This is a genomic window from Bacillus tequilensis KCTC 13622 (assembly GCF_000507145.1).
Lineage (GTDB): Bacteria > Bacillota > Bacilli > Bacillales > Bacillaceae > Bacillus > Bacillus tequilensis.
Genome location: NZ_AYTO01000034.1, coordinates 1 through 57671 on the forward strand (window position 1 = coordinate 1; position 57671 = coordinate 57671).

Here is a 57671-nt window from a genome sequence, read left to right on the forward strand (position 1 = left end):
TACAGGGGAATTGATATTTTAAGGGAAAAATAAAGGCTGTCGAGATTTTCTCGACAGCCTGAGCCAAGGCATTCAGCCTTGGCTTTTTTTCTTTTATGGTGCGTCTTCGGGATCGATATACCCTTGCTTAATGCCCCATTCCACTTGATCGTCATGCCACTTTTTTCGTTCTTCATAGCCATAACCATCGTTATCAGGAAGCTCTGAAGCTGGCTGTTGAATGGTTTTATCGGACTGGCTCGAGGAAGAAGGTGGATCCTGACTTTTAGATGAGGGTGTCTTGGTCTGCTGCCGTTCTGCCTGCGATTGCCGCTTTTTTTCAGCGTTCGCTTTCTGCTCTTTTTGGATTGCTGCCTGCCGCTGTCTTTCAAGCTCAGCTTGTCTTTCCGCTTCCGCTAATTGCTGTCTCTCTGCAGCCTGCTGCTCTGCCAATCTCTGCCTCTCCGCCGCTTCCTCCTGCTGTTTCTTTCGTTTCGCTTCCCGCTCTTTTTCCCGTTTTTTCTCGGCGGCGATCTGTCTTTGCTTCTCGGCTTCTTCTTTTGCCTTCAGCTTTCCTAACTTGGCAGCGAGTGGACTCTCGAAATTCCTGTCCGGTGAAACGGGTTTTAGTTTTTTCAGCTCTTTCTCTGGTTCCTTTTGATCAAATGCTGCGGCTGTCTTAACCGTTTCAGCTTTTGGTTCAGAAGATGTGCTGCTATTCGAGCAACCGGTTAATATCAATATGAAAAATAAAGCAAGCTGTATCAGTTTGTTCATGTGTCAGACTCCCTTCTGCTCCTTATATCGGTTATCAATTAACTTTACTTTACATTTTTTCCTGTCGGTGGTTTTATGAGAAGCTGTGAAATAAGGAAAAGGATGGGAGGCGACTATTGATTCTATATATAATAGAATCAGGTGTTTACTATTCTCGGCTTCATAATGGGGTGTCAGCGGCTGGATGTGGGAACAGCAAATCAGCTATTTTCAGCATTTCCGGGGATCGGTCATGAAGCACCGCAGGCTGAACCGAGCTTATTCGACAGAACACTTGATGCGTGGCTGAGCGGGGCAGAAACTTTACATTCTGGGTGCAGATGAAAGATTTTCTTTTTCGCTCTTGCACTTACAGAAAACCCATGTTACAATGAAAAAGTTGTTCCGGATAAGTCGTTCTTGACTAAAGATCCGGCATTGTGTAGAATAGTTATTGAATTGAATATAAATCACAAGCAGAAGCACCCGCTTCTCACCTGATTGACACATGCATGTAGTTGGCAGGTTGACCGTACATTTTTATTGATACAGATGTTCGTAGTGTGGGTGTTTTATAATGCCCGCACTTTTTGTTTGCCTGCAAATGCAGTCAAAATGAGTTGTGAATCAATTCGAAGAAACTATGGAGGTGGCTCATTATTAGCAAAGATCAATTGGTTAATGAGGGTATCCGTGCACGTGAAGTTCGTCTGATCGGACAAAATGGCGATCAGCTCGGCATCAAGTCCCGTCAGGAGGCACTTGAAATCGCCGGCCGCGCAAATCTTGACCTTGTATTAGTTGCAGCGAATGCAAAACCGCCTGTATGCCGCATTATGGACTACGGTAAGTTCAGATTCGAGCAGCAGAAAAAGGACAAAGAAGCACGCAAAAATCAAAAAATCATTAACTTAAAAGAAGTTAGATTAAGTCCGACAATCGATGAGCATGACTTTAACACGAAATTGCGAAATGCGATTAAATTCCTTGAAAAAGGCGATAAAGTGAAAGCTTCTATCCGCTTTAAAGGACGCGCAATCACTCATAAAGAAATCGGCCAGCGCGTATTGGACCGTTTTTCTGAAGCATGTGCGGAAGTTGCGACTGTCGAAACAAAACCAAAAATGGACGGCCGCAGCATGTTCTTAATGCTCGCGCCGAAAAACGAAAAGCAATAAGGAGGAAATCCCATGCCAAAAATGAAAACTCACCGCGGATCTGCTAAACGTTTTAAAAAGACAGGTTCTGGGAAGTTAAAACGTTCTCACGCATATACAAGTCACTTATTCGCCAACAAATCTCAAAAGCAAAAGCGTAAGCTTCGCAAGAGTGCCGTTGTAAGCGCAGGAGACTTCAAACGCATCAAACAGCAGCTTGCTAACATCAAGTAATCGGACAAGGAACAATTAGGAGGGAAATTTTATGCCAAGAGTAAAAGGCGGAACTGTGTCGCGTCAGCGTCGTAAAAAGGTTCTTAAATTAGCAAAAGGTTATTTCGGTTCAAAACATAGATTATACAAAGTAGCAAACCAGCAGGTCATGAAATCTGGAAACTATGCTTTCCGTGACCGTCGTCAGAAAAAACGTGATTTCCGTAAGCTTTGGATCACTCGTATCAACGCAGCTGCTCGCATGAACGGTCTTTCTTACAGCCGTTTAATGCACGGTCTTAAGCTTTCTGGTATCGAAGTAAACCGTAAAATGCTTGCTGATCTTGCTGTAAATGATCTTACTGCATTCAATCAGCTTGCTGATGCTGCTAAAACTCAATTAAACAAGTAATTAGATAGAGCCGCTCTTCTGGAGAGCGGCTTTTTTCTATAAAGGATGAGGCAACATGGTGATTGCAGTCTATTTGGTGCTGATGAATCTGTGCGGTTTTTGGGTGATGGGTGTTGACAAACGCAAAGCGCAGCAGCACAAATGGAGAATTTCTGAAGACCGGCTGTGGCTGATAGCCATCGTGTTTGGAGCGCTTGGTGTCTGGCTTGGCATGCAAACCTTCAGGCATAAAACGAAACACGCTTCTTTTAAGTACGGAGTACCGCTTCTTCTTGTAATTGAAGCGATCTTGGTCGGCATTTACTACAGTCCGTTTGATTTATAAAAAGCAGAAAAGCGTTTTAACGCTCTTCTGCTTTTTTTGCGAGTTTAATGGGCTGGTCCCAGTCAATCTTACAATTTGGATATCGTTCCAGCACTTTTTCTTCAATGTTCTCAAAATCATTTGCAGAGAAATGCCTTAGCTTCTCAGGAGATTCTGTCCAGACAAAGATCGTGTGGATAAATAGCGGATGATCCTTGGAAGGAATATGCTTTTCTCCTTCAAAAAGCACGCCTTTATACGTCAGCTGAAAGTTCTTCCGAGCATTGTTCTGTTCATCGACAATATAAAAATGTTCTTTTGATTGGGCCAGCTTAAGCCTTCTCTTTGGATTCGCGACATATTTGACCACGGCATAAATACAATAAGCAAAAAGTGCAAGCAATAAAATCCTTAAAACCATGACAAACATTGTGTGAAGGCACCCCCTTATTGTGATGATCTGATGTAATACGAAGAGCATTGAAAAAGGTTTCACTTTTTCTAAAAGAAAGTTCTAAAAACATATACCCGATTTTCAAGTGATTTAGTCGTATGGTTAGCGCCAGGTTTTGTATAATAAGAATGCAGGACTGATGAAGGAGGTTTTTGGAACATGGCAAAATTAGATGAAACACTGACCATGCTGAAAGATTTAACAGATGCAAAAGGCATTCCGGGAAATGAGAGAGAAGTAAGGCAAGTGATGAAATCATACATAGAGCCATTTGCTGATGAGGTCACAACAGATCGGCTGGGCAGTTTAATCGCCAAAAAAACAGGTGCGGAAAACGGCCCGAAAATTATGATCGCCGGACATTTGGACGAAGTCGGCTTTATGGTGACACAAATCACCGATAAAGGCTTTATCCGTTTTCAAACTGTTGGCGGCTGGTGGGCTCAGGTGATGTTGGCCCAGCGTGTCACCATCGTGACAAAAAAAGGCGAGATCACAGGAGTTATCGGCTCTAAGCCGCCGCATATTTTATCTCCTGAAGCGAGAAAAAAATCAGTGGAAATCAAAGATATGTTTATTGATATCGGAGCGTCAAGCCGGGAAGAAGCCTTGGGATGGGGTGTGCTTCCGGGAGATATGATTGTTCCGCATTTTGAATTTACGGTCATGAACAATGAAAAATTCTTATTGGCGAAGGCATGGGACAACCGCATCGGCTGTGCGATTGCGATCGATGTGTTAAGAAATTTACAAAACACAGATCATCCAAATATTGTGTATGGTGTCGGAACCGTGCAGGAGGAAGTCGGTCTGAGGGGAGCGAAAACGGCTGCACACACCATTCAGCCTGATATCGCGTTCGGTGTTGATGTAGGAATAGCAGGAGACACACCTGGCATTTCGGAGAAGGAAGCGCAAAGCAAAATGGGCAAAGGCCCGCAGATTATCATCTACGATGCATCCATGGTTTCTCACAAAGGTTTGCGCGACGCAGTTGTCGCTACCGCAGAGGAAGCAGGCATTCCGTACCAATTTGATGCCATCGCCGGGGGCGGAACGGACTCGGGATCTATCCATTTGACGGCAAACGGAGTTCCTGCGCTGTCCATCACCATTGCAACCCGCTACATTCATACGCACGCGGCTATGCTGCATCGTGACGATTATGAAAACGCGGTCAAATTAATTACAGAAGTCATTAAGAAATTAGACCGGAAAACGGTTGATGAAATTACGTACCAATAAAGATACGGAGGAATCCGCCTGTTGAGGCGGATTCTTATTTTTTATCTGTACAAATTATGACGGAGTGACTACAATAAAGAAGATACCGAAAATTTCCTGTACATGTTGATATATGATATGTTGCTCATTTGTAAGGAAGGGAGGAGTAACCACTATTTTTGTAAGCGTTTTCTATTCTAAGGGAGGTGGACAATATTGAAAAAGAAAAAAACATGGAAACGCTTCTTTCATCTATCTAGTGCCGCTCTGGCTGCAGGTTTGCTATTCACTTCCGCAGCTCCCGCAGAAGCCGCATTTTGGGGGGCATCTAATGAGCTGCTTCACGACCCGACTATGATTAAAGAGGGGAGCTCGTGGTATGCGTTTGGAACAGGGCTTACTGAAGAACGAGGTCTCCGGGTTCTGAAATCGTCGGACGCTAAAAACTGGACCGTACAAAAATCCATTTTCAGTACACCGCTATCGTGGTGGTCGAATTATGTGCCGAATTACGGTCAAAACCAGTGGGCCCCGGACATCCAATCCTATAACGGGAAGTACTGGCTGTATTATTCCGTTTCTTCCTTTGGCAGCAATACATCTGCCATTGGACTGGCATCTTCACCGAGTATCAGTTCGGGAAGCTGGAAGGACGAGGGCTTAGTGATCCGTTCGACAAGCTCTAATCATTACAACGCCATTGATCCGGAGCTGACATTTGATAAGGATGGCAGCCCGTGGCTTGCATTCGGCTCATTTTGGAGCGGCATTAAGCTGACCAAGCTTGATAAGAATACGATGAAGCCAGCAGGCTCGCTCTATTCAATTGCAGCAAGACCTAATAATGGTGGGGCGCTGGAAGCTCCTACCCTAACGTATCAGAATGGCTACTACTATTTAATGGTTTCATTTGATAAATGCTGTGACGGGGTAAACAGCACGTACAAAATTGCTTACGGAAGATCTAAAAGCATTACAGGCCCTTATCTTGATAAAAGCGGCAAAAGCATGCTGGAAGGCGGGGGCACCATTTTGGATGCCGGCAATGATCAATGGAAGGGCCCTGGCGGCCAGGATATTGTAAATGGAAATATTCTTGTTCGTCATGCCTATGACGCCAAGGACAACGGTATTCCGAAGCTTCTCATCAATGATTTGAACTGGAGCTCGGGCTGGCCGTCCTATTGAACGAAAAGCCGGGCGCTGCCCCGGCTTTTTTAAAAAGAAAAGATTGACAGTATAATAGTCAATTACTATAATGTAGTTGTTCGTACAAATTAATGTTTAAAGGTCATTTTCTCACTATTAGTACGTATCTTTATATTGTGTTTGTAAGCGTTTTATTTTATAGGGAAGGGGCAGTTTACATGCTTCAGACAAAGGATTATGAATTCTGGTTTGTAACAGGAAGCCAGCACCTATACGGGGAAGAGACGCTGGAACTGGTGGACCAGCATGCGAAAAGCATTTGTGAGGGGCTCAGCGGGATTTCTTCCAGATATAAAATCACGCATAAGCCCGTCGTTACCTCATCGGAAACCATCAGACAGCTGTTAAGAGATGCGGAGTACAGTGAGACATGCGCCGGGATCATCACATGGATGCACACATTTTCTCCCGCAAAAATGTGGATAGAAGGCCTTTCTTCTTATCAAAAACCGCTTATGCATCTGCATACTCAATATAATCGCGATATCCCGTGGGGTACGATTGACATGGATTTTATGAACAGCAACCAATCCGCACACGGCGACCGTGAGTACGGTTATATCAACTCGCGAATGGGGCTGAACCGGAAAGTCATTGCAGGTTATTGGGATGATGAAGAAGTGAAGAAAGAGATTTCTCGATGGATGGATACGGCAGCTGCATTAAATGAAAGCAGACATATTAAGGTTGCCAGATTCGGAGATAACATGCGCCACGTCGCGGTAACGGACGGAGACAAGGTAGGGGCGCATATTCAATTTGGCTGGCAGGTTGATGGATATGGCATCGGAGACCTTGTTGACGTAATGAACCGCATTACGGATGACGAGGTTGACACGCTTTATGCCGAGTATGACAGGCTTTATGTGATCAGCGAGGAAACAAAACGTGATGAAGCAAAAGCAGCGTCCATTAAAGAACAGGCGAAAATTGAACTAGGCTTAACCGCTTTTCTTGAACAAGGAGGCTATACAGCTTTTACGACATCGTTTGAAGTGCTGCACGGAATGAAACAGCTGCCGGGACTTGCGGTTCAGCGCCTGATGGAGAAGGGCTACGGGTTCGCCGGTGAGGGAGATTGGAAGACAGCGGCTCTTGTACGGATGATGAAAATCATGGCTGAAGGAAAAAGAACTTCCTTCATGGAAGATTATACGTATCATTTTGAACCGGGAAATGAAATGATTCTGGGCTCGCACATGCTGGAAGTGTGTCCGACGGTCGCTTTGGATCAGCCGAAAATCGAGGTTCATCCGCTTTCAATCGGAGGCAAGGAGGACCCTGCGCGTTTTGTATTTAACGGCATCAGCGGTTCAGCCATTCAGGCAAGCCTTGTTGATATTGGGGGACGTTTTCGCCTTGTTTTGAATGAGGTCAACGGACAGGAAATTGATAAAGACATGCCGAATCTGCCTGTGGCCCGTGTTCTCTGGAAGCCGGAGCCGTCATTGAAAACAGCGGCGGAGGCATGGATTCTAGCCGGCGGCGCACACCATACCTGCTTGTCTTATGAACTGACAGCGGAGCAAATGCTCGATTGGGCGGAAATGGCGGGGATCGAAAGTGTTCTCATTTCCCGTGATACGACAATTCACAAGCTGAAACACGAATTAAAATGGAACGAGGCGCTTTACCGGCTTCAAAAGTAGAGAGGGGGATGTCATTTGGCTTACACAATAGGAGTTGATTTCGGAACGTTATCAGGAAGAGCGGTACTCGTTCATGTCCGAACGGGGGAGGAACTTGCGTCTGCTGTAAAAGAATACAGGCACGCTGTCATCGATACCGTCCTTCCCCAAACGGGTCAAAAGCTGCCGCGCGACTGGGCGCTGCAGCATCCTGCTGATTACCTCGAAGTCTTGGAAACAACCATTCCGTCTTTACTCGAACAGACGGGGGTTGAACCGAAAGATGTTATCGGGATCGGAATTGATTTTACGGCATGTACGATCCTGCCTGTTGACAGTACAGGACAGCCGTTATGCATGCTGCCGGAATATGAAGAGGAACCGCATAGCTACGTGAAGCTCTGGAAGCATCATGCGGCCCAAAAACATGCTGACAGGCTCAATCAAATCGCGGAAGAAGAAGGAGAAGCTTTTTTACAGCGGTACGGAGGAAAAATTTCTTCTGAGTGGATGATTCCGAAGGTCATGCAGATTGCCGAAGAAGCGCCTCATATTTATGAAGCGGCTGATCGGATCATCGAGGCCTCAGACTGGATCGTGTACCAGCTGTGCGGCTCACTCAAGCGAAGCAACTGTACCGCAGGGTATAAAGCAATTTGGAGTGAAAAATCGGGATATCCGTCAGCTGATTTCTTTGACAAATTACATCCGTTAATGAAAACGATTACAAAGGATAAGTTATCGGGATCCATTCATTCAGTAGGGGAAAAAGCCGGTGGGCTGACTGAAAAAATGGCACGGCTGACAGGCCTTCTTCCGGGCACGGCTGTTGCAGTTGCCAATGTGGACGCTCATGTCTCCGTGCCGGCGGTCGGCATTACAGAGCCGGGGAAAATGCTGATGATTATGGGGACCTCCACGTGCCATGTTCTTCTGGGCGAAGAGGTGCGTATCGTGCCCGGTATGTGCGGGGTCGTGAACAACGGAATTCTCCCGGGCTATGCGGGATACGAAGCCGGACAGTCCTGTGTTGGCGATCATTTTGACTGGTTTGTAAAAACATGTGTCCCGCAAGCTTATCAAGAGGAAGCAGCGGAAAAAAACATTGGCGTTCATGAGCTGCTGAGTGAGAAGGCAAACCTTCAAGTGCCGGGTGAAAGCGGCCTGCTTGCTTTAGATTGGTGGAATGGAAACCGTTCAACCCTTGTTGATGCGGATTTAACAGGGATGCTGCTCGGCATGACACTGCTGACGAAGCCTGAAGAGATTTATAGAGCGTTAATTGAAGCGACGGCTTACGGAACCCGGATGATTATCGAAACGTTCAAAGATAGCGGAGTTCCGATTGAGGAGCTGTACGCAGCCGGCGGAATTGCTGAGAAAAACCCGTTTGTCATGCAGATTTATGCGGATGTGACAAACATGGACATTAAGATCTCTGGCTCTCCGCAAGCCCCTGCCTTAGGAGCGGCGATTTTCGGCGCGCTTGCCGCAGGTAAAGAAGACGGCGGATATGACGACATCAAAGAGGCAGCGGCGAAAATGGGAAAACTGAAAGATATATCTTATACGCCAAACGCCGAAAACGCCGCAGTGTATGAAAAACTGTACGCTGAGTATAAAGAGCTTGTTCACTACTTCGGAAAAGAAAACCATGTCATGAAGCGTCTGAAAACAATTAAAAATCTTCAATTTTCATCTGCCAAAAAGAATTGATAAAGGGTGATGGTGCATGCTTGAAACATTAAAAAAAGAAGTGCTGGCCGCCAACCTGAAGCTGCAAGAGCATCAGCTGGTAACCTTTACGTGGGGAAACGTCAGCGGCATTGACCGTGAAAAAGAAAGAATCGTTATTAAACCAAGCGGAGTTGAATACAGCGAATTGACAGCTGATGACCTGGTTGTTTTGAACCTTGATGGAGAGGTCGTCGAAGGATCGCTCAAGCCTTCTTCAGATACACCTACCCATGTTTATTTATACAAAGCCTTTCCGAATATCGGGGGGATTGTCCATACTCATTCTCAATGGGCGACAAGCTGGGCGCAATCGGGGAGAGACATTCCGCCTTTAGGAACGACCCATGCTGATTATTTTGACAGTGCGATTCCGTGTACTAGAGAAATGTACGATGAAGAAATCATTCATGACTACGAGCTGAATACAGGTAAAGTCATTGCAGAAACCTTTCAGCAGTCTAACTACGAACAGGTCCCGGGTGTGCTCGTGAACAATCACGGCCCATTCTGCTGGGGCAAGAACGCCTTAAATGCCATTCATAACGCAGTTGTATTAGAAACGGTTGCCGAAATGGCTTATCACTCCATTATGCTGAACAAGAATGTAAACCCCATCAATACCGTCCTGCATGAAAAGCATTTTTATCGAAAACACGGGGCAAATGCGTATTATGGCCAGTCATGATTCCGCTGTGTCACCGGCCGGCATTCTGATTGACTTGGACGGTACTGTATTCAGAGGAAATGAATTGATTGAAGGGGCAAGAGAAGCGATCCATACACTTCGGGGAATGGGGAAGAAAATCGTCTTTTTGAGCAATCGGGGGAATATCTCCCGTGCCATGTGCCGAAAAAAACTGCTCGGCGCGGGGATTGAAGCGGACGTTAATGACATTGTTCTGTCGTCAAGCGTGACAGCGGCTTTTCTGAAAAACCATTATCGTTTTTCAAAGGTGTGGGTGCTTGGAGAACAAGGCTTGGCTGACGAGCTGAGACTGGCTGGCGTGCAGCATGCGAACGAACCGAAGGATGCGGATTGGCTCGTGATCTCCCTGCATGAAACGCTCACGTACGAAGATTTAAATCAAGCCTTTCAAGCGGCCGCCGGCGGCGCTCGTATCATTGCAACCAATAAAGACCGTTCTTTTCCGAATGAACACGGCAATGCCATTGATGTGGCCGGAATGATTGGGGCGATAGAGGCTTCCGCTCAAGCCAAGACGGAGCTTGTTGTCGGAAAGCCGTCATGGCTGATGGCGGAGGCTGCCTGTACGGCAATGGGTCTGTCCGCACATGAATGCATGATTATCGGAGACAGCATTGAATCAGACATTGCGATGGGGAAGCTTTATGGCATGAAAAGCGCTTTAGTGCTGACGGGTTCTGCGAAACCGGATGACAAGCGTTTGTACATGCCGGATTATGTGCTGGAGTCTATTAAGGATGTAACCAAATTGGCTGAGGAGGGGATTCTGCTATGAACCGTATCGCAGCTGACGTGCAGCATGCTTTTGAACTCGCAGGAGAAAAGACGTTTCCTATAAAAGTTGAAGACATTGTTATCGATAAACAAGCAGCCGATCCGCTTTTGGATTATGTAAAACGAAAAAATAACAAACATATTGTCCTTGTCTGTGACTCGAATACACACCGCATTGCAGGCATTGATCTGGAAAACCGCCTGAATCAAGAAGGGTTTCAGGCCGAATGCCTGATCATTCCGGAAAATGAAGCCGGAGATGTAACGGCTGATGAACGGTCGCTCATTCATGTGCTGGTCCATACGAAACAAACAGCGGATGTCATGATTGCAGTCGGTTCAGGCACGATTCATGATATCGTCCGCTTTGCGGCCTTTCAAAGGGATTTGCCGTTTATTTCTTATCCGACCGCTCCATCTGTAGACGGATTTACATCAGCCGGGGCGCCGCTGATTTTATACGGGACGAAAACAACCATTCAAACGAAGGCTCCATCCGCGCTGTTCGCTGATCTGAATTTATTAAAAGCGGCACCCCAGTCAATGGTGGCGGCAGGATTTGGCGACATGCTTGGTAAAATCACGTCTTTAGCGGATTGGGAAATTTCCCGCCATCTTGCCGGCGAGCCTTATTCGCCAACAGGGGCTAAGATCGTTCAGGAGGCGCTTGACGCCTGTATCGCACATACGGAAGACATTGCGATGAAAACGGAAACAGGCATACAGGTTTTAATGCAGTCTTTAATCGTATCAGGGCTTGTCATGCTGTCCTTAGATCATTCCCGCCCGGCATCAGGCGGAGAGCATCATATTTCACACTGGATTGAGATGGAATTAATGGAGAAAAACCGGCCTCAGATTCTTCATGGAGCAAAGGTCGGCTGTGCCGCTGTTTTATTAACTGACACATACAGAAAGCTTGCTCAGGATGACGGACTGAATGAATTTTCTCCGCATCGGCGAGAAGCCATTCAATCTGCTTATCAATCACTCCCCGAAGGAGAAGTGCTCGCTGATTGGCTGAGATCAGCCGGAGGCCCTGCGTCTTTTGACGAAATCGGTGTCGGACAGAATTCCGTCAAGAATGCCTTCAGACACGCGCACACCTTAAGAGACCGGTGCACCGGATTAAGAATCATTAATGAAAACAAAACGCTGGTCAATCATGGTCTATATGAATAGCCCGCACCTCGAAGGGAAGGGGTAACGTAAATGAAAAGAATGACTGCCTGCTTTCTTGTGCTTCTGATGCTGTTGACATTAGTCATTGCCGGGTGTTCAGCTGATAGTTCATCAGGGAAACCGGCGGAAACCGAGCTGACCTTTTGGACATTTAACGGCCTTCATGAGCAGTTTTATGCGGAAATGGTGAAAGAATGGAACAAAACATATCCTGACCGCAAAATGAAGCTGAATACGGTTGTTTATCCGTATGGGCAAATGCACGATAACTTGTCAATCTCTTTAATCGCGGGAGAGGGCGTCCCTGATATGGCCGATGTCGAATTGGCCCGTTTTTCAAACTTTTTGAAGGGCTCCGACATACCGCTTGCCGACCTGACTCCGCTGATTGAAAAGGACCGCGATAAATTCGTTGAAGCGCGGCTCACCCTGTACAGCAAAAACGGCAAGATTTACGGACTCGATACACATGTAGGGACGACAGTCATGTTTTATAACATGGAGGTGATGAAAAAGGCCGAAGTCAATCCCGATGAGATTAAAACATGGGATGATTACCGTAAAGCCGGGCAGAAAGTGCGCAAAGTGACCGGTAAGCCGATGGGAACGGCGGAGACAAATGATTCGGGAACGTTCCTATCCATGATTTCACAGCAAAACTCAGGTTATTTTGATAAAAACGGCAAGCTAATCCTCAATAACGACACCAACATAAAAACACTCCAATATTTAAAAGACATGATCAATGACAAAACGATGATTCCAGCACCGGGCGGCGGGCATCACAGTGAAGAATACTATGGCTTTATGAACCAAGGCGGAGCCGCATCAGTTCTGATGCCGATTTGGTATATGGGAAGATTCATAGATTATATGCCTGATCTCAAAGGGAAGATTGCCATCAGGCCGCTTCCGGCATGGCAAAAGGGAGGCGACCGTTCGGCAGGTTTGGGCGGTACGGCAACTGTTGTGCCGAAGCAATCTAAGCATGTCGAATTAGCAAAAGAGTTTTTGGCCTTTGCGAAGGGCTCTACAGAAGGAAACAAAAAGCTCTGGAGCGTGCTCGGATTTGACCCGCTTCGCTGGGATGTCTGGAGCTCTAAGGAATTGAAAGAGAAAAACAAATACACGGACTACTTCCAAAACGGAACAGGCATTTTCTCAGTGCTGCTCGATATCAAGGATGAAATTAATCCGATTTATTTACATGAGGATTTTGCCAAGGCGTCAGACCTTGTCAACAGAAGCGTATTGTTCGACGCACTTAAATCTCAGCAAAAAACGCCTAAACAAGCCTTGGACAGAGCGGCAGGTGAACTGAAACAGAAATAGAATCCCATTCAAAAAGTGAAAGCGGGGAGGTTCTCATGAAACCTGTGAAAACGGGAACGGTTCATCCCGTTCCTTCAGCTGGGAAACAATCAGGCTGGCGAGATCTATTTTATTCAAAAAAAGCGGCGCCCTATTTGTTTACAGCGCCATTCGTTTTATCCTTTCTCGTATTTTTTCTATACCCTATCATTACCGTCTTCATCATGAGCTTTCAACGAATATTGCCTGGAGAGGTGACGTTTGTCGGAGTGTCCAATTATACTGCGCTAAACAATCCGACGTTCTATACCGCCCTTTGGAATACGCTGGAGTACACCTTTTGGACGCTGATCGTACTGATTCCGGTTCCATTGCTTCTGGCCATATTCTTGAATTCAAAGCTGGTCACATTCAGAAATATATTCAAATCAGCGTTATTTATCCCGGCATTGACTTCCACCATAGTTGCGGGGATTATTTTTCGGCTGATCTTCGGAGAAATGGAAACGTCTCTGGCCAATTCCATCTTACTCAAACTCGGTTTTTCCCCTCAGAATTGGATGAACAATGAACATACAGGCATGTTTTTGATGGTGCTGCTTGCTTCATGGAGATGGATGGGAATCAACATCCTTTACTTTTTGGCCGGTTTGCAAAACGTGCCGAAAGAGCTGTACGAAGCCGCTGATATTGACGGCGCCAATACGATGAAAAAATTTATGCACATCACGCTGCCGTTTCTCAAGCCTGTAACCGTATATGTGCTGACCATCAGCATTATCGGCGGTTTTAGGATGTTTGAGGAAAGCTACGTCCTTTGGCAAAATAATTCCCCGGGTAATATCGGTCTGACACTTGTCGGATATTTGTATCAGCAGGGTCTTGCTTACAATGAAATGGGATACGGAGCAGCCATAGGGATCGTGCTTTTGATTGTGATTCTTGTTGTCAGCCTGATTTCATTAAAGCTGTCAGGCTCATTTAAGGGGGAAGGATAAATGCTGCGGCACAGTCCTCATATTAGCGTTTACAGAATCGCGCTGACCCTGTTTTTTATGATGCTGAGCCTGTTGTATATTTTTCCGATTTTTTGTTTGCTTTTAGGATCATTAAAGCCGTCAGCTGAACTTTTGCGTGCAGGTCTGAATCTTGACATTGATGCTAATGTGATGAGTCTTGATAATTATACGTTCCTGTTTAACGGCGGCAGCATTTATTTCAAATGGTTCTTTAACAGCCTTGTGCTTGGGCTTTTCACTACTGTGCTCACGCTGTTTTTTTCTTCGATGATCGGGTACGGGCTTGCGGTTTATGATTTTAAGGGCAGAAATATCATCTTTGTGCTTGTGCTGATTATTATGATGGTTCCGCTGGAAGTGATGATGCTTCCGTTGTTTAAGCTTACCGTCGGGCTGCACTTGATTGATTCATATATGGGGGTTATATTGCCGTTCATCGTTTCGCCTGTAGCAATATTCTTTTTCAGGCAATACGCGCTTGGGCTGCCAAGAGATCTGCTGGACGCTGCAAGGATGGACGGCTGTACGGAATTCGGCATCTTTTTCAGAATTATGGCGCCGCTGATGAAACCTGCTTTCGGCGCGATGATTATTCTCCAGTCCTTAAACAGCTGGAACAACTTCTTATGGCCGCTGATTGTGCTTCGCTCGAAAGAAATGTTCACGCTTCCAATCGGGCTTTCCAGCTTGCTGAGCCCTTATGGAAACAACTATGACATGCTCATATCCGGCTCGGTATTTGCGATCTTGCCGGTCATTATCATTTTCTTGTTTTTCCAAAAATACTTTATCTCCGGCCTGACGGTAGGGGGAGTCAAAGGCTAATAAAGGAGGAAACGTGTGATGAAAAAAGCGCGAATGGTAGTAGACAAAGAATATACAATCGGTGAAGTGGACAAACGGATTTATGGCTCGTTTATCGAACATATGGGGCGCGCGGTATACGAAGGCATATATGAGCCTGATCATCCTGAAGCGGACGAGGACGGGTTTAGAAAGGATGTCCAGGCGCTGATCAAAGAATTGCAGGTGCCGAGCATCCGCTATCCGGGCGGAAATTTTTTATCCGGCTACAACTGGGAGGACGGTGTCGGGCCTGTCGAAAAACGCCCGAGAAGGCTTGATTTGGCATGGCAAACGACAGAAACCAATGAAGTGGGAACAAATGAATTTTTATCCTGGGCAAAAAAGGTGAACACTGAGGTCAACATGGCCGTCAACCTCGGCACGAGAGGCATAGATGCCGCCCGCAATCTCGTTGAATACTGCAACCATCCGAAAGGCTCTTACTGGAGTGATTTGAGAAGATCGCATGGCTATGAACAGCCGTACGGCATCAAGACATGGTGCTTAGGAAACGAAATGGATGGCCCGTGGCAGATCGGCCACAAAACAGCTGACGAATACGGACGGCTTGCCGCCGAGACGGCAAAGGTCATGAAGTGGGTGGACCCATCAATTGAACTCGTTGCCTGCGGCAGCTCAAACAGCGGCATGCCGACCTTTATTGATTGGGAAGCGAAGGTGCTGGAGCATACGTACGAGCATGTCGACTATATCTCTCTCCACACGTATTACGGAAACCGGGATAACAATCTGCCAAACTACTTGGCCCGTTCCATGGATCTGGATCATTTCATTACATCTGTCGCTGCAACCTGTGACTATGTAAAAGCAAAAACACGCAGCAAGAAAACCATCAATCTCTCTCTGGATGAATGGAACGTCTGGTATCACTCAAATGAGGCTGATAAGAAAGTCGAGCCGTGGATTACTGCGCGTCCGATTTTAGAGGATATTTATAATTTTGAAGATGCTTTGTTAGTCGGCTCTCTGCTCATAACGATGCTGCAGCACGCAGACCGTGTAAAAATTGCGTGTCTTGCGCAGCTTGTAAATGTCATCGCGCCGATTATGACGGAAAAAGGGGGAGAAGCATGGAGACAGCCGATTTTCTATCCGTACATGCATGCGTCTGTTTACGGACGAGGCGAGTCACTGAAACCGCTAATTTCTTCTCCGAAGTACGACTGTTTAGATTTTACCGATGTGCCATATGTTGATGCCGCTGTTGTGTATGCTGAAGAGGAAGAAGCACTCACTATTTTTGCGGTAAACAAAGCTGAGGATCAGATGGAGACGGAGATATCGCTCAGAGGCTTTGAATCCTACCAAATCATAGAGCACATCGTACTCGAGCATCGGGATATCAAAGCGACAAACCAGCATAATAGAAAAAATGTCGTTCCGCATTCCAACGGCACATCGTCTGTCAGCGAAAACGGCTTAACCGCTCATTTCACACCGCTTTCCTGGAATGTGGTCCGTCTGAAAAAACAGTCATAAAAGAAGCAAAGCCAGAGATTCCTTTCTTCGGCATGTTTTTTAATTACCTCAAGCCGGCCCTTTCCAGCCGGCTTTTTTGTATAGGAAAAAATGACCGCTTTTCAAGATGAAATTGTGATATATTTATGAAAACAGCAAAGGGGGATGGGATAAAATGAATGCGGTTACAATTGTGATAGCGTCAATGTGTATTTTGGCTATCGCCTATCGTTTATACGGAACATTTATGATGGTGAAAGTTCTTAAAGTAAATGATGACAAGCCGACGCCTGCTCACGTGCTTGAGGATGGAAAAGACTATGTGCCTACAAATAAATGGGTTTCGTTCGGCCATCATTTTGCAGCCATCGCAGCGGCCGGGCCGCTGGTCGGGCCCATTCTGGCTGCGCAGTTCGGCTATTTGCCGGGGTTGTTATGGCTGTTAATCGGGGCGGTGATAGGGGGGGCCGTCCATGATATTGTTGTGCTGTTTGCATCGATGCGAAAAAACGGCAAGTCGCTGTCGGAAGTGGCGAAGGATGAGCTCGGCCCTGTTGCCGGCTTTTGCACGGGACTTTCCATGCTGTTTATTATCACGATTACGATGGCGGGTCTCTCGATGGTCGTGCTGCATGCGCTTGAACGCAATCCATGGGGAACATTTGCAGTAGGGATTACGATTCCGATTGCGATGGGTGTGGGCTTATTTTATAAGAAAACGGGTAATTTAAAACTCGCGTCAACGATCGGCTTTCTCTTTTTAATGGCAGGCGTCTTTAGCGGCCCATGGGTGCAAACTACCGCACTTGGTGATTTTTTGACGCTGGATACGAAAACGCTTGCAATCGCGCTTCCTGTTTATGCGTTCTTTGCAGCGGCGCTACCCGTTTGGCTGCTTCTCGCACCTCGTGATTATTTAAGCAGCTTTATGAAAATCGGTGTTTTTATCGCTTTGATTGTCGGGGTGTTTGTCGTCAATCCGTCCATCCCGTTTCCTGCGTTTACAGAATTCGTAAAAGGGGGCGGGCCGGTGCTGGAAGGACCTGTCTGGCCGTTCATTTCAATAACCATCGCCTGCGGGGCGATCTCGGGGTTTCATGCCTTTGTCGGTTCAGGCACGACGCCGAAAATGCTGAATAAATGGAGTGATATGAAGCCCGTTGCGTTCGGTGCAATGCTTGTCGAGTGTCTTGTCGGCATCATGGCGCTGATTGCGGCAACCGCCTTGCAGCCTGCTGATTACTTTGCAATTAACAGCACGCCTGAGGTTTTCCGTACACTTGGCATGAATGTCGTACATCTGCCTGAATTGAGCAGGGAAATCGGCTTGGACTTAGAAGGAAGAACAGGTGGAGCCGTCACGCTTGCGGTGGGAATGACTTATATTTTTACCGGAATGCCGTTTTTCAGCCATTTGGCCTCATACTTTTTCCAATTTGTCATTATGTTTGAAGCCGTATTTATTTTAACAGCGATTGACGCCGGCACACGCGTTGCCCGTTATTTGATCCAGGATTTCTTCGGAGAGGTGTATAAACCGCTGAAGAAAACAGACTGGATTCCGGGCTCTGTATTTGCCAGCGCGCTTGCCTGTTTGATGTGGGGCTATTTGCTGTATTCAGGGGATATCGGTTCGATTTGGGCGCTGTTTGGCGTATCCAACCAGCTGATGGCTTCAGTTGGGCTGATTATCGGAGCGACCATCGTGCTGAAAATCGCCGATAAACGCCGATACATTCTGACCTGCCTTATCCCGCTTGCCTATTTATATGTCACTGTCAACTATGCTGGCTATTGGATGGTGCGCCATGTGTATCTCAATCCTGAAGCAGCAGGTTATAGTGTATTGAATGGCGTATTATCTATCATCATGCTGGTATTAGGCTTCATCATTATCGTGGCGGCCGTGAAAAAATGGGCGCAGATGTGGAAAGATCCGAATTTAAGGATGGAAGCATCTATACCGGGATAGAAAGGCTATTGAAAATGCTGAGGGGGCGTGGCAATGAATCTATCAATGAAATATCTGATTCTATACGTATCGGATAGCAAGCGGGCTATTCATTTTTATCGGGATATATTAGGACTGCCGATTCGTGCGGAACACGGCACATATGTCGAATTTGAAACAGGATCGACGATATTGGCGCTTAATACGCGGGAAAGCGCCAGAGACATCACAGCGCTGGACATTCCGGAAACATCTGCTTCAAACACATTTGAAATCGGCTTTGTCACTGAAAATGTAGAAGCTGTCATCAAAAGGATGAGAGAACAAGGCGTCTCGATTATCAGGGAGCCAAAAGTGAAGCCATGGGGGCAGACAGTCGCCTATATCGCAGATCCGGATGGACATTATATCGAAATTTGCAGTCCGATGGAATAATGCACAAAAGCCCAAAACAATGTCTGTTTTGGGCTTTCTCATGTTGTTTTATGCCCGGCTGCTTCCAATAGCAAATCAGCCAGGTGAACGGCTCTGACTTTACCGTTTAGTCCTTCGCGTTCAATCCCGAGCTTCATCTGCAGCAGGCAGCCGGGATTTGCTGTTACTATGAGGATCGCTTCGGTTGCTTTGACGGCAGCCATTTTACTGTCCAGTATTTTCATAGACATCTCTGCTTCCACGATGTTATAAATTCCCGCTGATCCGCAGCAGCTGTCCGCTTTATCCATTTCTCTGAAATCGGCTCCCTTGATGCTTTGAAGGAGCTGGCGGGGCTCAAGCGACGTATGCATCACATTTCTTAGGTGGCATGAATCTTGATAGGTAATGACCTGAGGCGTCTTGAGCGCTAAGTCCATTTGCTGAAAATCGAGTTCAACCAATACGGACGAAAAATCCTTCAGCTTCTGAACAAAAGCGGCGGCCCGCTCCGACCACTCGGGATCATCCTTCAGCAAATGATCATATTCAGTGAGAAAGGCTCCGCATCCTCCCGCGTTTGTAATGACAGCATCCACGTCTAACGCTTCAAAAGCAGCGATATTTTGTTTCGCGAGCTCTTTGCCCGCGTTTTTTTCACCGCTGTGTCCGTGCAGCGCCCCGCAGCAAACCTGTTCAGAAGGGATGACAATATCGCAGCCTGCCAGCTGCAAAAGCTTCAATGTGGCATTGTTGGTCGGTAAAAACATGGTATCCATTAAGCAGCCCGAAAAAAAGGCGACCCGTTTTTTTCTGAGGCCAATGGACGGCAGCAAACGCGGCCGATGCTTCATGTCTTTGCTTTTGGGAACATCGGGAAGAACAGCTTCCATCGTCCGCAAATGCTCAGGCAGGACGCGAAGCATACCGGTTTTACGAACAGCGGATTGCAGTCCTGAGCGCTGATACAAACCGATAAGGCTAACAGCTGAGCGCATGCGGTTTTGATGCGGAAACAGCTCGTGGAAAGCCGCCTTTCGCATGACGCGCGCCCCGATCGAGTGTTTTTTATTTTGGTGGATAATATCTCTCGCTTCCTCAAGGAGCTGTCCGTATTTCACGCCTGACGGGCATACGGGCTCACAGGCGCGGCAGCCGAGGCAAAGTGACAGCGAACGTTCGACGTCTTCATCCGGTTCAATCTGACCGTCTGTTACGGCTTTCATTAAGGCGATGCGCCCGCGCGGAGAGTGAGTTTCCTGAAAACCTGATTCGATATAGGTCGGACAGGAAGGAAGGCAGAAGCCGCAGCGCATACAATTCAACAGCTCGCCTTCATCCATGCGCTCTTTAAACTCATCTTGGATCTGTTTCATTTCTTTTTCTCTTGTCATCTTTCCGTCACCACACGTTTTCTCGCATCTTTCGCAAATACTTTGCCCGGATTTAATATGTTTCGGGGATCAAATGCAGCCTTCAACGCTTTCATCGCATCAATGCCTTCTTTTTTCAGCTTCATTTCCAAGTAAGGCGCTTTCATGGCCCCGACTCCATGCTCTCCAGTTATCGTGCCGCCAAGTTCAATCGCTTTCTCAAAAATCTCGGCAAAAGCATGTTCGACACGCTCCATTTCATCCTTATTTCTAATGTCTGTCGTGCATGTCGGGTGAAGGTTTCCGTCTCCCGCATGGCCGAAGGTGCAGATGGAAATATCGTATTTAGCGGCAATATCGTTAATGGCTTTTACCATATTGGCGATTTCTGAGCGAGGAACAGTGGCATCCTCTAAAATGGTTGTCGGCTTGAGGCGGGCGAGAGCAGAAAGTGCAGAACGCCGGGCTTCAGTCAGGGCAAACGCTTCCGCTTCTGTTTGTGCGGTCTGAACGGAGACGGCGTCGCCTTTTTTACAAATCGCCTCAATCTTTTCCATATCCCGTGCAACGGTTTCAAGCGGTCCGTCCTGCTCAATTAATAGCACCGCCTTTGCGTTTGTCGGAAGGCCGATTTTGGCATAATCCTCAATCACCAAAAGCGTGGGCTGGTCGAGAAATTCGAGCGTGGCGGGTATGATTTTAGCGGCAATGATGTCTGACACCGTTTGAGCAGCGGCATCGATATTTTCATAAAGGGCAAGCAGCGTCTTCTTAGTTTTCGGCTTTGGAACAAGTTTGACGATGGCTTCTGTCACAATACCGAGTGTTCCTTCTGAGCCGACAAAAAGGCGTGTGAGATCGTATCCAGCCACATCTTTTGCGAGCTTTCCCCCGGTGCGGATGACGTCTCCGTTTGCGAGGACAACCTCCAGGCCCATGACATAGTCGCGGGTGACGCCATATTTTAAGCCGCGGAGCCCGCCGGAATTTTCATTGATGTTTCCGCCTATGGTTGATATTTTCATAGAACTCGGATCAGGCGGATAAAATAACCCTTTGCTTTCAACCGCACGGATCATATCCAGCGTAATGACGCCCGGCTGGACTGTCGCGGTCAAATTTTCTTCATCAATCTTAAGAATCCGGTTCATATGCTTAAAGAGAAGCACAAGCCCGCCTTCAGTCGGGCACGTGCCGCCGCACAGGTTTGTCCCTGATCCTCTTGGAACGATCGGAACTTGATGTTCGCTGCAAATCGTTAACACTCGCGATACTTCATCGGTATTCCGCGGTGCAATCACGGCATCAGGCATTGATTGAAACTGCGGTGTCGCATCATATGAATAGACGAGGCGGCCGGCGTTGGAGTCATCAAAGTTTTCCGGTCCGACGATTTGGATCAGCTGTTCTTTTATATCTTTTGTGATCATTACACCCATCCCCCTGTCAAAAAACGCTTTCAATCTATTGTAAAAGAAAAAAAGCAAACTCTTCTATAGAGGAATACACAAAAAATGAAACTGTAAATCTCTCTATTTTGTGTTTTGATCTAAAAAATAGAGTGCGACATACATCGCGGCAATATCCTCTGTACGGCCAAAACGCAAACCTGTCAGCTGTTCAGCTTTAGACAGGCGATAACGCAATGTATTGATGTGAATATGCATGTCTGCTGCGGTTTGTTTCAAAGACAAATCGAGATGAAAAAAAGTCCGTATCGTATTCATAAGCTCGTGATGCTCTAGCGCCTCACGGAATACTCTTTGCGGAAATTCATTTCTGGTTCCTTGGCTGATCTCCTCCAGGCACATATCAAGCTTCAAATCCTCCTCGAATATGGGCGTTTTTCGCTTAAGGCTGACAGCCAGCGCTTTTTCCGCTTGTTCGTATGAGTCTGTCAGGCTGGAGGCTGCGACAGCCCTCCCGGCGCCAGCGGCTGCAAATTGCTTGTTTGCGGTATGAGCAAACGAACAAATGTGAGAGAGCTGCTGCAAAAGCCGATCTCTATGTTCATGCTTTGGCACTTCATGATTAATCAGAATCCGTTCATTTCCCCATCTGATGAACAAATCTGAAGGGTACGCGGATTTCCAAATATGTGTCATTTGCTTGATATCATGAGGCGACCATTCATACCCTTGAATCAGAATCATTCGTCGCCGGGAGGAAAGGTCAATTCCAAGAAGCTGGGCTTTCTCAAGAAAACCGGGAGACCATTCTTTTAATTGCAGCCAATCGATCATAAAGGACTCCAGCATTCTCTCACGCCATTGAGACTGCTCCAAATGCCACGATTCCTTAATGAACAGCTCTGTCATTTTCCGAAGCAGTTCCCCGTAAGGCCGAATCTCAGCGGGCTCACCTGTCAGCCCGAAGACGGCGATCACATCACGGTCAGAAAAAACAGGAAGATTCAGCCCTGCCTTCACTCCTTTTAATCTCTTTTCATCTTCTTTTGTGATAATGACATTGCGTTTTTCATTTGCGCAGATGAGCGCTCCTTCATGAAATTGTCCGACCCGCTCATCATCTGTGCTTGCCATAATAAGACCGTCTGTGTTCACAATAATGACTTCGCGTTGGTACATTTTTTTGACTTCAGCAATGATTTTTTTCGCTAATAACGGCTGTAAAAACATGGCGATCCCCCTCATCATGCTTTTATTATATAAGAAAAAAACCGGGCGCTGTCACCCGGTTTCCTGTCTTACTGGACGGGTTTTAATCCGCCTTCAAGCGTTTTTAGCATTTCGTTTTTCTCACTATCAGACGCGTGCTGCCAAATGACTTCGAATAAAACGCCGAGTCCCGGAAGCATTTTTTCTTCACCGCTTTGAATCGCATCCACAATGGTATGCTCAAGCTGCTCCTGATTATTGCCGGTTACATTGCTTATGACGGCATGACGTAAATTAAGATCCATGTAAAACGCTCCTTTTTTTAAAATGTGATACGTATATTCTAGCCCTCCACCTGGTTTATTATGTGCCGTTCTTGCGATATAATAACAGCATGTTAAAAAAAGGAGAGCCACACAGACAGTGAAACAAATAGAATCTGCAAAAAACCAAAAAGTGAAGGATTGGAAAAAGCTTCACACAAAAAAAGAACGGATAAAAACGAATACATTCCTGATAGAGGGAGAACATCTTGTTGAAGAGGCGCTTAAGAGCCCGGGAACGGTGAAGGAAATCCTTGTAAAGGATGAAACGAAAATTCCGGCAGATCTTGATGTAAGCATCGAGTGCTGCGTGCTGAGTGAAGATGCGTTTTCAGCTGTTACAGAAACTGAAACGCCGCAGCAGATTGCCGCTGTGTGCCATATGCCTGAAGAAAAACTGGCGTCACCACGGCGGGTGCTGCTGATTGACGCTGTTCAAGACCCGGGAAACCTCGGCACAATGATTCGAACGGCAGATGCGGCCGGTTTAGATGCGGTTGTGCTCGGTGACGGCACAGCGGACGCTTATAACGGAAAAACGCTGCGATCCGCGCAAGGTTCTCACTTTCATATTCCCGTGGTGAGAAAAAACCTGCATACCTATGTGGATGAATTAAAGGCGGAGGGCGTAAAAGTGTACGGGACTGCGCTGCAAAACGGAGCACCTTACCGGGATATGTCTCAGGCTGAATCCTTTGCGCTCATTGTCGGAAATGAAGGTGCGGGGGTGGATGCTGGATTGCTGGAAAAAACGGATTTGAACTTGTATGTGCCGCTTTACGGACAGGCTGAATCACTGAACGTTGCGATTGCGGCCGCCATCCTCGTATACCACTTGCGAGGATAGTATTGCGTCAAGCAGTGGATTTCTCTATAATAGAACATAATATTTCAAAAACCGTGACAGAGGACCTCAATTTCTGATCAACTGCTTTCCAGGGAGAAAATGCCGCTGACTGAGAGCATTTTTAATGCAGCCGGAAATTGGCTTCACCTCTTGAGTTGTCACCGGGACCGCGCACCTTGCGCGTAAAGGTGAACCGGAATCTGATTCCGTTATGTCAATGAAGCTGACGACAGCATCAGTCTGTCTGAAATAAGGGTGGTACCGCGGCCACAACTCGTCCCTTGTATAAGGGGCGGGTTTTTTTTGTTTTCAAAAAGACATATGACGGTTTGTTTACATAAAAGGAGGATGCAAAATGGAAGAAAAGCTAAAACAGCTGGAACAAGAAGCTTTAGAACAAGTAGAAGCGGCAAGCTCACTAAAGGTTGTCAATGATATTCGGGTGCAGTATCTCGGTAAAAAAGGGCCGATTACAGAAGTGCTTCGCGGTATGGGCAAACTTTCTGCTGAGGAACGTCCGAAAATGGGCGCGCTCGCGAACGAGGTAAGAGAGCGTATCGCCAATGCGATTGCTGTCAAAAACGAAAAGCTTGAAGAAGAGGAAATGAAGCAGAAGCTTGCGGGACAGACAATCGACGTCACGCTGCCCGGGAACCCTGTCGCAGTCGGCAGCCGCCATCCGCTCACTGTTGTCATTGAAGAAATTGAAGATTTATTTATCGGCATGGGCTACACAGTTGAGGAAGGACCTGAAGTTGAAACGGATTACTACAATTTCGAATCGCTCAACCTGCCGAAAGAACACCCTGCGCGCGATATGCAGGACAGCTTTTACATCACAGAGGAGACTTTGATGAGAACGCAAACCTCTCCTGTGCAGACACGGACGATGGAAAAGCACAAAGGAAAAGGGCCGGTAAAAATCATTTGTCCGGGTAAAGTGTACCGCCGCGATAACGATGATGCGACGCACTCTCACCAATTTATGCAAATTGAAGGGCTTGTCGTAGACAAAAACATCAGCATGAGTGATTTAAAAGGAACGCTTGAACTCGTTGCGAAAAAAATGTTCGGGCAAGACCGTGAAATCAGACTCCGCCCAAGCTTCTTCCCGTTTACTGAGCCTTCAGTAGAAGTGGACGTGACATGCTTTAAATGCGGAGGAAACGGCTGCTCAGTATGTAAAGGAACAGGCTGGATCGAAATTCTCGGCGCCGGCATGGTTCACCCGAACGTACTTACAATGGCTGGCTTTGATCCGAAGGAATATCAAGGTTTCGCATTCGGAATGGGTGTTGAGCGCATCGCGATGCTGAAATACGGCATTGATGATATCCGCCACTTCTATACAAACGATGTCAGATTTATTTCGCAGTTTAAACAGGCGTAAGAGGAGGATGCTAGGATGTTTGTTTCTTATAAATGGTTAGAGGATTATGTTGATCTAAAAGGCATGGACCCGGCTGTTCTTGCTGAGAAAATTACAAGAGCCGGCATTGAGGTTGAAGGAATTGAATACAAAGGAGAAGGCATGAAAGGCGTTGTTATCGGACATGTGCTGGAACGTGAGCAGCATCCGAATGCTGATAAGCTGAATAAGTGCCTTGTGGATATCGGAGCGGAAGCCCCTGTGCAAATCATTTGCGGCGCGCCGAATGTGGATAAAGGACAAAAAGTCGCGGTGGCAACAGTCGGAGCGGTGCTGCCGGGCAATTTCAAAATCAAAAAAGCAAAGCTTCGCGGTGAAGAATCAAACGGCATGATCTGTTCTTTACAGGAGCTTGGCATTGAAAGCAAGCTTGTGGCAAAAGAGTATGCGGAAGGCATTTTCGTATTCCCGAATGACGCTGAAACAGGAAGCGATGCCTTAGCTGCTTTACAGCTTGACGATGCGATCCTTGAGCTTGGTTTAACGCCAAACCGCGCGGATGCCATGAACATGCTTGGTGTTGCTTACGAGGTTGCGGCGATTTTAGACACAGAGGTAAAACTTCCGCAAACGGATTATCCGGCTGCGTCTGAACAAGCATCTGACTACATCACTGTTAAAATTGAAGATCAGGAAGCAAACCCGCTGTATGCGGCAAAAATCATTAAAAATGTCACGATTGCGCCGTCACCGCTTTGGATGCAGACGAAGCTGATGAATGCAGGCATTCGCCCGCACAACAACGTCGTCGACATCACAAACTTTGTCCTATTGGAATACGGCCAGCCGCTTCACGCGTTTGATTATGACAAATTCGGCTCCAAAGAAGTCGTCGTAAGAAAAGCAGCTGAAAATGAAATGATCGTAACTCTTGATGATCAAGAACGTAAGCTGTCTGCCGATCACCTTGTCATTACAAACGGAACGAAAGCGCAAGCTGTTGCCGGTGTCATGGGAGGAGCAGAGTCAGAAGTTCAGGAAGATACGAAAACGATTTTGCTTGAGGCTGCGTACTTCAACGGACAGACAGTTCGTAAGGCTTCCAAAGACCTTGGCTTGAGAAGTGAATCAAGTGTAAGATTTGAAAAAGGCATTGACCCGGCACGTGTACGTCTTGCGGCAGAACGGGCTGCACAGCTGATCCATCTGTATGCCGGCGGTGAAGTGCTCACTGGAACAGTTGAAGAAGATCACCTGACAATCGAAGCGAATCACATTCACGTTTCTGCTGACAAAGTGAGCAGCGTTCTCGGCATGACAATCAGCAAAGAAGAACTGATCAGCATTTATAAGCGTCTCGGTTTTACGGTCGGTGAAGCGGCAGATCTTCTCGTAGTGACCGTTCCATCACGCCGCGGTGACATTACAATCGAAGAGGACTTAATAGAAGAAGCGGCAAGGCTGTACGGCTATGATAACATTCCGTCTACGCTTCCTGAGACAGGGGGAACAACAGGGGGGTTAACGCCATATCAGGCAAAACGCCGTAAAGTCAGACGCTTCCTAGAAGGTGCGGGCTTGTCACAAGCCATCACTTACTCACTGACAAATGAGAAAAAAGCGGCCGCGTTTGCGATTGAAAAATCACTTAATACCGTGCTTGCGCTTCCGATGAGTGAAGAAAGAAGCATTCTGAGACACAGTCTTGTTCCGAATCTGCTTGATTCTGTTTCTTACAACCTCGCGAGACAGACTGACTCAGTCGCACTGTATGAAGTCGGCTCCGTTTTCCTGACGAAGGAAGAGGACACAAAACCTGTTGAAACAGAGCGCGTGGCAGGAGCTGTTACAGGATTATGGCGCAAGCAGCTGTGGCAGGGCGAGAAAAAACCGGTTGATTTCTTTGTCGCCAAAGGAATTGTAGAAGGGCTGTTAGACAAACTAAACGTACTCGACAGCATTGAATTTGTTCAATCTGAACGCAAACAGCTGCACCCGGGCAGAACAGCGAACATTCTATTGAATGGTTCTCTTATCGGCTTCATCGGCCAAGTCCATCCTTCATTGGAAAAAGAACTCGATATAAAAGAGACATACGTGTTTGAACTTGATCTTCATGCGTTGCTCGCAGCGAATACAGCGCCGCTTGTTTACACGGCGATTCCAAAATATCCGTCTGTGACACGTGATATCGCGCTTGTCACAGATAAATGCGTCACAAGCGGCCAGCTTGAGAGAGTCATTAAAGAGGCTGGGGGCAAGCTCTTGAAAGAAGTATCCGTCTTTGACGTATACGAAGGCGAGCATATGGAGGAAGGCAAAAAGTCAGTCGCGTTCTCACTCCAGTATGTCAACCCTGAACAAACACTGACTGAAGAAGAAGTGACAAAGGCGCACAGCAAAGTGCTGAAAGCGTTAGAAGACACATATCAGGCTGTTTTGAGAGGCTGATAAAAAAAGCTTGCAGATTTCTCTGCAAGCTTTTTTCTATGAACGTTTTTTTTCAGCAAGGCGCAGCGCTTTCTGCGTATTGGTAAAATGGAATTTTGTAAAGGTTCTGAGAGAGGATGCCCCTTTTTTGAGGATCAGCTTGGCAGCCGCTTCGTCCACGTGCGGACCGGCTCCTTTCGGAAGTGTCATTCCTGCCTCGCGCGACAGTTTATCCATTTCCATTAAAAACGAATATCTCGCTATGATGGAAGCAGCGGCGACAGACAGGTGAATGCCTTCAGCCTTTGTGCTGAAATAGGTCCGCTCCTTCACAATGTCCCTGCCCTTTAAATGATTGAAGTAAATGCCTGGCTCAGCGAATTGGTCAATCAAAATGGCCTCAGGCTTTACTCCATCCATTTTTTTTAACAAATGGGTGATGGCTTGATTGTGCAGCAAAGCTTTCATTTTCCCTTGGCTCATGCCCTTTTCCTGCATGCTGTTGTACTTTTCGTTCTTTAACACCAGCAGGCTGTACGGAATGGTTTTGATCAGATTTCGGGCGATCTCAATGATTTGCGGATCCTTTAAGTCTTTAGAATCCTTCACACCGAGTTCCTTCATTAAAGGAAGCATCGTTTTGTCAACGTACGCGCATACAACTGTCATCGGTCCAAAGTAATCTCCGGTTCCAACCTCGTCAGAGCCGATAACAGACATTCCGGCGATACCTGCCGGAGGGGCATAGCGGGGATCAGCCGGCTTTTTGGCTGTTTTCTTCTTTTCTTGAGGCACTGCTGTTCCCCAGCGCGCGGATTCTGCCGCTGCGTTTTTTCCTTGAAACAAGACCTTGCCGGATTGATATGCTGTAATGGTACAGCCTGACGGTTTCGCTTGAAAAACAGCTCCCTGCGGAGCAGAGGCGGTAAGCGAACCACTGTAAGCCGTTTTCATTTGGTCGATAGCAGACAACGATACTTTTATCACAGAATGGGACACGTAATAATCTCCTTTTTTTACACTTTTCGCTTTATATACCAGTGTATCATAACAGCTGGAGGCTCGTCTTTCCATTCATTTAATAAACGTGTTATGATAAGAACTAGGATTCTCGCGGAATGGAGGAGAAACGTTGTCTGACGGCAAAAAAACAAAAACAACCGTTGACATTTACGGCCAGCACTTCACGATTATCGGTGAAGAAAGCAAAGCCCATATGAGGTATGTCGCCGGAATTGTTGATGATAAAATGAGAGAAATTAATGAAAAAAACCCATACCTTGATATAAATAAACTTGCAGTGCTGACAGCTGTAAATGTGGTACACGATTATGTCAAATTACAAGAGAAATATGAGAAACTGGAGCGTCAGCTTAAAGAAAAGGATTGAACAACTATGCTGGATATCATCATCATCATCTTGCTCCTGATGGGGACTTTACTGGGGTTAAAACGCGGTTTTATCCTGCAGTTTATCCGCTTGACGAGCTTTATTTTATCAATTGCCTTTGCGGCTTTATTCTATAAAAATGTGGCACCGCATGTAAAGTGGATTCCCGCGCCCGACTTTTCAGCGGGGCAGCCGGCCCTTTCTTTTTTTACGGGGAATTTAGAAGTTGCCTATTATAATGCGATTGCGTTTATCGTTTTATTTATTATCGCTAAAATCTTACTGAGAATCATCGGTTCATTTCTGAGTATTGTAGCCGGCATTCCTGTCATAAAACAAATCAATCAGGTGCTGGGCGCAGTTCTCGGTTTTCTGGAAGTCTATTTATTTACATTTGTGCTGCTGTATGTCGCATCCGTGCTTCCTGTAGATGCGTTGCAGCAAATGATGGGGCAATCGTCACTCGCAAATGTAATCATTAACCATACACCGTATTTGTCAGGGCTTATAGAAGAGCTTTGGACACAGTACGGGGCATAAAAAACTTCTCTTGTGCAGAGAAGTTTTTTTCAAGTATGATGGAAACATATGTGAACGTCTGGGGGTTATGATATGCATAAAAAAGATATTATCCGGCTGCTTGAAACCATTGCAGTCTACATGGAGCTCAAAGGGGACAACCCTTTTAAAGTATCCGCCTTCCGAAAAGCAGCGGCAGCCCTGGAACAGGACGACCGCAGTTTATCAGAAATGGACGATATGATGTCGCTGTCCGGCATTGGAAAAGGAACGTACAGCGTGATTAAAGAGTATATAGATGAAGGAAAGTCAAGCACGCTCGAATCGCTGCAGAAGGAAGTGCCTGAAGGTCTCGTGCCCTTATTGAAGCTGCCTGGGCTCGGCGGCAAAAAAATTGCAAAGCTGTATAAAGAGCTGGGCGTACATGATGCAGAATCTCTGAAGGAAGCCTGTGAGCAGCAAAAAGTACAAGGTCTTGCGGGCTTTGGCAAAAAATCAGAAGAAAAAATATTACAGGCGCTCGGAGAAGCCGGAAAACAGCCTGACCGGTTCCCGATCGGCTACGCCCTCCGGATCGCCCGGGACATTGAAGAGCATCTTTCTCAATTTACGGCTATCATCAAATTTTCTCGTGCCGGAAGCCTTCGCAGAGCTCGGGAAACAGTGAAGGACTTGGATTATATCATTGCCACAGATCATCCGGCTGAAGTAAGAGAACAGCTTCTTGCGCTTCCAAACATCAAAAGCGTAATCGCGAGCGGAGATACGAAGGTATCTGTCATCCTTTCCTTTGAATATGAAACAAGCGTCGATTTCCGTCTTGTGACAGAAGAGCAGTTTCCGACAACGCTTCATCATTTTACAGGATCAAAGGATCACAATATTAAGATGCGCCAAATCGCGAAAGAACGCGGCGAGCGGATCAGTGAATACGGGGTCGAGACAGTTGAAACCGGAGACATCAAAACATTCCCGAGCGAACGTGAATTTTATGCGCACTTCGGCCTGCCGCTGATTCCGCCGGAGCTCCGTGAAAGCGGGCAAGAAGTGGAAACCTACAGCGACAGCATTGATCTGATAGAGCCGGGACAAATCAAAGGCGATCTCCACATGCACTCAACGTGGAGCGATGGCGCGTTTTCGATCAGAGAGATGGCTGAAGCCTGCATGGAAAAAGGCTATCAATACATGGCGATCACCGATCACTCGCAATATTTAAAGATCGCCAACGGGCTGACTGCAGAAAGACTCAAGCAGCAGGCAAAAGAAATTGACGCGCTGAATGCCGAGTTCGAGAATTTCCGGATCTTGAAAGGCGTCGAGATGGACATCCTGCCTGATGGCACACTCGATTATGATGACGACGTGCTCGCTGAAATGGATATCGTGATTGCATCGATTCATTCCAGCTTTAATCAGCCGGAACACGTCATTATGAAACGGCTTGAAACGGCACTGACCAGCAAGCATGTTGATATTATCGCACATCCGACCGGTCGCCTGATCGGCAGACGGGCCGGTTACGAAATCGATATTGATAAGCTGATTGAGCTTGCGAAGAAAACAAATACGGCGCTTGAACTCAACGCCAACCCTGCGCGCCTCGATCTGCGCACAGAACATGTAATGAAAGCAAACGAACAAGGGGTTACATTGGTGATCAATACCGATGCCCATAATATTGAAATGTTAGACGATATGAAAACCGGTGTTACTGCCGCGCGCAAAGGATGGACGGAGATGAAAAACGTCCTGAATGCCCGGTCGCTAGAAGACGTAGAGGCATTCCTCAAGCGCAACGATTAAGTAAGGAGGCTCACACAATCGTGCAGCAAAAAGTATTATCAGCTCTTGAATTTCATAAAGTGAAAGAACAGGTTATTAAGCACGCTGCTTCATCGCTCGGAAAAGAAATGCTTCTCGAGCTTAAGCCTTCTGTTGCTATAGATGAAATTAAAAAACAGCTGGATGAAGTAGACGAAGCTTCTGCTATTATCCGACTGAGAGGCCAGGCGCCATTTGGCGGCCTTACGGATATTAGAGGAGCGTTAAGGCGGGCGGAAATCGGCAGTGTTCTCAGTCCCTCAGAATTCACTGAAATCTCAGGCCTGCTTTATGCAGTCAAACAAATGAAACATTTTATCAGCCAAATGGCAGAAGACGGTGTCGACATTCCGCTGATTCATCAGCGTTCGGAACAGCTTATCACGCTGACCGATTTAGAGCGGGACATTAATGCCTGCATCGATGATCACGGAGAAGTGCTTGATCATGCGTCGGAAACGTTAAGAGGAATCCGCACACAGCTCAGAACACTCGAATCGAGAATCAGAGACCGGTTAGAGTCAATGCTGCGCTCCTCCTCTGCTTCAAAAATGCTGTCTGATACGATCGTTACGATTCGGAATGACCGCTTTGTGATTCCGGTCAAACAAGAGTACAGATCAAGCTACGGAGGAATTGTGCACGACACTTCTTCCTCAGGCGCAACACTGTTTATAGAACCGCAGGCAATTGTAGATATGAACAACTCGCTTCAGCAGGCGAAAGTGAAAGAAAAACAAGAAATTGAACGGATTTTACGCATGCTGACAGAGAAAACGGCAGAGCACACAGAGGAGCTATTTCAAGATTTGCACGTACTGCAGACGCTTGACTTTATTTTTGCAAAAGCTAGATACGCAAAAGCAGTCAAAGCAACAAAACCGATCATGAACGACATCGGCTTTGTCCGTTTGAAAAAAGCCCGCCACCCATTGCTCCCGCCTGATCAGGTGGTTGCCAATGACATCGAGCTTGGCGGCGATTTTTCAACCATAGTCATTACAGGGCCAAACACCGGGGGGAAAACAGTCACCCTTAAAACGTTAGGACTGTTAACTTTGATGGCGCAAGCAGGCCTCCATATTCCTGCAGACGAAGGGTCAGAAGCAGCGGTATTTGAGCATGTGTTCGCTGATATCGGCGATGAACAGTCGATTGAGCAAAGCTTAAGTACGTTTTCATCCCACATGGTGAACATTGTCGGCATTTTAGAACAGGTTAATGAAAACAGCCTTGTGCTTTTCGATGAGCTGGGCGCAGGGACAGACCCGCAGGAGGGGGCGGCCCTCGCCATGAGCATTTTGGATGACGTGCACCGCACCAATGCAAGAGTGCTAGCTACGACGCATTATCCTGAATTAAAGGCATACGGCTATAACAGAGAAGGCGTTATGAATGCCAGCGTCGAATTTGACATCGAAACACTGTCGCCGACCTATAAACTTTTAATTGGTGTACCGGGACGAAGCAACGCCTTCGAAATTTCAAAACGCCTTGGGCTCCCTGACCATATCATCGGGCAGGCGAAGTCAGAAATGACGGCCGAGCATAACGAAGTCGATACGATGATCGCGTCGCTGGAACAAAGCAAAAAACGTGCGGAAGAAGAGCTGTCTGAGACAGAATCAATCAGAAAAGAAGCAGAAAAGCTGCATAAAGAGCTCCAGCAGCAAATCATTGAGCTTAACAGCAAAAAAGACAAAATGCTTGAAGAGGCAGAACAGCAGGCTGCTGAAAAAGTAAAAGCGGCAACGAAAGAGGCCGAGGACATTATTCATGAATTGCGATCCATAAAAGAAGAGCACAAATCCTTCAAGGACCACGAGCTGATCAACGCGAAGAAACGGTTAGAAGGCGCAATGCCGGCTTTTGAAAAGTCCAAGAAACCGGAAAAACCGAAAACGCAAAAACGCGAGCTGAAGCCAGGCGATGAGGTGAAAGTGCTCACCTTCGGGCAGAAAGGAACGCTGCTCGAAAAAACCGGCGGCAATGAATGGAATGTCCAAATCGGCATTTTAAAAATGAAAGTCAAAGAAAAAGATTTGGAGTTTATGAAATCAGCTCCGGAACCAAAAAAAGAAAAAATCATTACGGCGGTCAAGGGAAAGGACTACCATGTATCGCTTGAACTTGATCTTCGCGGCGAACGCTATGAAAATGCCCTCAGCCGTGTTGAAAAATACTTGGATGATGCAGTGTTAGCCGGATATCCAAGAGTGTCAATCATCCACGGAAAAGGAACCGGCGCTTTACGAAAAGGCGTACAGGATCTTCTGAAAAACCACCGCAGCGTCAAAAGCTCCCGTTTCGGTGAAGCGGGCGAGGGAGGATCAGGCGTTACGGTTGTTGAACTAAAATAAAAGGGAGTATGACCATGAGTGATTTTTGGGAAAACGAGCTTGTGGAAATCGCGGCATATTACAGTGTCGCGGTTCTCTGCCTCGTCCTCTTTTTGACTGTGTTTGAGCTGGTGACGGCATATAAAAACTGGGAAGAGATTCAAAAAGGAAATCTTGCGGTGGCAATGGCGACCGGCGGAAAAATTTTAGGAATCGCAAACGTATTTCAGCATTCCATCTCCCAGCACAATTCTCTGCTGCAAATGATCGGCTGGGGCGTTTATGGGTTTGTCATGCTTCTGATCAGCTACTTTATTTTTGAGTTTTTGACTCCGCGGTTTAAAATTGACCAGGAAATCGAGAATGATAACCGGGCTGTCGGCTTTATTTCATTTGTCATTTCTGTCGGGCTTTCATTTGTGGTGGCAGCCGGAATATAAGGGGACGGAGAATAGATGGAAAAGCTTGCAAAAGTACTGCTCGCCGCGGCGGGAATCTTTTTGTTAATTGGTCTTATATATCTGTTCGTATCATGAGAAAAAGAAAGATTTACCTTTCTTTTTCTTTTTTTTGCCGTCTATCTGCTATAATGATAGGGTGAAACTCTAAAATCGAAAGGGGAGGTTGTATGCAGTCTCAAAAACCGTGGCTTGCCGAGTATCCCGACGATATCCCGCATGAGCTTCCGTTGCCGAACAAAACCCTGCACTCCATCCTGACAGACTCCGCCGCACGATTCCCTGACAAAACCGCAATATCTTTTTATGGAAAAAAACTCACCTTTCATGACATTCTGACGGACGCTCTTAAACTCGCAGCTTTTTTGCAATCTAATGGCCTGCAAAAAGGAGACAGAGTGGCTGTTATGCTGCCCAATTGCCCGCAATCGGTCATTTCTTATTATGGCGTCTTGTTTGCCGGCGGCATCGTGGTGCAGACGAATCCGCTTTATACCGAGCGTGAGCTAGAATACCAGCTGAGAGATGCCGAGGCTAGCGTGATCATCACTTTAGATTTGCTTTTCCCGAAAGCAATAAAAATGAAAACGTTATCAATTGTTGATCAGGTTTTGATAACCAGTGTAAAAGACTATTTGCCTTTTCCGAAGAATATTCTCTACCCGCTGACGCAAAAACAAAACGTGCACATTGATTTTGAAAAAAAAGATCATATCCATACGTTCGCCTCCAGCATCAAGCAGGAAAAAATAGAACTGCTGACAATCCCGAAGATCGATTCTGAACATGATATTGCTGTTCTCCAGTATACCGGAGGAACGACAGGGGACCCAAAAGGAGTTATGCTCACGCACCAAAATATTTTAGCGAATACTGAAATGTGCGCCGCTTGGATGTACGATGTGAAGGAAGGCGCTGAAAAGGTGCTGGGGATCGTCCCGTTTTTTCATGTCTACGGACTGACGGCAGTGATGAATTATTCGATTAAACTAGGCTTCGAAATGATTCTTCTTCCTAAGTTTGATCCGCTCGAAACGCTCAAAATCATCGACAAACAAAAACCGACGCTCTTTCCGGGCGCACCAACAATATATATCGGCCTTTTGCATCACCCCGAACTGCAGCATTATGATCTGTCATCCATTAAAAGCTGTCTGAGCGGATCAGCCGCGCTGCCTGTGGAGATAAAGCAGAAATTTGAAAAGGTGACCGGCGGAAAGCTTGTGGAAGGCTACGGATTGTCTGAGGCATCTCCAGTGACACACGCCAATTTTATCTGGGGGAAAAACAAGCCGGGCAGTATCGGCTGTCCTTGGCCGGGTACTGACGCAGCGATTTATTCTGAAGAGACGGGTGAGCTTGCCGCCCCGTATGAGCATGGAGAAATCATTGTAAAAGGTCCGCAAGTCATGAAAGGGTATTGGAACAAACCGGAGGAAACCGCCGCTGTACTGAGAGAAGGCTGGCTGTTCACCGGAGATATGGGCTATATGGACGAAGAGGGATTTTTCTATATTGCCGACAGAAAGAAGGACATCATCATCGCCGGCGGCTATAATATTTACCCGCGTGAAGTAGAAGAGGTGCTTTATGAGCATGAAGCCGTTCAGGAAATTGTCGTTGCAGGTGTGCCCGATCCCTACAGAGGAGAAACAGTAAAAGCATTTATCGTGTTAAAGAAAGATGCAAAAGCCGATGCAGAGGAACTGGACGCTTTTGCGAGATCCCGGCTTGCTCCCTATAAAGTGCCGAAAGCCTATGAGTTCAGAAAAGAGCTGCCGAAAACGGCGGTCGGGAAAATTTTAAGAAGGCGTTTACTTGAAGAAAAAGCTGAAAATCACCCTATCAAATAACAAATGGCATAAGAAAAAGAGAACACTTGTGAATAAACTTGACAAAGCCGAAAATCCTTTTTATTATGAAAATATGAATGAATAGTCATTCATTTCTATAGGAAGGAACGATGAACATTGAAGCAAAAACGGCCAAAGTATATGCAGATTATTGATGCAGCAGTAGAAGTCATTGCGGAAAACGGCTACCACCAGTCACAGGTATCCAAAATCGCCAAACAAGCCGGAGTGGCGGACGGCACCATCTATCTTTATTTCAAGAACAAAGAAGACATCTTAATTTCTCTTTTTAAAGAAAAAATGGGTCAATTTATTGACCGGATGGAAGAGGACATAAAAGAAAAGACAACAGCGAAAGAGAAACTTGCACTCGTGATTTCAAAGCATTTTTCCCTTTTAGCAGATGATCATAACCTTGCGATTGTCACTCAGCTTGAACTCCGCCAGTCAAATTTGGAGCTGCGCCAGAAAATTAATGAAGTATTAAAAGGCTATATGAATATTTTGGATAATATTTTGACAGAAGGCATACAATCAGGCGAATTAAAAGAAGGCCTTGATGTCCGCCTCGCCCGGCAGATGGTTTTCGGCACGATTGATGAAACCGTGACAACTTGGGTGATGAATGACCAAAAGTACGATCTCGCTGCCTTGTCAGACAGCGTTTTAGAATTGTTGGTGTCCGGAATTCACAATAAGTAAAGGGGTTCTGTCCTATGAATGCAATATCTCTGGCAGTTGATCAGTTTGTGGCAGTCTTGACGATTCACAATCCGCCGGCAAATGCGCTTTCCAGCCGGATATTAGAAGAGCTGTCCGCCTGTCTTGATCAATGTGAGACAGATGCAGGCGTACGAAGCATGATCATTCACGGTGAGGGAAGATTTTTCTCAGCCGGCGCTGATATTAAAGAATTTACTTCCCTTAAAGGCAATGAGGATTCCTCACTGCTGGCTGAGCGAGGCCAGCAGCTGATGGAAAGAATAGAAGGCTTCCCAAAACCGATTATCGCGGCGATACATGGTGCTGCTCTTGGCGGCGGATTGGAGCTTGCGATGGCTTGTCATATCAGAATCGCGGCAGAAGACGCCAAGCTGGGGCTCCCGGAGCTTAACCTCGGTATTATACCGGGTTTTGCGGGGACACAGCGTCTGCCAAGATATATCGGTACAGCCAAAGCGCTAGAGCTCATTGGCTCTGGAGAACCGATATCCGGAAAAGAAGCGCTTGATCTCGGACTTGTGTCAATTGGAGCAAAGGATGAAGCAGAAGTGCTTGAAAAAGCAAAAGCACTTGCCGCTAAGTTTGCGGAAAAAAGCCCGCAAACGCTGGCATCTCTGCTTGAGCTTCTTTATTCCAACAAGGTGTATTCCTATGAAGGCAGCTTAAAGCTTGAAGCAAAACGGTTTGGAGAAGCATTTGAGTCGGAGGACGCCAAAGAAGGCATCCAGGCATTTCTCGAAAAAAGAAAGCCTCAGTTCAAAGGCGAATAAAAGGGGATATGATCATGAATCTATTTGTACTGATGAAACGGACGTTTGACACAGAAGAAAAAATCGTCATTGAAGCAGGAAAGATTCAGGATGACGGAGCGGAATGGATCATTAATCCATACGACGAGTACGCGATAGAAGAAGCCATCCAGCTGAAGGAAAAGCACGGCGGAACGATCACTGCCGTCACTGCCGGCGGCGAAGAAGCGGAGAAGGAATTGCGTACGGCGCTTGCCATGGGATGTGACCAAGCCGTTTTAATCAACATAGAAGATGATCTCGAAGAACCCGACCAATATTCCATTTCTCAAGTGTTATACCACTACATGAAGGATCAGGAGTTTGATTTGATTCTCGGCGGAAATGTAGCCATCGACGGAGGATCAGGACAAGTGGCCCCTCGGCTTGCCGAGCTTCTGGACATTCCGTGCATCACAACGATCACAAAACTCAAAATCAACGGCACTGATGCGGAAGCGGAAAGGGACGTTGAAGGGGATGTTGAAAAAATCAAAACGACACTCCCATTGCTTGTCACGGCTCAGCAGGGCTTGAACGAACCGCGCTACCCATCTCTTCCGGGAATTATGAAGGCCAAGAAAAAACCGCTTGAAGAGCTTGAGCTTGATGATCTCGGCCTTGACGAAGAGGATGCTGAGCCAAAGCTGAAAACCATTGAACGTTTTCTGCCGCCGAAAAAAGAGGCAGGGAAGCTTCTCAAAGGCGAACCTGCCGAACAGGCAAAAGAGCTCGTCTCATTGCTCCGCAGCGAAGCTAAAGTTATTTAAAGCTTGGACATTCAAAGAAACAGGGGGATGTTAGAATGGGAAAAAAAGTGATCGTACTCGGAGAAGTTCGCGACGGAGAATTGCGGAATGTCACCTTTGAAGCAATAGCTGCGGGAAGAACCATTTCAGACGATGGAGAAGTCGTCGGCGTTCTGATCGGAGAAAACGTACAAAACGCCGCACAGGAGCTTATCCATTACGGAGCCGATAAAGTTCTCACAGCCGAGGATCCGAAGCTGAAAGCATACACGGCAGACGGATACAGCCAGGTTATGAGGGCCATTATTGACCAAGAAAAACCTGATTCGGTCATATGCGGGCACACGGCAATGGGCAAGGACCTTTCACCGAAGCTTGCCGCCCGGCTGCAAACAGGTTTAATTTCTGATGTTACCGATGTAAGCGTTACTGGAGAAAATGTCGTATTTACAAGACCGATTTACTCGGGAAAAGCGTTTGAACGTGTCATTTCAACCGACCCAATGATTTTTGCAACGATTCGCCCCAATAATATTCAGGCTTCAGAAAAAGATGCCGGCAGGTCGGGAAGTATCGAAAGCGTAGATGTTTCTCTTACTGACCTCCGCACCGTTGTTCAGGAGGTCGTCAAAAAAACAGCCGACGGTGTTGATCTCTCCGAAGCGAAAATTATCGTTGCTGGCGGCCGCGGAGTCAAAAGCAAGGAAGGATTTCAGCCGCTGCAGGAGCTTGCCGAGGTGCTGGGAGCCGCTGTCGGAGCTTCTCGCGGGGCATGCGACGCCGACTATTGCGATTACGCTCTCCAAATCGGCCAGACCGGAAAAGTCGTCACCCCGGATTTGTACATTGCCTGCGGCATATCCGGCGCTATCCAGCATTTGGCCGGCATGTCAAACAGCAAGGTGATTGTTGCTATCAATAAAGATCCCGAAGCAGATATCTTCAAAATAGCGGATTACGGCATCGTAGGCGATTTATTTGAAGTCGTTCCGTTATTAAGTGAGGAATTCAAACAATTAAATATACACTCATAGAGAAAACCCCGGACTGCTGAAGTTCGGGGGTTTTGTATGTTGAAATACATACGTACAAATATAGAAAAACGTCGTTGACATGTACGAACATATATAATAAGGTTTCTTTAAAAGCGCTTACATTCATGCTGACTCCCCAGGCAAAAGACAGATCGCAAATTTGACTGTGGTGCTTTTCATATCCGTATGAAAGGAATGGTCAGGCATGTCTGAACATCAAGCAGTAATCCAGACAGATATTGTAAAAGGAACCATTAACAAAAATATATACGGTCACTTTGCAGAGCATTTAGGAAGAGGGATTTATGAGGGCATCTGGGTTGGCGCGGATTCACACATTCCCAACATAAACGGCATACGAAAGGACGTGCTGGAAGCGCTCAAACAGCTCCATATCCCCGTCCTCAGGTGGCCGGGCGGGTGCTTTGCGGACGAATACCATTGGGCAAACGGTGTCGGTGACCGTAAGACGATGCTTAACACACACTGGGGCGGAACCATTGAATCAAATGAATTCGGAACGCATGAATTTATGATGCTTTGCGAGCTGCTTGAATGCGAGCCGTACATTTGCGGCAATGTCGGAAGCGGAACCGTTCAGGAAATGTCGGAATGGGTCGAGTATATGACCTTTAAAGCTGGCACGCCAATGTCAGACTGGAGAAAACAAAATGGAAGAGAGGAGCCCTGGAAGCTGAAATATTTCGGCGTGGGCAATGAAAACTGGGGGTGCGGCGGCAATATGCACCCTGAATACTACGCAGATTTGTACCGGCGTTTTCAAACCTATGTCCGCAATTACAGCGAAAATGACATATATAAAATTGCAGGCGGCGCAAATGTGGATGACTTTCATTGGACAGATGTGCTTATGAAAAAAGCCGCTGGCCTGATGGACGGATTGAGCCTTCATTATTACACGATTCCGGGTGATTTCTGGAAAGGCAAAGGATCAGCCACAGAGTTCACGGAGGATGAGTGGTTCATTACGATGAAAAAAGCCAAATATATCGATGAATTAATTCAAAAGCACGGCACCATTATGGACCGATACGATCCGGAGCAGCGGATCGGGCTGATTATTGATGAATGGGGCACGTGGTTTGATCCTGAGCCAGGCACGAACCCCGGTTTCCTATATCAGCAAAATACCATTCGTGATGCGCTGGTGGCGGCTTCTCATTTCCACATCTTCCACCAGCATTGCCGCCGGGTGCAAATGACAAATATCGCCCAAACGGTCAACGTTCTTCAAGCGATGATTTTGACTGAGGGAGAGCGGATGCTTTTGACACCGACGTACCATGTATTTGATATGTTTAAGGTACACCAGGACGCTTCACTTTTAGAGACTGAAACAACGTCTGCTGACTATGAATGGAAAGGGGAAACGCTGCCGCAAATCAGCATTTCGGCATCGAAACATCCAGAAGGCGATATCAACATCACGATCTGCAACATCGATCATCAAAACAAAGCGGAGGCTGAAATCGAGCTGAGAGGCCTTCACAAGATAACGGACCAATCTGGCGTCATACTCACGGCAGAAAAAATGAATGCGCATAACACGTTTGACGATCCTCATCACGTCAAACCGGAACCTTTCGGCCGATATACGCTTCATAAAAACAAACTGAAAGTAAAGCTGCCGCCCATGTCGGTTGTTTTACTCACAGTGCGGGCGGATTCTTAATTGCGCGGGAGCCGGTGCTCTTTTTCATGTTTTAAAACAGCTCCGGGAGGGCATGGTAAAGGTAAATGACAGTGAAGAGGAGATGTTATCCTATGCTTCGTACCATTCTGATGATCATTGGGGCTATTGTAGTGATCGGGGCCATAATCAGATTTGTATTTTAATAACGCTTACATATCCCATTCAATCCAAATAAACATGAGTAAACCGATTGTGATCAGGAAAAAATAATTTGTAAGCATTAAAATAGCGTGAACGAATGGGAGATGCTATACTAAAAATCATCATTTCACAATTGGAGGAATTCAATAATGGCTATCGTAAAAGCAACTGATCAATCTTTCTCAGCTGAAACAAGCGAAGGCGTCGTACTGGCAGACTTCTGGGCTCCTTGGTGCGGACCTTGCAAAATGATTGCACCTGTTCTTGAAGAAATGGATCAAGAAATGGGAGACAAACTGAAAATCGTAAAAATCGATGTGGACGAAAACCAAGAAACAGCCGGAAAATACGGCGTTATGAGCATCCCGACACTTCTTGTGTTAAAAGACGGAGAAGTTGTTGAAACTTCTGTCGGCTTCAAACCGAAAGAAGCGCTTCAAGAGCTTGTAAACAAACATCTTTAAGTTTCGGCTGCTTAAGCCAGAGCGATTCCGATTGAGGGATCGCTTTTTTTTATTCGCCAATCGTGAACATAGAGAAAAACAAACGTTCGTGTTAAACTGGAAACATAGGATTAAAACATAAGGAAGGGTACCATATGAACAAACAACTAAAAGAAAAACTCGCCCTCCTTCCCGATCAGCCGGGGTGTTATCTCATGAAGGACCGGCAGCAGACTGTGATCTACGTAGGAAAAGCAAAAGTGCTGAAAAACAGAGTGCGCTCCTATTTCACCGGTTCTCACGACGCGAAAACACAAAGGCTTGTGACGGAAATCGAGGATTTTGAATATATCGTGACGTCCTCCAATCTTGAAGCGCTGATTTTAGAAATGAACCTAATCAAAAAGCATGATCCCAAATACAATGTCATGCTCAAAGACGACAAAACCTATCCTTTCATAAAACTCACCCATGAACGCCACCCAAGGCTGATCGTCACCCGCAATGTCAAAAAAGACAAAGGGCGCTATTTCGGGCCGTACCCGAATGTACAGGCCGCAAGGGAAACAAAAAAACTGCTCGACCGTCTGTATCCTCTCAGAAAATGCTCCAAGCTGCCGGACAGAGTGTGCCTTTACTATCATCTCGGCCAATGTCTCGCTCCGTGTGTTAAGGACATTTCCGAAGAGACGAACAGAGAGCTGGTTGAGGGCATAACCCGTTTCTTAAAGGGCGGCTATAATGAGGTCAAAAAAGAGCTTGAAGAGAAAATGCATGAAGCTGCCGAGAACCTTGAGTTTGAGCGGGCAAAAGAGCTTCGTGATCAAATCGCCTATATTGAATCAACGATGGAAAAACAAAAAATGACGATGAACGATTTAGTCGACCGTGACGTATTCGCCTATGCGTATGATAAGGGCTGGATGTGCGTACAGGTCTTTTTCATCCGCCAAGGAAAGCTTATAGAACGAGATGTCAGCATGTTTCCTCTCTATCAGGAAGCAGATGAGGAGTTCCTTACGTTCATCGGGCAGTTCTATTCAAAAAACAACCATTTCCTTCCTAAGGAAATACTAGTGCCTGACAGCGTAGATCAATCTATGATTGAGCAGCTGCTGGAAACAAACGTTCACCAGCCGAAGAAAGGCGCGAAAAAAGAACTGCTCATGCTGGCCCATAAAAACGCGAAAATCGCGCTGAAAGAAAAATTCTCCTTAATCGAGCGGGATGAGGAACGTTCCATCGGGGCTGTGCAGAAACTCGGTGAAGCGTTGAATATTTATACGCCGCACAGAATTGAAGCATTTGATAACTCAAACATACAAGGGACAAATCCGGTTTCCGCGATGATCGTGTTTATGGACGGCAAACCGTACAAAAAGGAATACCGCAAATATAAAATCAAAACCGTTACAGGGCCGGATGATTACGGATCGATGAGAGAGGTGGTCAGAAGACGCTATACGAGAGTGCTTCGCGAAAACCTGCCGCTGCCCGATCTGATTATCATTGACGGAGGAAAAGGACAGATCAACGCCGCAAGAGATGTCATTGAAAACGAACTCGGCTTGGATATCCCAATTGCCGGTTTAGCGAAAGATGAAAAGCACAAAACCTCAAATTTACTCATCGGGGAACCGTTGGAGACAGTCTATTTGGAACGAAACAGCCAGGAGTTTTACCTGCTGCAGCGCATTCAGGACGAAGTGCACCGGTTTGCAATCAGCTTTCACAGGCAAATCCGCGGAAAAAGCGCGTTTCAATCCGTGTTGGACGACATCCCCGGTATCGGCGAGAAAAGAAAGAAAATGCTGTTAAAGCATTTCGGTTCCGTTAAAAAAATGAAGGAAGCAAGCATTGAGGACATTCAAAAAGCAGGTGTTCCCCAAGCTGCGGCTCAGCTGCTTTACGACAAATTACAAAAATAATATTGTCCTTTTGAATAAGATCTGATAAAATGTGAACTAATTTCATAGTTAGATCGTGTTATATGGTGAAGATAGAGGTGCGAACTTCAAGAGTAAGCCTTTGGAGAAAGATGGATTCTGTGAAAAAGGCTGAAAGGGGAGCGTCGCCGAAGCAAATAAAACCCCATCGGAATTATTTGCTGGCCGTGCATTGAATAAATGTAAGGCTGTCAAGAAATCATTTTCTTGGAGGGCTATCTCGTTGTTCATAATCATTCATGATGATTACTTGATAAGCAATGAGAGCATTTCCTCTCATTGCTTTTTTTATTGTGGACAAAGCGCTCTTTCTTCTCACCCGCACGAACCAAAATGTAAAGGGTGGTAATACATGGGTCTTATCATACAAAAATTCGGAGGTACTTCCGTCGGCTCGGTCGAAAAAATCCAAAACGCAGCAAACCGCGCGATTGCAGAAAAACAGAAGGGCCATCAAGTCGTTGTTGTCGTTTCGGCTATGGGAAAATCCACTGACGAATTGGTCAGCCTTGCAAAAGCAATTTCTGGCGAGCCGAGCAAACGCGAAATGGACATGCTGCTGGCGACAGGCGAGCAGGTTACCATTTCCCTGCTTTCAATGGCGCTGCAGGAAAAAGGCTATGACGCTGTGTCTTACACTGGCTGGCAGGCGGGAATCCGCACGGAAGCCGTTCACGGAAACGCCAGAATTACAGATATCGACACTTCGGCTTTAGCAGACCAGCTTGAAGAAGGAAAGATTGTCATTGTCGCAGGATTCCAAGGCATGACAGAGGACTCTGAAATCACGACACTGGGACGGGGCGGTTCAGACACAACAGCAGTCGCTTTGGCTGCCGCATTAAAAGCGGATAAATGTGACATATACACGGACGTGCCCGGAGTGTTTACAACTGATCCGCGCTATGTGAAATCAGCGAGAAAGCTTGCCGGCATCTCATACGATGAAATGCTTGAGCTTGCCAATTTAGGCGCCGGCGTCCTTCATCCGAGAGCCGTTGAATTCGCGAAGAATTACCAAGTGCCGTTAGAAGTGCGTTCAAGTACAGAAACAGAAGCGGGAACATTAATTGAGGAGGAATCATCCATGGAGCAAAATTTAATTGTCAGAGGCATTGCGTTTGAAGATCAAATCACAAGGGTGACCATTTACGGGCTGACGGGCGGCCTGACAACGTTGTCTACCATTTTTACAACACTGGCCAAAAGAAACATTAACGTTGATATCATTATCCAAACGCAGGCCGGAGACAACCATACCGGAATTTCCTTCTCTGTCAAAACAGAAGACGCAGACCAAACCGTTGCAGTGCTTGAAGAGTACAAAGGCGCGCTTGAATTCGAGAAAATCGAGACGGAAAGCAAATTGGCTAAAGTATCCATTGTCGGGTCCGGCATGGTATCAAATCCTGGTGTAGCGGCTGAAATGTTTGCTGTACTTGCGGAAAAGAACATTTTAATCAAAATGGTCAGTACATCTGAAATCAAAGTGTCAACCGTTGTAAGCGAAAATGACATGGTGAAAGCGGTCGAAGCGCTGCACGATGCATTTGAGCTTTCAAAACACCCTTCAGCTGTGTAATGACATCAAAAAGGCGGGACTATGCAGTCACCGCCTTTTTGTTTACACTGGGTCTTTCATATCCCATTTCACAGTCAGAACCACTTTATCGGCTCTCTTTTTCACTTGTTCGTATGATTCTGCAATCTGCTCATTCATCAATTGAATTTGTTCAGCGATAAAACCAGCCTCAAGCTGAAAGCAAGGCTCTTTCTGATATTTCAGCCGGTTGGAAATGATCGGCCCTTCAAGTTCAAATTCAAGCTCCTGTTTTTTAGTGCTTACGTTGGTGAGGGTTCCCCAGCCCGCTTCTTCAAAGAAGGCCGGAAATTCCTCCCATGATTCAAGAGGAAACTTACGGGCGAGATGTTTTCCTGCCCAATACATCATGGAAGAGTAATCTTGGCCAAGCATATCTGGGAGAACGATCTCTCGTATTAGTTCGTAGGCATAAGCGTTCATTTCAATTTCTTTAAGGCTGTCAATAGATGCTTCATATTTAGACTTCATATCTGTCTCCCCTCTCCTTCGTATATTATAGCTCAAACAGGGGGGAGGATTACAGAATGATCCTGTAATTCTTATGAAAAATTAAGCAGAAACATATATTAATAAAATAAAATTTTTCAATCAACTAATCAATTCGGAAAATTGCAATTTATGTACGCGTTTTCTTGACGCCCTTTTGAGGGAGGAGTAAAATGAAATTGTCAATAAATCTTAATAAAGTGCTTACAATTGAAAGAAGTGGGGGAAGAAATTTAGCACATTTCGCACTTATCAAACAGGGGGTAAAGTAATGTCTGGGAACAGAGAGTTTTATTTTCGAAGATTGCATTCCTTGCTTGGTGTCATACCGGTCGGCATCTTTCTTATTCAGCATTTAGTCGTCAACCAGTTTGCCGCAAGGGGCGCTGAAGCATTCAATAATGCTGCTCATTTTATGGATAGTCTGCCTTTCAGGTATGCCTTGGAAATTTTCATTATCTTTCTACCATTAATTTATCATGCAGTTTATGGTGTGTACATAGCGTTTACTGCAAAAAATAACGCAGGCCAATACAGCTATATGAGAAACTGGCTCTTCGTCCTGCAGCGTGTAACCGGTATTATCACCCTCATTTTTGTCAGCTGGCACGTGTGGGAAACCCGTATTGCCGCACAAATGGGCGCTGAGGTTAATTTCGACATGATGGCGAATATTTTGAGCTCTCCGGCTATGCTTGGCTTTTACATTGTCGGTGTTTTATCGACAATTTTCCACTTCTCGAACGGTTTATGGTCTTTCGCTGTTACATGGGGCATCACGGTAACGCCTCGTTCTCAAAGAATTTCGACGTACGTTACGCTGATTATTTTTGTTGCACTGTCTTACGTAGGCTTAAAAGCGATTTTTGCATTTGTATAAGAGTACTAGATTAACAGAGGGAGAGGGGCTATCATGAGTCAATCAAGCATTATCGTAGTCGGCGGGGGTCTTGCGGGCCTCATGGCGACAATTAAAGCAGCGGAATCAGGAATGGCGGTTAAGCTGTTTTCCATCGTTCCTGTCAAACGTTCTCATTCGGTTTGTGCCCAAGGCGGCATAAACGGAGCGGTCAATACAAAAGGGGAAGGTGACTCTCCGTGGGAACATTTTGATGACACTGTATACGGAGGCGACTTTCTGGCCAACCAGCCGCCGGTCAAAGCGATGTGTGAAGCGGCACCTTCTATCATCCACTTACTAGACCGGATGGGCGTCATGTTTAACCGGACGCCTGAAGGGCTGCTGGATTTCCGCCGATTCGGGGGTACACAGCATCACAGAACAGCCTATGCGGGTGCGACGACGGGACAGCAGCTGCTTTACGCACTGGACGAGCAAGTGCGCAGATACGAAGTTGCGGGATTAGTCACAAAATACGAAGGCTGGGAATTCCTTGGCGCCGTATTGGATGATGACAGAACCTGCCGCGGAATTGTGGCGCAAAACCTGACAAACATGCAAATTGAATCCTTCCGTTCTGACGCTGTCATTATGGCGACGGGCGGACCGGGAATCATTTTTGGGAAATCGACTAACTCCATGATTAATACAGGATCTGCTGCGTCAATCGTTTATCAGCAGGGAGCGTATTATGCAAACGGAGAATTCATTCAAATTCACCCGACAGCCATACCTGGCGATGACAAACTAAGGCTGATGAGTGAATCAGCGCGCGGTGAAGGCGGACGCGTGTGGACATATAAAGACGGTAAACCGTGGTATTTCCTTGAGGAAAAATACCCAGCTTATGGAAACCTGGTGCCGCGTGATATCGCGACACGTGAAATATTTGATGTGTGTGTGAACCAGAAGCTCGGCATCAATGGCGAAAACATGGTGTATCTCGATCTGTCTCATAAAGATCCGAAAGAGCTTGATATTAAGCTTGGCGGCATCATTGAGATTTATGAGAAATTCATGGGAGACGACCCGCGGAAGCTTCCGATGAAAATCTTCCCGGCGGTCCATTACTCTATGGGCGGTTTATGGGTGGATTATGATCAAATGACAAACATCCCGGGACTGTTTGCAGCTGGGGAATGTGATTACTCCATGCACGGCGGCAACCGTTTGGGAGCAAACTCCCTGCTTTCTGCGATTTACGGAGGAATGGTGGCCGGACCGAATGCAGTGAAATATGTAAACGGCTTAGAATCTTCAGCTGAAGACATGTCTTCCTCTTTATTCGACGCTCACGTCAAAAAAGAAGAAGAAAAATGGGCTGAGATGATGGCGATGGACGGAACCGAAAATGCCTATGTTCTTCACAGAGAGCTCGGTGAGTGGATGACGGCCAACGTCACGGTTGTCCGCCATAATGACAAGCTTTTGAAAACGGATGACAAAATCCAGGAATTAATGGAACGCTTTAAAAAGATCAACATCAATGACACGACAAAATGGAGCAATCAGGGAGCGATGTTCACGCGCCAGTTCTCGAATATGCTTCAGCTTGCTAGGGTGATTACCCTTGGCGCTTACAACCGCAATGAAAGCCGGGGTGCCCATTATAAACCGGATTATCCTGAACGTAATGATGATGAATGGCTCAAAACAACAATGGCTAAACATGTAAGCCCGTATGAAGCGCCGGAATTTGAGTATCAGGATGTCGATGTATCACTGATAACGCCTCGGAAACGGGATTACTCGAAGAAGAAGGTGGCGAAATAATCATGAGTGAACAAAAAACCATACGATTTATTATCACACGTCAAGATACAGCTGACAGCACGCCTTACGATGAGGAATTTGAGGTTCCATACCGCCCGAACCTGAACGTCATTTCCGCTCTGATGGAAATTCGCCGGAATCCGGTTAACGCGAAAGGTGAAAAGACAACCCCAGTCACATGGGATATGAACTGTCTTGAAGAAGTATGCGGCGCATGTTCAATGGTCATAAACGGGAAGCCCCGCCAGTCTTGTACGGCACTTATCGACCAGCTTGAACAGCCGATCCGTTTAAAACCAATGAAAACATTTCCGGTCGTGCGCGATTTACAGGTTGACCGAAGCAGAATGTTTGATTCATTGAAAAAAGTAAAAGCGTGGATACCGATTGACGGCACGTACGATTTAGGACCGGGACCGAGAATGCCGGAAAAACGCCGCCAATGGGCATATGAATTATCAAAATGCATGACGTGCGGCGTCTGCCTTGAAGCCTGCCCGAATGTGAACAGCAAATCGAAATTCATGGGGCCGGCACCGATGTCTCAAGTCCGTTTGTTTAACGCACATCCGACTGGCGCCATGAACAAATCTGACCGATTAGAAGCACTGATGGATGAAGGCGGCCTTGCAGATTGCGGCAACTCGCAAAACTGCGTTCAATCATGTCCGAAAGGCATCCCGCTCACCACTTCGATTGCAGCCTTAAACAGAGATACAAACTTACAAGCGTTCCGCAATTTCTTCGGAAGCGACAGAGTATAAGAAGAAAAAACCTCTTCCGCATGGGAGAGGTTTTTTTAACAATAAGGAGATGAATAAAGATGAAGCTTCCCGCTTATATTGATCTGACCTTTCAAGAATGGAAAACATCCTTTTCTTTTTTTATTGAAGTAGCCGTGCGATTTTCCGAGACGGACATGTTCGGTCATATGAATAATGTAATCCCTTTCATATATTTTGAGGAGGCGCGGATTTCTTATTTTAAAAAGCTGAACATGATGAATGAAAGCAAACAGACCATGACAGTCGTGGCAAGCCAGCAATGCGATTATTTGCGCCAAGTCATGCCATATGAAGAGCTGCGCATTTATGTAAAAACAAGCGCGGTCGGCAGTTCATCTCTTACCCTGCATTATCTCGGAGAGAACCGCAATGGCGAGCCATGCTTTACCGGAGCTGTAGTGATGGTCCAAGTCTCAAAGGAAAGCGGCAAGGCTGTCAGCTGGACGAGTGAGGAGAAAGAAATCCTTCTTCATACACGATTGAACTAATTCTTTTGTAGACGTCACCTCCTGTGCCCCTCTTACATAAGATATCTTGACTATATCAAAACCCATTCGTTTCTGATTCGCTCTCACCTTAGCAAGGAGGGTTACAATACTTGAAGGAGAAAGAATTTCAATCGAAGCCGCTGCTAACGAAAAGAGAAAGAGAAGTGTTCGAATTGCTCGTTCAAGATAAGACAACAAAGGAGATTGCAAGCGAGCTATTTATCAGTGAGAAAACCGTTCGAAACCATATTTCAAATGCCATGCAGAAATTGGGTGTGAAAGGGCGTTCGCAAGCCGTTGTTGAGCTTCTTAGAATGGGTGAGCTAGAGCTTTAATCCTTGCCGGTATTCCTTCTTTTCAGGAAGGAGCCGGTTATTGCTGTTTGTCATGTTCAAAACCATATTTGGAATGCTGTGCAAAATTTGGATGGCAACGCATAAACGATTTGATGTTGTTTGACTAAAGTCCTCTATTTCTCTCCCGCGAGTCTTGCATTTTCTTCAAAAAAGAAGGAAAATAGACACGGAACGCTTTTGTGCGTAAGAGATCCTTGAGTGAGGGATGGACAAATGACATCAAAACCTTTGGAGCATGTTGCGGATATTGAAAAGTCACTCCGCCACATTGCCGCGATCATTAAGCAAAAAGGACGAGAAATCCTTAACCAATATGCGATTACGCCGCCGCAATTTGTCGGCCTGCAATGGCTTTATGAACTAGGAGATATGACAATCGGCGAACTATCCGGCAAAATGTATCTGGCGTGCAGCACGACAACGGACTTAATCGACCGCATGCAAAAAAATGAGCTTGTCGAGCGGGTCAAGGACCCGGCGGACAGACGTGTTGTCCGGATACATCTGCTGCCTGAAGGAGAACGGATTATCCAAGAGGTCATTACGAAAAGACAGGAATATCTGCGTGATATGTTCGAAACGTTTACAGATGAAGAAATAGCCATCTTCGAAAAATCATTGATGAAACTGCAGCATGAAATGAAGAGAAAATGAGGCGATTTTGTTGGAACAACCAATTGGAGTCATTGATTCCGGGGTTGGCGGTTTAACCGTTGCAAAGGAAATCATGAGACAGCTACCAAAAGAAAATATTATCTACGTTGGGGATACAAAACGGTGTCCATACGGGCCGCGCCCTGAGGAAGAAGTTCTTCAATATACGTGGGAGCTGACGAATTATTTACTCGAAAACCATCATATCAAAATGCTCGTGATCGCCTGCAACACAGCAACAGCGATTGCATTGGAAGACATCCGCCGCAGCGTCGGCATCCCTGTGGTCGGAGTAATCCAGCCGGGTGCGAGAGCAGCGATAAAAGTGACGGAGAATCAGCATATCGGTGTTATCGGCACAGAGAATACGATTAAGAGCAATGCGTACGAAGAAGCGCTTTTGGCATTAAATCCTGACCTGAAGGTTGAGAATCTTGCCTGTCCGCTGCTTGTGCCTTTTGTGGAAAGCGGGAAGTTTCTCGACAAAACAGCAGACGAGATTGTCAAAACATCGCTGTATCCATTAAAAGACACATCGATTGATTCACTGATTTTAGGCTGCACCCACTATCCTATTTTAAAAGAACCGATTCAGCGGTATATGGGAGAGCACGTAAACATTATTTCGTCCGGAGATGAAACAGCCCGGGAAGTCAGCACGATTCTCTCATATAAAGGACTGCTGAACCAGTCTCCGATTGCCCCGGATCATCAGTTCCTGACAACAGGAGCACGCGATCAGTTTGCGAAAATCGCAGATGACTGGTTCGGCCATGAAGTGGGCCATGTGGAAGGCATCTCATTGCAAGAACCGATTAGAAGATAGTTTTTCCCCGCAACGGCATGTTGCGGGTTTTTTCTGTTTTGCCGGAATTCTTCGGTCTATTTCCTAAATAGGCTCGTATACATAATAGTACAAACAGCCTTAGGAGGGAAAAGTATGCTGAAAAAAGGACCTGCAGTCATTGGTGCCGCTTGTCTCACCTCTGCCTTGCTATTATCCGGATGCGGTTTATTTCAATCTGATAAGGCAGCCGAGGAAATTGATCCGCCTCAAGACGTTACATACGTGAACGATGAAGCGGGGGCCGATTCAAATACAACAGCTGCGGATAAAACAAAAAGTGAAAAAAGCGATACCGCCAAAGCAGATCAAGCCTCATCTGCAGTCATGAGGGAGCTTTATCTCATTGATAAAAACGGGTATGTCGTCGCGCAAACGCTGCCTCTTCCGAAAAGTGAAAGCACGGCCAAGCAGGCGCTTGAATATCTGGTTCAAGGCGGACCTGTGTCAGAAATTCTTCCGAATGGCTTCAGAGCCGTATTGCCGGCTGATACAACCGTTAACGTAGACATCAAAAAAGATGGGACGGCAATAGCTGATTTCTCTAATGAATTCAAAAATTATAAGAAGGAAGACGAACAGAAGATTGTTCAATCTGTGACATGGACGCTGACGCAATTCAGTTCGATAGACAAAGTAAAGCTGAGAATTAATGGCCATGAACTGAAGGAGATGCCTGTAGGCGGCACGCCGATCTCAGATGATTTAAGCCGTAAAGACGGGATTAACATGGAAACATCCGGCGTGAATGACCTCACTGCAACACATCCGCTCACTGTCTATTATTTGGCGGAAAACGAGAATAGTGAGTACTACGTGCCGGTGACAAAACGAATTGACAATTCGGAAACAGATGATATTTCCGCAGCGATCAATGAACTTGCTAAAGGCCCAAGCAAGGTGAGCGGGCTCTTAACAGACTTCAGTGGAGATGTAAAGCTGGTCAGCAAACCGAAAATGAAAGACGGGCGCGTGACGTTAAACTTCAATCAATCTATATTCGGGAGCGCCGATGAAAAGACGAAAATGATTTCTTCAGAAGTGCTGAACAGCATTGTGCTGACATTAACGGAGCAGTCGGATGTAAAAAGTGTCTCTGTTAAAGTGAACGGGAAGTCAGAGCTCGTAAACGAAAAAGGCGAAAAGCTCACAAAACCAGTCTCCAGACCTTCTCAAGTGAATACAGGTAGTTTTTAAATTGGGATTTTTGATATACTAGAAAGAAAGAGGTTAGCGTTCCGGCTGCCTCTTTCTTTATTCAATTTCCGGGACAAAATTGGTTTATGTACATACAATCGGAGGTAAAACATGAGACATGACGGAAGACAACATGATGAGCTGCGTCCAATCACATTCGATTTGGATTTTATCAGCCATCCGGAAGGTTCTGTTCTAATAACAGCGGGAAATACAAAAGTAATCTGCAACGCGTCTGTTGAGGACCGCGTGCCGCCGTTTTTGCGGGGCGGAGGAAAAGGCTGGATTACAGCTGAATACAGCATGCTGCCGCGGGCCACAAACCAAAGAACAATCAGAGAATCTTCGAAGGGGAAAATTTCCGGAAGAACAATGGAGATTCAGCGTCTGATCGGCCGCGCGCTTCGGGCAGTTGTAGATTTAGAAAAGCTTGGGGAACGGACGATTTGGATTGACTGTGATGTCATTCAGGCAGATGGCGGAACAAGAACCGCTTCTATTACAGGAGCATTTCTTGCGATGGCGATTGCGGTTGGCAAGCTTGTGAAAGCGGGCACAATCAAGACAAATCCGATCACTGATTTTCTTGCTGCGATCTCTGTCGGAATTGATAAAGAACAGGGAATTTTGTTAGATTTAAATTATGAAGAAGATTCTTCCGCTGAAGTTGATATGAATGTCATCATGACCGGCAGCGGCCGTTTTGTGGAACTTCAGGGAACCGGGGAAGAGGCGACTTTTTCAAGGGAGGATCTGAACGGCCTTCTCGGTCTTGCGGAAAAAGGAATTCAAGAGCTGATTGACAAGCAAAAAGAAGTGCTCGGTGATTCTCTGCCAGAACTGAAATAAGACAGAAAGGCTTGATTATCATGAAAGAAGCAATCATTGCGACACATAATCGGGGAAAAGTGAAGGAATTTAAAGAAATCCTTGAGCCAAAAGGCTACGATGTCAAATCGTTAGCTGAAATTGGATTCACAGAAGAAATTGAAGAGACAGGCCATACGTTTGAAGAAAATGCGATTCTCAAAGCAGAGGCTGTGGCAAAAGCAGTGAACAAAATGGTGATTGCTGATGACTCCGGTCTGTCCATCGATAATCTTGGCGGAAGACCCGGCGTTTATTCCGCCCGCTATGCAGGGGAACAGAAAGATGACCAGGCAAATATCGAGAAAGTGCTCAGCGAGCTGAAAGGGATCGAAAAAGAACAGCGCACCGCCCGTTTTCGCTGCGCGCTGGCTGTAAGTATCCCGGGAGAGGAAACAAAAACAGTCGAAGGCCATGTTGAAGGGTATATTGCTGAAGAACCGAGAGGAGAATACGGCTTTGGCTATGACCCAATCTTTATCGTGAAAGATAAAGATAAAACAATGGCCGAACTGACAAGTGATGAAAAAAATAAAATCAGCCATAGGGCTGACGCGCTTAAAAAGCTGTCTAAGCTTTTGGAGGCATAAGGGGGAGCTTGTACATGAACGTGCTGATTATCAGTGACAGCCATGGGCTTGAAGAAGAACTCCAAACCATCGCGAAACGTCATGAAGCAGAAGTTGATCTCATGATTCATTGCGGGGACTCTGAGCTTGAAACGGGGCATCCTGCATTGGAGCCTTATGCGGTTGTAAAAGGCAACTGCGATTTTACCGGCGATTTTAAGGACGAGCTTCTTCTGACTGCCGGTTCAAAAAAGATACTGGTCACGCACGGCCACCTTCACGGTATAAAACAGACCTTGTTAAACGTATACTATCGTGCAGAGGAGCTCGGAGCGGATATTATCTGTTTCGGGCATTCACACATCGCGGGAAGCGAAGTGCTGCGCGGAAAACTGATGATTAATCCAGGCAGCATCCGGCTCCCGAGGGTGCGCAGGACAGAAAGCTATGCTATACTGACACTAGAAAATGATGCTGCGACAGTGCGCTTTTACGACCAACCAGGCAATGAAATTCAGGATCTGCAAAACCGGGTCACACTATGAAAATGTCATGAGGAAGAAAATTTTCTTCCTCATGAAAAAAATTCTAAAAAACCGTTGACTTATTGTTGCATCCCATATATAATAAATCTTGTCGCTGATAGTTGATGCGAAAATGAAAAAACAAAACATGTCCCAGTAGCTCAGCTGGATAGAGCAACGGCCTTCTAAGCCGTCGGTCGGGAGTTCGAATCTCTCCTGGGACGTACCAAAAAGTCTCGAACCATAAATTGGGGTTTGAGACTTTTTTTTGTATGGATTCTGAAAATCAATGAGAAGGAATTTATAATGCTGCTAAAAAAGTGTTTAAAAAAGAGACAATTTTTCATGAATCCTTCATGAATCTTGGTTAGAAGAAAATAGAGCAGTTTAAATGGTTAAGTCATGAAGAAAGTTCTTCGATTTTAGATTTTGGGATTTATACATTTATAAAAAATTGGTTGTTAAACTTTTATATGAAAAGACGATATATTCAAGAGATTGACTAATTTTATATAAGGAGTGATATTTTTGAAAAAAGTGATACTGTTGTTTGCGTTTACTCTTTGTGCAATTATGAATCCTTTTTATCAAGCGAATGCAGAAGCAGAAGAAAAAGGGTGGGTGAGTCAGGCTGATTTACCTGAACCAAGAAGCCATGCAGCAACAGCTGTTGTTGGAAATAAGATTTATGTTATTGGTGGATTCGGTCAAAATAGAGTAGCTACAAATACTACATTTGTATATGATTCTCAGAAAAATACATGGTCAAAAAAAGCAGATATGCCTATAAACTTAGCAGGATCAGCAGTTGCTGTTATAAAAGATAAAATTTATGTCATGGGCGGAAATAATACTAGCTCGACTCAAGATTCTTCAAAATTATTTATTTATGATACTACAACTGATTCATGGGAAGAAGGAGTTGATGTGCCGAAAAAAAGCTTTTTGGGCACAGCAGTAGCCATTGATAATACAATATACCTCATGACACAACAGTATACATCTGTATCTAGACATTTTGCTTATGATACTGTATCAAAAACATGGACAAATAAAGCAAACCAACCTAGCAATTTAAGAGCCGCTGCTTCAGCTGTTGTGGACGGGAAAATTTATTACATCGGTGGCGGCGCATCCTCAGGTGAAAAAAATATTTATGAATATAATCCGTCGAAAGACTCTTGGGAGAGGAAAGCGGATTTAGTAAATTTTCTATGGTATACTTCTGCTGCTGTTTCAAATGGAAAAATTTACATAATTGGAGGATTTCTTTCAGCATCTACTACAACTACTAATAACGTCCAAGTGTATGACCCTGCATCGAATAAAGTAAGCACTATGGAAGAAAAAATCCAGTATGCTCGCGCAGGGGCAGGGACGGTATCGATCAATAATGAGCTGTATACTGTTGGTGGGGCGCCAAAAAGCTTGACGCACAGCAATGCCTTTAGCTCTGTAGAAAAATATACGATTAAAGAAACTGGGAATACTTCAGATCCAGAAACAGACGACGGTAACGGAACAAAACCGGATGATGAAACTGTATCTGATGATGGAGAAGCTCTCCTCGTCATCACAATGGTCAACGGCTTGCAAAAAGAGTATCAGTTATCCATGATTGAAGTTAATGGATTCCTCAAATGGTATAAGGAGCATGATGCGGGAGAGGGACCAGGATTTTATGTAATAGATGAGCATGACAACAATAAAGGACCTTTCGAAAGTAAAAAGGACTATGTAGTGTTTAAAAATATTTTGATGTATGAAGTGAATAAATACAAAAATTAAACGGGTTAAAAAACCATTCAGTACAGTCTGGATGGTTTTTTTGAAGGTTTTCGGAGGAAGTCTGTGAAATCCCTATTAAGGTAGTTGATTCTATCGTAATCACACTGTTTAAATACATCAGTTTCAAATAAATTTCTATTGGTTTCCTATCTCGTCATTACTTTTTGATCGAAGTTTATGTTAACACCTTAAAAATAAGAAGGCTGACTTTGAAAATATATATTCAAGTCAGCCTTCTACATAATAACATTTATTTATTATTTAACGGATCATCATCCAAGCCATCAGCTTTTCCTTCTTTATGCAGGCGGGGTTCTTCTTTTTTCACAGTTTCAGAAATATGCTCATTTTCTTCTACAGTTCGTTTTCCGACAACCACTTCATCAGTGACAACCGGTTTTTTCGTCACTTCCAGTTTTTCCTCAACGATTGGCACTCTGATTTCTTCCGAATCGTTGACAGGAGAAGCGTCCGCTCTGTTTTCATCGACTGGGCGGCGTTCGACATAAATTTCATCGTGTCTCACCGGAATATCCATATCTCTTTGTTCTGTTTTCACTTCTTTTCCTATCTCCACTTCACCGGTTTGGACGTCTTCCTTATCGACTTTCAGCTGTTCTTCCCGCAGCGGCATTGTTTTTTCTTCTTTCGTTGTATAATCTGCCGTTTCATTTGTGCTGGAAAAGCCGCCTGAAAGGGTACTGCTGTTGTCGATAGGAGCTTTGACATCTGCATCTGCCTCAACGGCCACAAGGAGTTTTCCGTCATCCAGATCCTCTTGATACTTGTCTATTTCGCCAGTAGTGATATCCAAATCAGATAACGCCTTGCTGTGTGCAGCAGTATCATCCATTGTAAAATAATCTTTCAGTTTATCGAAAAAAGATTCAGACTCGCTATCATGCGCATCGACGGCCTGATTGACTTCTGTTCCTGTGCGTGATTCAAGATAATCTGTATCACGACGGCTTGTCACAACAGAAATGTCGTCAGAATCATAGCCCTTTGTCAGTAAGCCTTCAATCGCTGCAATGGTTTCCTGCGGAGTTTCGTATACACCAACTATATTTTTCATATCAATCTCCTCCTTTATTCATTTTGCATTTTATCGTTCATGTCGTCTTTAATTCCCGCTCCTCTTTAAAATAAACAAAAATGAAAATATCGGGTGTGTTTCAAATAGGCGAGTTAAGTGTGTAA

At 45.9% G+C, this 57671-nt stretch carries 57 protein-coding genes, 1 tRNA gene, 1 riboswitch and 1 other annotated feature; of the genes, 48 read left to right on the forward strand and 10 right to left on the reverse strand.

What is annotated here, in order from left to right; translation table 11 throughout:
- Positions 1 to 93 precede the first annotated feature (93 nt).
- Entirely contained in the window at positions 94 to 756 is a 663-nt protein-coding gene (locus tag V756_RS0111470) for a hypothetical protein (RefSeq protein WP_024714775.1), read from the reverse strand.
- Positions 757 to 1203: 447 nt separating this feature from the next.
- Positions 1204 to 1334: a sequence feature (ribosomal protein L20 leader region), on the forward strand.
- A gap of 57 nt (positions 1335 to 1391) precedes the next feature.
- Between V756_RS0111470 and infC the strand changes: the two genes are divergently transcribed.
- The 4 genes from infC to V756_RS0111495 are packed head-to-tail and all read left to right on the forward strand — an operon-like array spanning position 1392 to position 2842.
- Entirely contained in the window at positions 1392 to 1913 is a 522-nt protein-coding gene (infC, locus tag V756_RS0111480; protein WP_071543361.1) for a translation initiation factor IF-3, read from the forward strand.
- 12 nt (positions 1914 to 1925) lie between these two features.
- Positions 1926 to 2126: a 50S ribosomal protein L35 gene (gene rpmI / locus V756_RS0111485; protein WP_003184267.1), complete on the forward strand. Its 201-nt coding sequence runs from the start codon at positions 1926 to 1928 to the stop codon at positions 2124 to 2126.
- A 31-nt stretch (positions 2127 to 2157) separates the two neighbouring features.
- Positions 2158 to 2517, forward strand: coding sequence for a 50S ribosomal protein L20 (rplT, locus tag V756_RS0111490; RefSeq protein ID WP_024714777.1), 360 nt, complete (start codon positions 2158 to 2160; stop codon positions 2515 to 2517).
- A gap of 55 nt (positions 2518 to 2572) precedes the next feature.
- Entirely contained in the window at positions 2573 to 2842 is a 270-nt protein-coding gene (locus tag V756_RS0111495; RefSeq protein ID WP_024714778.1) for a DUF1294 domain-containing protein, read from the forward strand.
- Positions 2843 to 2858: 16 nt separating this feature from the next.
- Here the strand turns inward: V756_RS0111495 and ysdB are convergent, their stop codons facing one another.
- The gene (gene ysdB, locus V756_RS0111500) at positions 2859 to 3251 is read right to left on the reverse strand and encodes a sigma W pathway protein YsdB (protein WP_024714779.1); all 393 of its coding nucleotides are present in this window, start codon (positions 3249 to 3251) and stop codon (positions 2859 to 2861) included.
- A 183-nt stretch (positions 3252 to 3434) separates the two neighbouring features.
- On the opposite strand from ysdB, the gene V756_RS0111505 reads away from it, so the two are divergent.
- The 14 genes from V756_RS0111505 to V756_RS0111565 all read left to right on the forward strand — a co-directional run bounded on the left by V756_RS0111505 (position 3435) and on the right by V756_RS0111565 (position 18776).
- The gene (locus V756_RS0111505; RefSeq protein WP_024714780.1) at positions 3435 to 4520 is read left to right on the forward strand and encodes a M42 family metallopeptidase; all 1086 of its coding nucleotides are present in this window, start codon (positions 3435 to 3437) and stop codon (positions 4518 to 4520) included.
- Between the two features lie 195 nt (positions 4521 to 4715).
- Positions 4716 to 5687 carry an arabinan endo-1,5-alpha-L-arabinosidase AbnA gene (gene abnA / locus V756_RS0111510; protein WP_024714781.1) on the forward strand — a complete coding sequence of 324 codons (972 nt, stop codon included), beginning with the start codon at positions 4716 to 4718 and terminating at the stop codon, positions 5685 to 5687.
- 179 nt (positions 5688 to 5866) lie between these two features.
- Positions 5867 to 7357, forward strand: coding sequence for an L-arabinose isomerase (araA, locus tag V756_RS0111515; protein ID WP_024714782.1), 1491 nt, complete (start codon positions 5867 to 5869; stop codon positions 7355 to 7357).
- Positions 7358 to 7372: 15 nt separating this feature from the next.
- Complete coding sequence (gene araB, locus V756_RS0111520; protein WP_024714783.1) at positions 7373 to 9052, forward strand: ribulokinase; 1680 nt, start codon at positions 7373 to 7375, stop codon at positions 9050 to 9052.
- Between the two features lie 16 nt (positions 9053 to 9068).
- Entirely contained in the window at positions 9069 to 9758 is a 690-nt protein-coding gene (gene araD, locus V756_RS0111525; RefSeq protein WP_024714784.1) for an L-ribulose-5-phosphate 4-epimerase, read from the forward strand.
- Positions 9736 to 10554 (forward strand): sugar-phosphatase AraL, encoded by an 819-nt coding sequence (gene araL / locus V756_RS0111530; protein ID WP_081719848.1) that lies wholly within the window; start codon positions 9736 to 9738, stop codon positions 10552 to 10554. Before araD ends, araL begins: the two co-directional genes overlap by 23 nt.
- Complete coding sequence (gene egsA, locus V756_RS0111535) at positions 10551 to 11735, forward strand: sn-glycerol-1-phosphate dehydrogenase (RefSeq protein WP_024714786.1); 1185 nt, start codon at positions 10551 to 10553, stop codon at positions 11733 to 11735. Before araL ends, egsA begins: the two co-directional genes overlap by 4 nt.
- A gap of 30 nt (positions 11736 to 11765) precedes the next feature.
- Positions 11766 to 13067, forward strand: coding sequence for an arabinooligosaccharides ABC transporter substrate-binding protein AraN (araN, locus tag V756_RS0111540; protein ID WP_024714787.1), 1302 nt, complete (start codon positions 11766 to 11768; stop codon positions 13065 to 13067).
- 35 nt (positions 13068 to 13102) lie between these two features.
- Positions 13103 to 14044 carry an arabinooligosaccharides ABC transporter permease AraP gene (gene araP / locus V756_RS0111545; protein ID WP_024714788.1) on the forward strand — a complete coding sequence of 314 codons (942 nt, stop codon included), beginning with the start codon at positions 13103 to 13105 and terminating at the stop codon, positions 14042 to 14044.
- On the forward strand, positions 14045 to 14890 hold the full coding sequence (araQ, locus tag V756_RS0111550; RefSeq protein ID WP_024714789.1) for an arabinooligosaccharides ABC transporter permease AraQ: 846 nt from the start codon (positions 14045 to 14047) through the stop codon (positions 14888 to 14890).
- Positions 14891 to 14908: 18 nt separating this feature from the next.
- Entirely contained in the window at positions 14909 to 16411 is a 1503-nt protein-coding gene (abfA, locus tag V756_RS0111555; protein WP_024714790.1) for an alpha-L-arabinofuranosidase AbfA, read from the forward strand.
- Between the two features lie 154 nt (positions 16412 to 16565).
- Positions 16566 to 18362 (forward strand): carbon starvation protein CstA, encoded by a 1797-nt coding sequence (gene cstA, locus V756_RS0111560; RefSeq protein ID WP_024714791.1) that lies wholly within the window; start codon positions 16566 to 16568, stop codon positions 18360 to 18362.
- Complete coding sequence (locus V756_RS1000000123890) at positions 18305 to 18439, forward strand: hypothetical protein (RefSeq protein WP_032682121.1); 135 nt, start codon at positions 18305 to 18307, stop codon at positions 18437 to 18439. Before cstA ends, V756_RS1000000123890 begins: the two co-directional genes overlap by 58 nt.
- A complete protein-coding gene (locus V756_RS0111565) occupies positions 18396 to 18776 on the forward strand; it encodes a VOC family protein (RefSeq protein WP_024714792.1) in 381 nt (126 codons plus the stop codon). Before V756_RS1000000123890 ends, V756_RS0111565 begins: the two co-directional genes overlap by 44 nt.
- A 38-nt stretch (positions 18777 to 18814) precedes the next feature.
- On the opposite strand, the gene V756_RS0111570 is transcribed toward V756_RS0111565, so the two are convergent.
- The 4 genes from V756_RS0111570 to sspI form a co-directional block, all read right to left on the reverse strand.
- A complete protein-coding gene (locus V756_RS0111570) occupies positions 18815 to 20149 on the reverse strand; it encodes a (Fe-S)-binding protein (protein ID WP_024714793.1) in 1335 nt (444 codons plus the stop codon).
- Positions 20146 to 21558 (reverse strand): glycolate oxidase subunit GlcD, encoded by a 1413-nt coding sequence (glcD, locus tag V756_RS0111575; RefSeq protein WP_024714794.1) that lies wholly within the window; start codon positions 21556 to 21558, stop codon positions 20146 to 20148. Before glcD ends, V756_RS0111570 begins: the two co-directional genes overlap by 4 nt.
- A gap of 102 nt (positions 21559 to 21660) precedes the next feature.
- A complete protein-coding gene (locus V756_RS0111580; protein ID WP_024714795.1) occupies positions 21661 to 22767 on the reverse strand; it encodes a CdaR family transcriptional regulator in 1107 nt (368 codons plus the stop codon).
- A gap of 68 nt (positions 22768 to 22835) precedes the next feature.
- Positions 22836 to 23051 carry a small acid-soluble spore protein SspI gene (gene sspI, locus V756_RS0111585; protein ID WP_024714796.1) on the reverse strand — a complete coding sequence of 72 codons (216 nt, stop codon included), beginning with the start codon at positions 23049 to 23051 and terminating at the stop codon, positions 22836 to 22838.
- 118 nt (positions 23052 to 23169) lie between these two features.
- Here sspI and V756_RS0111590 point away from each other — a divergent pair, with 118 nt between their 5' ends.
- Complete coding sequence (locus V756_RS0111590; protein WP_024714797.1) at positions 23170 to 23916, forward strand: TrmH family RNA methyltransferase; 747 nt, start codon at positions 23170 to 23172, stop codon at positions 23914 to 23916.
- A 66-nt stretch (positions 23917 to 23982) separates the two neighbouring features.
- Here V756_RS0111590 and V756_RS1000000123460 read toward each other — a convergent pair whose 3' ends face one another.
- Positions 23983 to 24189, reverse strand: a complete 207-nt coding sequence (locus V756_RS1000000123460; protein WP_081719849.1) for a hypothetical protein — start codon at positions 24187 to 24189, stop codon at positions 23983 to 23985.
- Positions 24190 to 24271: 82 nt separating this feature from the next.
- On the opposite strand from V756_RS1000000123460, the gene pheS reads away from it, so the two are divergent.
- On the forward strand, positions 24272 to 25306 hold the full coding sequence (gene pheS, locus V756_RS0111595; protein ID WP_024714798.1) for a phenylalanine--tRNA ligase subunit alpha: 1035 nt from the start codon (positions 24272 to 24274) through the stop codon (positions 25304 to 25306).
- A 15-nt stretch (positions 25307 to 25321) separates the two neighbouring features.
- Complete coding sequence (gene pheT, locus V756_RS0111600; protein ID WP_024714799.1) at positions 25322 to 27736, forward strand: phenylalanine--tRNA ligase subunit beta; 2415 nt, start codon at positions 25322 to 25324, stop codon at positions 27734 to 27736.
- 36 nt (positions 27737 to 27772) lie between these two features.
- On the opposite strand, the gene rnhC is transcribed toward pheT, so the two are convergent.
- Positions 27773 to 28714 (reverse strand): ribonuclease HIII, encoded by a 942-nt coding sequence (rnhC, locus tag V756_RS0111605; protein WP_024714800.1) that lies wholly within the window; start codon positions 28712 to 28714, stop codon positions 27773 to 27775.
- Positions 28715 to 28847: 133 nt separating this feature from the next.
- Between rnhC and zapA the strand changes: the two genes are divergently transcribed.
- From zapA to V756_RS0111685, 14 genes are all read left to right on the forward strand, one after another.
- The gene (zapA, locus tag V756_RS0111610; RefSeq protein ID WP_024714801.1) at positions 28848 to 29105 is read left to right on the forward strand and encodes a cell division protein ZapA; all 258 of its coding nucleotides are present in this window, start codon (positions 28848 to 28850) and stop codon (positions 29103 to 29105) included.
- 6 nt (positions 29106 to 29111) lie between these two features.
- The gene (locus V756_RS0111615) at positions 29112 to 29645 is read left to right on the forward strand and encodes a CvpA family protein (RefSeq protein ID WP_024714802.1); all 534 of its coding nucleotides are present in this window, start codon (positions 29112 to 29114) and stop codon (positions 29643 to 29645) included.
- Positions 29646 to 29717: 72 nt separating this feature from the next.
- Positions 29718 to 31430, forward strand: a complete 1713-nt coding sequence (gene polX / locus V756_RS0111620; RefSeq protein ID WP_024714803.1) for a DNA polymerase/3'-5' exonuclease PolX — start codon at positions 29718 to 29720, stop codon at positions 31428 to 31430.
- 20 nt (positions 31431 to 31450) lie between these two features.
- Positions 31451 to 33808 carry an endonuclease MutS2 gene (locus V756_RS0111625; protein ID WP_024714804.1) on the forward strand — a complete coding sequence of 786 codons (2358 nt, stop codon included), beginning with the start codon at positions 31451 to 31453 and terminating at the stop codon, positions 33806 to 33808.
- 14 nt (positions 33809 to 33822) lie between these two features.
- Positions 33823 to 34227 carry a DUF350 domain-containing protein gene (locus V756_RS0111630; protein ID WP_003237674.1) on the forward strand — a complete coding sequence of 135 codons (405 nt, stop codon included), beginning with the start codon at positions 33823 to 33825 and terminating at the stop codon, positions 34225 to 34227.
- Positions 34228 to 34415: 188 nt separating this feature from the next.
- Positions 34416 to 36098: a long-chain-fatty-acid--CoA ligase LcfA gene (gene lcfA, locus V756_RS0111640; RefSeq protein ID WP_024714805.1), complete on the forward strand. Its 1683-nt coding sequence runs from the start codon at positions 34416 to 34418 to the stop codon at positions 36096 to 36098.
- A gap of 117 nt (positions 36099 to 36215) precedes the next feature.
- Complete coding sequence (gene fadR / locus V756_RS0111650; protein ID WP_024714806.1) at positions 36216 to 36800, forward strand: fatty acid metabolism transcriptional regulator FadR; 585 nt, start codon at positions 36216 to 36218, stop codon at positions 36798 to 36800.
- Positions 36801 to 36814: 14 nt separating this feature from the next.
- Complete coding sequence (locus V756_RS0111655) at positions 36815 to 37591, forward strand: enoyl-CoA hydratase (protein ID WP_024714807.1); 777 nt, start codon at positions 36815 to 36817, stop codon at positions 37589 to 37591.
- Positions 37592 to 37605: 14 nt separating this feature from the next.
- On the forward strand, positions 37606 to 38379 hold the full coding sequence (gene etfB, locus V756_RS0111660; RefSeq protein ID WP_024714808.1) for an electron transfer flavoprotein subunit beta: 774 nt from the start codon (positions 37606 to 37608) through the stop codon (positions 38377 to 38379).
- A gap of 35 nt (positions 38380 to 38414) precedes the next feature.
- Positions 38415 to 39392, forward strand: coding sequence for an electron transfer flavoprotein subunit alpha (gene etfA / locus V756_RS0111665; protein ID WP_024714809.1), 978 nt, complete (start codon positions 38415 to 38417; stop codon positions 39390 to 39392).
- Positions 39393 to 39597: 205 nt separating this feature from the next.
- The gene (abfB, locus tag V756_RS0111670) at positions 39598 to 41085 is read left to right on the forward strand and encodes an alpha-L-arabinofuranosidase AbfB (RefSeq protein WP_024714810.1); all 1488 of its coding nucleotides are present in this window, start codon (positions 39598 to 39600) and stop codon (positions 41083 to 41085) included.
- Between the two features lie 311 nt (positions 41086 to 41396).
- A complete protein-coding gene (gene trxA / locus V756_RS0111675) occupies positions 41397 to 41711 on the forward strand; it encodes a thioredoxin (RefSeq protein WP_024714811.1) in 315 nt (104 codons plus the stop codon).
- A gap of 134 nt (positions 41712 to 41845) precedes the next feature.
- Positions 41846 to 43618 (forward strand): excinuclease ABC subunit UvrC, encoded by a 1773-nt coding sequence (gene uvrC, locus V756_RS0111680; RefSeq protein ID WP_024714812.1) that lies wholly within the window; start codon positions 41846 to 41848, stop codon positions 43616 to 43618.
- 64 nt (positions 43619 to 43682) lie between these two features.
- Positions 43683 to 43862: riboswitch (Lysine riboswitch) on the forward strand.
- Positions 43863 to 43988: 126 nt separating this feature from the next.
- Positions 43989 to 45218, forward strand: coding sequence for an aspartate kinase (locus tag V756_RS0111685; protein ID WP_024714813.1), 1230 nt, complete (start codon positions 43989 to 43991; stop codon positions 45216 to 45218).
- 42 nt (positions 45219 to 45260) lie between these two features.
- Here the strand turns inward: V756_RS0111685 and V756_RS0111690 are convergent, their stop codons facing one another.
- Positions 45261 to 45707, reverse strand: coding sequence for a YslB family protein (locus V756_RS0111690; RefSeq protein ID WP_024714814.1), 447 nt, complete (start codon positions 45705 to 45707; stop codon positions 45261 to 45263).
- 289 nt (positions 45708 to 45996) lie between these two features.
- Between V756_RS0111690 and sdhC the strand changes: the two genes are divergently transcribed.
- From sdhC to V756_RS0111760, 13 genes are all read left to right on the forward strand, one after another.
- Entirely contained in the window at positions 45997 to 46605 is a 609-nt protein-coding gene (sdhC, locus tag V756_RS0111700; RefSeq protein WP_003237652.1) for a succinate dehydrogenase cytochrome B558, read from the forward strand.
- Positions 46606 to 46638: 33 nt separating this feature from the next.
- Complete coding sequence (gene sdhA / locus V756_RS0111705) at positions 46639 to 48399, forward strand: succinate dehydrogenase flavoprotein subunit (RefSeq protein ID WP_024714815.1); 1761 nt, start codon at positions 46639 to 46641, stop codon at positions 48397 to 48399.
- A 2-nt stretch (positions 48400 to 48401) separates the two neighbouring features.
- The gene (gene sdhB, locus V756_RS0111710) at positions 48402 to 49163 is read left to right on the forward strand and encodes a succinate dehydrogenase iron-sulfur subunit (protein WP_024714816.1); all 762 of its coding nucleotides are present in this window, start codon (positions 48402 to 48404) and stop codon (positions 49161 to 49163) included.
- A 59-nt stretch (positions 49164 to 49222) separates the two neighbouring features.
- Positions 49223 to 49672 (forward strand): acyl-CoA thioesterase, encoded by a 450-nt coding sequence (locus tag V756_RS0111715; RefSeq protein WP_024714817.1) that lies wholly within the window; start codon positions 49223 to 49225, stop codon positions 49670 to 49672.
- 110 nt (positions 49673 to 49782) lie between these two features.
- Positions 49783 to 50007 carry a spore germination transcription factor GerE gene (gerE, locus tag V756_RS0111720; RefSeq protein WP_003184172.1) on the forward strand — a complete coding sequence of 75 codons (225 nt, stop codon included), beginning with the start codon at positions 49783 to 49785 and terminating at the stop codon, positions 50005 to 50007.
- A gap of 234 nt (positions 50008 to 50241) precedes the next feature.
- A complete protein-coding gene (locus V756_RS0111725; protein WP_003222521.1) occupies positions 50242 to 50682 on the forward strand; it encodes a MarR family winged helix-turn-helix transcriptional regulator in 441 nt (146 codons plus the stop codon).
- 7 nt (positions 50683 to 50689) lie between these two features.
- Positions 50690 to 51508, forward strand: coding sequence for a glutamate racemase (racE, locus tag V756_RS0111730; RefSeq protein ID WP_081719851.1), 819 nt, complete (start codon positions 50690 to 50692; stop codon positions 51506 to 51508).
- Between the two features lie 114 nt (positions 51509 to 51622).
- Positions 51623 to 52723 carry a spore germination protein GerM gene (gene gerM, locus V756_RS0111735; RefSeq protein ID WP_024714819.1) on the forward strand — a complete coding sequence of 367 codons (1101 nt, stop codon included), beginning with the start codon at positions 51623 to 51625 and terminating at the stop codon, positions 52721 to 52723.
- Between the two features lie 111 nt (positions 52724 to 52834).
- Complete coding sequence (gene rph, locus V756_RS0111740; protein ID WP_024714820.1) at positions 52835 to 53572, forward strand: ribonuclease PH; 738 nt, start codon at positions 52835 to 52837, stop codon at positions 53570 to 53572.
- Between the two features lie 11 nt (positions 53573 to 53583).
- Positions 53584 to 54180 carry an XTP/dITP diphosphatase gene (locus V756_RS0111745; protein WP_081719852.1) on the forward strand — a complete coding sequence of 199 codons (597 nt, stop codon included), beginning with the start codon at positions 53584 to 53586 and terminating at the stop codon, positions 54178 to 54180.
- 14 nt (positions 54181 to 54194) lie between these two features.
- A complete protein-coding gene (locus V756_RS0111750; RefSeq protein ID WP_024714822.1) occupies positions 54195 to 54704 on the forward strand; it encodes a metallophosphoesterase in 510 nt (169 codons plus the stop codon).
- 129 nt (positions 54705 to 54833) lie between these two features.
- Positions 54834 to 54907: transfer RNA gene (locus tag V756_RS0111755), tRNA-Arg, on the forward strand.
- A 313-nt stretch (positions 54908 to 55220) separates the two neighbouring features.
- Positions 55221 to 56471: a Kelch repeat-containing protein gene (locus V756_RS0111760; protein ID WP_255210040.1), complete on the forward strand. Its 1251-nt coding sequence runs from the start codon at positions 55221 to 55223 to the stop codon at positions 56469 to 56471.
- 250 nt (positions 56472 to 56721) lie between these two features.
- On the opposite strand, the gene V756_RS0111765 is transcribed toward V756_RS0111760, so the two are convergent.
- A complete protein-coding gene (locus V756_RS0111765; protein WP_024714824.1) occupies positions 56722 to 57546 on the reverse strand; it encodes a YsnF/AvaK domain-containing protein in 825 nt (274 codons plus the stop codon).
- Positions 57547 to 57671 lie beyond the last annotated feature (125 nt).

Coding starts and splice junctions, on each gene's coding strand:
- araA (WP_024714782.1), top strand. CDS start 5,867: ATGCTTCAGACAAAGGATTATGAATTCTGGTTTGTAACAGGAAGCCAG.
- sdhC (WP_003237652.1), top strand. CDS start 45,997: ATGTCTGGGAACAGAGAGTTTTATTTTCGAAGATTGCATTCCTTGCTT.
- V756_RS1000000123890 (WP_032682121.1), top strand. CDS start 18,305: ATGGGCGCAGATGTGGAAAGATCCGAATTTAAGGATGGAAGCATCTAT.
- cstA (WP_024714791.1), top strand. CDS start 16,566: ATGAATGCGGTTACAATTGTGATAGCGTCAATGTGTATTTTGGCTATC.
- rplT (WP_024714777.1), top strand. CDS start 2,158: ATGCCAAGAGTAAAAGGCGGAACTGTGTCGCGTCAGCGTCGTAAAAAG.
- V756_RS0111580 (WP_024714795.1), bottom strand. CDS start 22,767: ATGTTTTTACAGCCGTTATTAGCGAAAAAAATCATTGCTGAAGTCAAA.
- glcD (WP_024714794.1), bottom strand. CDS start 21,558: ATGATCACAAAAGATATAAAAGAACAGCTGATCCAAATCGTCGGACCG.
- gerM (WP_024714819.1), top strand. CDS start 51,623: ATGCTGAAAAAAGGACCTGCAGTCATTGGTGCCGCTTGTCTCACCTCT.
- V756_RS0111765 (WP_024714824.1), bottom strand. CDS start 57,546: ATGAAAAATATAGTTGGTGTATACGAAACTCCGCAGGAAACCATTGCA.
- abfB (WP_024714810.1), top strand. CDS start 39,598: ATGTCTGAACATCAAGCAGTAATCCAGACAGATATTGTAAAAGGAACC.
- polX (WP_024714803.1), top strand. CDS start 29,718: ATGCATAAAAAAGATATTATCCGGCTGCTTGAAACCATTGCAGTCTAC.
- pheS (WP_024714798.1), top strand. CDS start 24,272: ATGGAAGAAAAGCTAAAACAGCTGGAACAAGAAGCTTTAGAACAAGTA.
- araL (WP_081719848.1), top strand. CDS start 9,736: ATGCGTATTATGGCCAGTCATGATTCCGCTGTGTCACCGGCCGGCATT.
- etfA (WP_024714809.1), top strand. CDS start 38,415: ATGGGAAAAAAAGTGATCGTACTCGGAGAAGTTCGCGACGGAGAATTG.
- rpmI (WP_003184267.1), top strand. CDS start 1,926: ATGCCAAAAATGAAAACTCACCGCGGATCTGCTAAACGTTTTAAAAAG.
- sdhA (WP_024714815.1), top strand. CDS start 46,639: ATGAGTCAATCAAGCATTATCGTAGTCGGCGGGGGTCTTGCGGGCCTC.
- araN (WP_024714787.1), top strand. CDS start 11,766: ATGAAAAGAATGACTGCCTGCTTTCTTGTGCTTCTGATGCTGTTGACA.
- V756_RS0111655 (WP_024714807.1), top strand. CDS start 36,815: ATGAATGCAATATCTCTGGCAGTTGATCAGTTTGTGGCAGTCTTGACG.
- sdhB (WP_024714816.1), top strand. CDS start 48,402: ATGAGTGAACAAAAAACCATACGATTTATTATCACACGTCAAGATACA.
- V756_RS0111725 (WP_003222521.1), top strand. CDS start 50,242: ATGACATCAAAACCTTTGGAGCATGTTGCGGATATTGAAAAGTCACTC.
- lcfA (WP_024714805.1), top strand. CDS start 34,416: ATGCAGTCTCAAAAACCGTGGCTTGCCGAGTATCCCGACGATATCCCG.
- V756_RS0111685 (WP_024714813.1), top strand. CDS start 43,989: ATGGGTCTTATCATACAAAAATTCGGAGGTACTTCCGTCGGCTCGGTC.
- rph (WP_024714820.1), top strand. CDS start 52,835: ATGAGACATGACGGAAGACAACATGATGAGCTGCGTCCAATCACATTC.
- trxA (WP_024714811.1), top strand. CDS start 41,397: ATGGCTATCGTAAAAGCAACTGATCAATCTTTCTCAGCTGAAACAAGC.
- araQ (WP_024714789.1), top strand. CDS start 14,045: ATGCTGCGGCACAGTCCTCATATTAGCGTTTACAGAATCGCGCTGACC.
- ysdB (WP_024714779.1), bottom strand. CDS start 3,251: ATGTTTGTCATGGTTTTAAGGATTTTATTGCTTGCACTTTTTGCTTAT.
- egsA (WP_024714786.1), top strand. CDS start 10,551: ATGAACCGTATCGCAGCTGACGTGCAGCATGCTTTTGAACTCGCAGGA.
- araD (WP_024714784.1), top strand. CDS start 9,069: ATGCTTGAAACATTAAAAAAAGAAGTGCTGGCCGCCAACCTGAAGCTG.
- V756_RS0111565 (WP_024714792.1), top strand. CDS start 18,396: ATGAATCTATCAATGAAATATCTGATTCTATACGTATCGGATAGCAAG.
- abfA (WP_024714790.1), top strand. CDS start 14,909: ATGAAAAAAGCGCGAATGGTAGTAGACAAAGAATATACAATCGGTGAA.
- V756_RS0111470 (WP_024714775.1), bottom strand. CDS start 756: ATGAACAAACTGATACAGCTTGCTTTATTTTTCATATTGATATTAACC.
- uvrC (WP_024714812.1), top strand. CDS start 41,846: ATGAACAAACAACTAAAAGAAAAACTCGCCCTCCTTCCCGATCAGCCG.
- V756_RS0111630 (WP_003237674.1), top strand. CDS start 33,823: ATGAGTGATTTTTGGGAAAACGAGCTTGTGGAAATCGCGGCATATTAC.
- etfB (WP_024714808.1), top strand. CDS start 37,606: ATGAATCTATTTGTACTGATGAAACGGACGTTTGACACAGAAGAAAAA.
- V756_RS0111570 (WP_024714793.1), bottom strand. CDS start 20,149: ATGACAAGAGAAAAAGAAATGAAACAGATCCAAGATGAGTTTAAAGAG.
- V756_RS0111715 (WP_024714817.1), top strand. CDS start 49,223: ATGAAGCTTCCCGCTTATATTGATCTGACCTTTCAAGAATGGAAAACA.
- V756_RS0111690 (WP_024714814.1), bottom strand. CDS start 45,707: ATGAAGTCTAAATATGAAGCATCTATTGACAGCCTTAAAGAAATTGAA.
- sspI (WP_024714796.1), bottom strand. CDS start 23,051: ATGGATCTTAATTTACGTCATGCCGTCATAAGCAATGTAACCGGCAAT.
- V756_RS0111615 (WP_024714802.1), top strand. CDS start 29,112: ATGCTGGATATCATCATCATCATCTTGCTCCTGATGGGGACTTTACTG.
- pheT (WP_024714799.1), top strand. CDS start 25,322: ATGTTTGTTTCTTATAAATGGTTAGAGGATTATGTTGATCTAAAAGGC.
- araP (WP_024714788.1), top strand. CDS start 13,103: ATGAAACCTGTGAAAACGGGAACGGTTCATCCCGTTCCTTCAGCTGGG.
- V756_RS0111750 (WP_024714822.1), top strand. CDS start 54,195: ATGAACGTGCTGATTATCAGTGACAGCCATGGGCTTGAAGAAGAACTC.
- V756_RS0111495 (WP_024714778.1), top strand. CDS start 2,573: ATGGTGATTGCAGTCTATTTGGTGCTGATGAATCTGTGCGGTTTTTGG.
- V756_RS0111505 (WP_024714780.1), top strand. CDS start 3,435: ATGGCAAAATTAGATGAAACACTGACCATGCTGAAAGATTTAACAGAT.